Annotated in this window: 49 protein-coding genes and 2 pseudogenes; 37 read left to right on the top strand and 14 right to left on the bottom strand. The window is 59.2% G+C overall.

The genetic code is table 11. The features are described 5' to 3' along the window. Nucleotides 1-256: 256 nt before the first annotated feature. Genes JKL48_RS19185 through JKL48_RS19195 form a run of 3 tightly spaced genes read left to right on the top strand, consistent with a single transcriptional unit; the run spans nucleotide 257 to nucleotide 2,840 of the window. A complete protein-coding gene (locus JKL48_RS19185; protein ID WP_201986124.1) occupies nucleotides 257-1,453 on the top strand; it encodes an acyl-CoA dehydrogenase family protein in 1,197 nt (398 codons plus the stop codon). Between the two features lie 26 nt (nucleotides 1,454-1,479). Continuing rightward, nucleotides 1,480-2,238, top strand: coding sequence for a PIG-L deacetylase family protein (locus JKL48_RS19190; RefSeq protein ID WP_236668920.1), 759 nt, complete (start codon nucleotides 1,480-1,482; stop codon nucleotides 2,236-2,238). Nucleotides 2,239-2,243: 5 nt separating this feature from the next. After that, nucleotides 2,244-2,840: a class I SAM-dependent DNA methyltransferase gene (locus tag JKL48_RS19195; RefSeq protein ID WP_201986126.1), complete on the top strand. Its 597-nt coding sequence runs from the start codon at nucleotides 2,244-2,246 to the stop codon at nucleotides 2,838-2,840. On the opposite strand, the gene JKL48_RS19200 is transcribed toward JKL48_RS19195, so the two are convergent. The 5 genes from JKL48_RS19200 to JKL48_RS19220 all read right to left on the bottom strand — a co-directional run bounded on the left by JKL48_RS19200 (nucleotide 2,788) and on the right by JKL48_RS19220 (nucleotide 8,050). Further along, entirely contained in the window at nucleotides 2,788-4,077 is a 1,290-nt protein-coding gene (locus tag JKL48_RS19200; protein WP_201986128.1) for a glycosyltransferase, read from the bottom strand. The genes JKL48_RS19195 and JKL48_RS19200 overlap by 53 nt on opposite strands. A 134-nt stretch (nucleotides 4,078-4,211) precedes the next feature. Further along, nucleotides 4,212-5,336, bottom strand: a complete 1,125-nt coding sequence (locus tag JKL48_RS19205; RefSeq protein ID WP_201986135.1) for a BamA/TamA family outer membrane protein — start codon at nucleotides 5,334-5,336, stop codon at nucleotides 4,212-4,214. A gap of 446 nt (nucleotides 5,337-5,782) precedes the next feature. Then, nucleotides 5,783-7,021 (bottom strand): BamA/TamA family outer membrane protein, encoded by a 1,239-nt coding sequence (locus JKL48_RS19210; RefSeq protein WP_201986146.1) that lies wholly within the window; start codon nucleotides 7,019-7,021, stop codon nucleotides 5,783-5,785. Between the two features lie 115 nt (nucleotides 7,022-7,136). Next, nucleotides 7,137-7,451 carry a (2Fe-2S) ferredoxin domain-containing protein gene (locus JKL48_RS19215; protein ID WP_201986148.1) on the bottom strand — a complete coding sequence of 105 codons (315 nt, stop codon included), beginning with the start codon at nucleotides 7,449-7,451 and terminating at the stop codon, nucleotides 7,137-7,139. Between the two features lie 203 nt (nucleotides 7,452-7,654). Next, complete coding sequence (locus tag JKL48_RS19220; RefSeq protein WP_201986150.1) at nucleotides 7,655-8,050, bottom strand: ArsR/SmtB family transcription factor; 396 nt, start codon at nucleotides 8,048-8,050, stop codon at nucleotides 7,655-7,657. Nucleotides 8,051-8,150: 100 nt separating this feature from the next. Between JKL48_RS19220 and JKL48_RS19225 the strand changes: the two genes are divergently transcribed. Together JKL48_RS19225 and JKL48_RS19230 are read left to right on the top strand one after the other, a co-directional pair. Then, nucleotides 8,151-8,843: a carboxypeptidase-like regulatory domain-containing protein gene (locus JKL48_RS19225; RefSeq protein WP_201986160.1), complete on the top strand. Its 693-nt coding sequence runs from the start codon at nucleotides 8,151-8,153 to the stop codon at nucleotides 8,841-8,843. A gap of 241 nt (nucleotides 8,844-9,084) precedes the next feature. After that, nucleotides 9,085-10,458: an NAD(P)/FAD-dependent oxidoreductase gene (locus JKL48_RS19230; protein ID WP_201986162.1), complete on the top strand. Its 1,374-nt coding sequence runs from the start codon at nucleotides 9,085-9,087 to the stop codon at nucleotides 10,456-10,458. A 248-nt stretch (nucleotides 10,459-10,706) separates the two neighbouring features. Here the strand turns inward: JKL48_RS19230 and JKL48_RS19235 are convergent, their stop codons facing one another. The 5 genes from JKL48_RS19235 to JKL48_RS19255 form a co-directional block, all read right to left on the bottom strand. Further along, nucleotides 10,707-11,996: a M16 family metallopeptidase gene (locus JKL48_RS19235; protein WP_201986164.1), complete on the bottom strand. Its 1,290-nt coding sequence runs from the start codon at nucleotides 11,994-11,996 to the stop codon at nucleotides 10,707-10,709. 116 nt (nucleotides 11,997-12,112) lie between these two features. Then, the gene (gene porV, locus JKL48_RS19240; protein ID WP_317191972.1) at nucleotides 12,113-13,321 is read right to left on the bottom strand and encodes a type IX secretion system outer membrane channel protein PorV; all 1,209 of its coding nucleotides are present in this window, start codon (nucleotides 13,319-13,321) and stop codon (nucleotides 12,113-12,115) included. A gap of 76 nt (nucleotides 13,322-13,397) precedes the next feature. Next, on the bottom strand, nucleotides 13,398-17,450 hold the full coding sequence (gene porU, locus JKL48_RS19245) for a type IX secretion system sortase PorU (protein ID WP_201986182.1): 4,053 nt from the start codon (nucleotides 17,448-17,450) through the stop codon (nucleotides 13,398-13,400). Between the two features lie 147 nt (nucleotides 17,451-17,597). Next, entirely contained in the window at nucleotides 17,598-18,296 is a 699-nt protein-coding gene (locus JKL48_RS19250; RefSeq protein ID WP_201986185.1) for a CDP-alcohol phosphatidyltransferase family protein, read from the bottom strand. 110 nt (nucleotides 18,297-18,406) lie between these two features. Beyond that, entirely contained in the window at nucleotides 18,407-19,048 is a 642-nt protein-coding gene (locus JKL48_RS19255) for an MBL fold metallo-hydrolase (RefSeq protein WP_201986196.1), read from the bottom strand. Nucleotides 19,049-19,342: 294 nt separating this feature from the next. Between JKL48_RS19255 and JKL48_RS19260 the strand changes: the two genes are divergently transcribed. The 21 genes and pseudogenes from JKL48_RS19260 to pruA all read left to right on the top strand — a co-directional run bounded on the left by JKL48_RS19260 (nucleotide 19,343) and on the right by pruA (nucleotide 40,045). Further along, nucleotides 19,343-20,431 carry an NAD(P)/FAD-dependent oxidoreductase gene (locus tag JKL48_RS19260; RefSeq protein ID WP_201986198.1) on the top strand — a complete coding sequence of 363 codons (1,089 nt, stop codon included), beginning with the start codon at nucleotides 19,343-19,345 and terminating at the stop codon, nucleotides 20,429-20,431. 187 nt (nucleotides 20,432-20,618) lie between these two features. Then, complete coding sequence (locus tag JKL48_RS19265; RefSeq protein WP_201986200.1) at nucleotides 20,619-23,882, top strand: PD40 domain-containing protein; 3,264 nt, start codon at nucleotides 20,619-20,621, stop codon at nucleotides 23,880-23,882. Nucleotides 23,883-24,031: 149 nt separating this feature from the next. Then, nucleotides 24,032-24,700: a heme exporter protein CcmB gene (locus JKL48_RS19270; protein ID WP_201986303.1), complete on the top strand. Its 669-nt coding sequence runs from the start codon at nucleotides 24,032-24,034 to the stop codon at nucleotides 24,698-24,700. A gap of 96 nt (nucleotides 24,701-24,796) precedes the next feature. Further along, nucleotides 24,797-25,462: a cytochrome c biogenesis protein CcsA gene (ccsA, locus tag JKL48_RS19275; protein ID WP_201986208.1), complete on the top strand. Its 666-nt coding sequence runs from the start codon at nucleotides 24,797-24,799 to the stop codon at nucleotides 25,460-25,462. Then, complete coding sequence (locus tag JKL48_RS19280) at nucleotides 25,452-25,700, top strand: CcmD family protein (protein ID WP_201986210.1); 249 nt, start codon at nucleotides 25,452-25,454, stop codon at nucleotides 25,698-25,700. The genes ccsA (JKL48_RS19275) and JKL48_RS19280 overlap by 11 nt, the downstream gene beginning before the upstream one ends. A gap of 128 nt (nucleotides 25,701-25,828) precedes the next feature. Further along, entirely contained in the window at nucleotides 25,829-26,257 is a 429-nt protein-coding gene (locus JKL48_RS19285; RefSeq protein WP_201986212.1) for a cytochrome c maturation protein CcmE domain-containing protein, read from the top strand. Between the two features lie 27 nt (nucleotides 26,258-26,284). Next, nucleotides 26,285-27,490, top strand: coding sequence for a hypothetical protein (locus JKL48_RS19290; RefSeq protein WP_201986214.1), 1,206 nt, complete (start codon nucleotides 26,285-26,287; stop codon nucleotides 27,488-27,490). 13 nt (nucleotides 27,491-27,503) lie between these two features. Further along, a complete protein-coding gene (locus tag JKL48_RS19295) occupies nucleotides 27,504-27,929 on the top strand; it encodes a nucleotidyltransferase substrate binding protein (RefSeq protein WP_201986216.1) in 426 nt (141 codons plus the stop codon). 2 nt (nucleotides 27,930-27,931) lie between these two features. Further along, the gene (locus tag JKL48_RS19300; RefSeq protein WP_201986218.1) at nucleotides 27,932-28,264 is read left to right on the top strand and encodes a nucleotidyltransferase family protein; all 333 of its coding nucleotides are present in this window, start codon (nucleotides 27,932-27,934) and stop codon (nucleotides 28,262-28,264) included. A 15-nt stretch (nucleotides 28,265-28,279) separates the two neighbouring features. After that, on the top strand, nucleotides 28,280-30,886 hold the full coding sequence (ccsA, locus tag JKL48_RS19305) for a cytochrome c biogenesis protein CcsA (RefSeq protein ID WP_201986227.1): 2,607 nt from the start codon (nucleotides 28,280-28,282) through the stop codon (nucleotides 30,884-30,886). A gap of 76 nt (nucleotides 30,887-30,962) precedes the next feature. Then, a complete protein-coding gene (locus tag JKL48_RS19310) occupies nucleotides 30,963-31,754 on the top strand; it encodes a Rossmann-like and DUF2520 domain-containing protein (RefSeq protein WP_201986231.1) in 792 nt (263 codons plus the stop codon). A 69-nt stretch (nucleotides 31,755-31,823) separates the two neighbouring features. Then, a complete protein-coding gene (locus JKL48_RS19315) occupies nucleotides 31,824-32,159 on the top strand; it encodes a 2Fe-2S iron-sulfur cluster-binding protein (RefSeq protein WP_201986234.1) in 336 nt (111 codons plus the stop codon). A gap of 123 nt (nucleotides 32,160-32,282) precedes the next feature. Further along, nucleotides 32,283-32,519 (top strand): Fe-S cluster assembly protein IscX, encoded by a 237-nt coding sequence (iscX, locus tag JKL48_RS23280; protein ID WP_317191973.1) that lies wholly within the window; start codon nucleotides 32,283-32,285, stop codon nucleotides 32,517-32,519. A gap of 149 nt (nucleotides 32,520-32,668) precedes the next feature. Beyond that, complete coding sequence (locus tag JKL48_RS19325; RefSeq protein ID WP_196295580.1) at nucleotides 32,669-32,863, top strand: cold-shock protein; 195 nt, start codon at nucleotides 32,669-32,671, stop codon at nucleotides 32,861-32,863. 142 nt (nucleotides 32,864-33,005) lie between these two features. Continuing rightward, nucleotides 33,006-33,941 (top strand): geranylgeranylglycerol-phosphate geranylgeranyltransferase, encoded by a 936-nt coding sequence (locus JKL48_RS19330; protein ID WP_201986246.1) that lies wholly within the window; start codon nucleotides 33,006-33,008, stop codon nucleotides 33,939-33,941. A 113-nt stretch (nucleotides 33,942-34,054) separates the two neighbouring features. Next, nucleotides 34,055-34,750 carry a YjjG family noncanonical pyrimidine nucleotidase gene (locus JKL48_RS19335; RefSeq protein WP_201986257.1) on the top strand — a complete coding sequence of 232 codons (696 nt, stop codon included), beginning with the start codon at nucleotides 34,055-34,057 and terminating at the stop codon, nucleotides 34,748-34,750. A 137-nt stretch (nucleotides 34,751-34,887) separates the two neighbouring features. Further along, nucleotides 34,888-35,475 (top strand): nucleoside/nucleotide kinase family protein, encoded by a 588-nt coding sequence (locus JKL48_RS19340; RefSeq protein WP_201986259.1) that lies wholly within the window; start codon nucleotides 34,888-34,890, stop codon nucleotides 35,473-35,475. Nucleotides 35,476-35,502: 27 nt separating this feature from the next. Continuing rightward, nucleotides 35,503-35,733 (top strand): annotated as a pseudogene (locus JKL48_RS23805) (transposase); the annotation flags it as partial. Next, nucleotides 35,628-36,266, top strand: a complete 639-nt coding sequence (locus JKL48_RS19345; protein ID WP_394368869.1) for an IS5 family transposase — start codon at nucleotides 35,628-35,630, stop codon at nucleotides 36,264-36,266. The pseudogene JKL48_RS23805 and the gene JKL48_RS19345, both read left to right, overlap by 106 nt. Nucleotides 36,267-36,416: 150 nt before the next feature. After that, a complete protein-coding gene (locus JKL48_RS19350; RefSeq protein ID WP_201986263.1) occupies nucleotides 36,417-37,340 on the top strand; it encodes a hypothetical protein in 924 nt (307 codons plus the stop codon). 1,040 nt (nucleotides 37,341-38,380) lie between these two features. Beyond that, nucleotides 38,381-40,045 (top strand): L-glutamate gamma-semialdehyde dehydrogenase, encoded by a 1,665-nt coding sequence (pruA, locus tag JKL48_RS19355; RefSeq protein ID WP_201986266.1) that lies wholly within the window; start codon nucleotides 38,381-38,383, stop codon nucleotides 40,043-40,045. A 42-nt stretch (nucleotides 40,046-40,087) separates the two neighbouring features. Here the strand turns inward: pruA and JKL48_RS19360 are convergent, their stop codons facing one another. The 3 genes from JKL48_RS19360 to JKL48_RS19370 form a co-directional block, all read right to left on the bottom strand. Next, nucleotides 40,088-40,717 carry a Uma2 family endonuclease gene (locus JKL48_RS19360; RefSeq protein WP_201986268.1) on the bottom strand — a complete coding sequence of 210 codons (630 nt, stop codon included), beginning with the start codon at nucleotides 40,715-40,717 and terminating at the stop codon, nucleotides 40,088-40,090. Between the two features lie 67 nt (nucleotides 40,718-40,784). After that, on the bottom strand, nucleotides 40,785-41,189 hold the full coding sequence (locus tag JKL48_RS19365; protein WP_201986269.1) for a response regulator: 405 nt from the start codon (nucleotides 41,187-41,189) through the stop codon (nucleotides 40,785-40,787). Further along, nucleotides 41,170-42,339, bottom strand: coding sequence for a PAS domain-containing sensor histidine kinase (locus JKL48_RS19370; protein ID WP_201986271.1), 1,170 nt, complete (start codon nucleotides 42,337-42,339; stop codon nucleotides 41,170-41,172). The genes JKL48_RS19365 and JKL48_RS19370 overlap by 20 nt, the downstream gene beginning before the upstream one ends. A gap of 322 nt (nucleotides 42,340-42,661) precedes the next feature. Between JKL48_RS19370 and JKL48_RS19375 the strand changes: the two are divergent. The 10 genes and pseudogenes from JKL48_RS19375 to JKL48_RS19420 form a co-directional block, all read left to right on the top strand. Continuing rightward, a pseudogene (locus JKL48_RS19375) lies at nucleotides 42,662-43,042 on the top strand (NADH-quinone oxidoreductase subunit A); the annotation flags it as partial. Nucleotides 43,043-43,143: 101 nt separating this feature from the next. Next, a complete protein-coding gene (locus JKL48_RS19380; protein WP_201986275.1) occupies nucleotides 43,144-43,701 on the top strand; it encodes an NADH-quinone oxidoreductase subunit B in 558 nt (185 codons plus the stop codon). A 73-nt stretch (nucleotides 43,702-43,774) separates the two neighbouring features. Beyond that, complete coding sequence (locus JKL48_RS19385) at nucleotides 43,775-44,335, top strand: NADH-quinone oxidoreductase subunit C (RefSeq protein WP_201986277.1); 561 nt, start codon at nucleotides 43,775-43,777, stop codon at nucleotides 44,333-44,335. Nucleotides 44,336-44,428: 93 nt separating this feature from the next. Continuing rightward, the gene (locus JKL48_RS19390; protein WP_236668927.1) at nucleotides 44,429-45,616 is read left to right on the top strand and encodes an NADH-quinone oxidoreductase subunit D; all 1,188 of its coding nucleotides are present in this window, start codon (nucleotides 44,429-44,431) and stop codon (nucleotides 45,614-45,616) included. A 21-nt stretch (nucleotides 45,617-45,637) separates the two neighbouring features. Continuing rightward, on the top strand, nucleotides 45,638-46,210 hold the full coding sequence (locus JKL48_RS19395) for an NADH-quinone oxidoreductase subunit NuoE family protein (protein ID WP_201986281.1): 573 nt from the start codon (nucleotides 45,638-45,640) through the stop codon (nucleotides 46,208-46,210). Between the two features lie 30 nt (nucleotides 46,211-46,240). Next, entirely contained in the window at nucleotides 46,241-47,581 is a 1,341-nt protein-coding gene (gene nuoF / locus JKL48_RS19400; protein ID WP_201986283.1) for an NADH-quinone oxidoreductase subunit NuoF, read from the top strand. A 152-nt stretch (nucleotides 47,582-47,733) separates the two neighbouring features. Then, on the top strand, nucleotides 47,734-48,750 hold the full coding sequence (locus JKL48_RS19405) for a 2Fe-2S iron-sulfur cluster-binding protein (protein WP_201986285.1): 1,017 nt from the start codon (nucleotides 47,734-47,736) through the stop codon (nucleotides 48,748-48,750). A 121-nt stretch (nucleotides 48,751-48,871) separates the two neighbouring features. Further along, nucleotides 48,872-49,951 (top strand): NADH-quinone oxidoreductase subunit NuoH, encoded by a 1,080-nt coding sequence (gene nuoH, locus JKL48_RS19410; protein ID WP_201986287.1) that lies wholly within the window; start codon nucleotides 48,872-48,874, stop codon nucleotides 49,949-49,951. Nucleotides 49,952-49,956: 5 nt separating this feature from the next. Then, nucleotides 49,957-50,535, top strand: coding sequence for a NuoI/complex I 23 kDa subunit family protein (locus tag JKL48_RS19415; RefSeq protein WP_236668922.1), 579 nt, complete (start codon nucleotides 49,957-49,959; stop codon nucleotides 50,533-50,535). Between the two features lie 118 nt (nucleotides 50,536-50,653). After that, complete coding sequence (locus JKL48_RS19420) at nucleotides 50,654-51,163, top strand: NADH-quinone oxidoreductase subunit J family protein (protein WP_236668923.1); 510 nt, start codon at nucleotides 50,654-50,656, stop codon at nucleotides 51,161-51,163. 57 nt (nucleotides 51,164-51,220) lie between these two features. Here JKL48_RS19420 and JKL48_RS19425 read toward each other — a convergent pair whose 3' ends face one another. Beyond that, complete coding sequence (locus JKL48_RS19425; RefSeq protein ID WP_201986291.1) at nucleotides 51,221-52,348, bottom strand: SWIM zinc finger family protein; 1,128 nt, start codon at nucleotides 52,346-52,348, stop codon at nucleotides 51,221-51,223. 545 nt (nucleotides 52,349-52,893) lie between these two features. Here JKL48_RS19425 and JKL48_RS23285 point away from each other — a divergent pair. Then, on the top strand, nucleotides 52,894-53,097 hold a 204-nt coding region (locus JKL48_RS23285), incomplete at its 3' end, for a hypothetical protein (RefSeq protein WP_236668924.1).

Raw genomic sequence — 53,097 nt, forward strand, 5'->3', positions numbered from 1 at the left:
ACGGCGGGTGCGTTTGGGACTCATGGCGTTGACTAAGATAGCCCGCCTTAACTGTCCAACTATTGGGGAGTACTACAAAGGTCCTTCGCTGCGCTCAGGATGACAACGATTTTGACTTTCTAAACAGCTTCACTTATATCTAATCTCTGAAGCAACACTTAATACCAAGCAACATGCTCTATTGGCTAATATTCTGAACTACTACACATACTAGAGAGTATAGCCTCAGTAGTTGATTCCTTCTGCTGCATTCCTAATGGCTAATAAATTGCCCTACGCTGACTTACCTATTCCTTCCATAGCAACTGCTGAGCCCGCTCCTTTTAACACATTATTACTTACAAAGGCCGAGGCCGAAGCCGCCAAACTAGCGCCGCAGCTGTTCGTCCAAGCCGCGGCCACCGATGTGGCAGGGGGCTTTCCCACGCAGGAATTCGATTGGCTGCGGGCGGCGGGTCTGCTCACGGCGGCCCTGCCGGCCGCGCTGGGCGGCGCCGGGCTCGATACGCCAGCGGCTACGCTGCCGCTGTTGCGGGTGCTTCAGCACATTGGGCGCGGCAACCTGGCGGTGGGCCGCGTGTATGAGGGGCACGTGAATGCTTTGCTGTTGATTCAGCAACTCGCAAGTGCAACCCAACTGATGCGCTACGCGGCCGATGCCCGCGCAGGCCTGCTCTTTGGCGTCTGGAATACCGAAGACCCGGCCGAGGGCGTGCGCCTCGAACCCTTGCCAACCGGCGGCTACCGGCTGCACGGGGCCAAGACCTTTGCCTCCGGAGCGGGCCATTTGGCGCGGCCCCTCATCACCGGGGCCTTGCCCGATGGCCAAGGCTGGCAATTGTTTGTGTTGCCGGCCGACCAGCAGGTTCCGGGGCTGGACCGCTCTTTCTGGCGGCCGCTGGGCATGCGCGCCACGGCCAGCTTCCGAGCCGATTTGACCGGCCTGGAAATTGGACCAGAAGACCTGATTGGCCTGCCCGACGCTTATTACCAGCAGCCGGCGTTTAGCGGCGGGGCCATCCGGTTTGCGACTGTGCAGCTGGGCGGGGCCGAAGCTGTGTTTGAAGAAACCCGGCGTTTCCTGCGCGACCTGGGCCGTACCGACGACCCTTACCAGCGGCAGCGCCTGGGCGAAATGGCCATCCTGCTGGAAAGCGGCCGGCAGTGGGTGCGCGGCGCGGCCGAGCACGCGGCCCGCCCCGAAGCGGCCACGCCCCAGGGCGCCGAAGCCACCGTGGCCTACGCCAACATGATGCGGACGGCCATCGAGAAAATCTGCCTCGACATGCTGCAGCTAGCCGAGCGTAGCGTGGGCGCCCGCGGCCTGCTCCAGCCCCTGCCCTTCGAGCGCCTGCACCGCGACCTGACCCACTACCTGCGCCAGCCCGCTCCGGATGGGACGCTGGCCGACGTGGGCCGTTTTGTACTCGAGGGTAAGAATTTCGTAGGCTAGCAGTTGAACGCCCTAGCTTATTTGCCTTGCCTGAAAACGAACTTCCTTTTGCTGAATATTCTGTGCGGCCGGCCAGCTTCGCTGCCACTCTCGGCCCCACGGTGGTGGTAGCGCCCCACCCCGACGACGAGGCGCTGGGCTGCGGCGGCTTGCTGGCTTTGCTAAGGCAAGCTAACCAGCCAGTGGCCGCGGTGCTCGTCAGCGACGGCACCATGTCGCACCCCAACTCCACCGCTTTTCCGGCTCCGGCGCGGCGCGCAGTGCGGGAAGCCGAATTTCACCACGCCCTCACCATTCTGGGAGCCGCTGCTGCCGCGCCGCTGCTGCTGGGCCTGCCCGATAGTCGGGTTCCGGCCGCAGCTCATGAACCCGGTTTTGCCGAAGCGGTGGGCCGGTTGCGGCAGTTTCTGGAACAGCACCGAGCGGCTACCGTGCTGGTGCCCTGGCGGCGCGACCCACACCCCGACCATCGCGCCACGGCCGCGCTGGTGCAAACGGCATTAGCGGATATGGCGCGCCCGCCACGCCGCCTTGAGTACGTGGTATGGGCCTGGGAGCGCGCTGCTGCTGAGGACCTGCCCACCGCCGAAGATGGCGTGCGCGGCTTCCGGTTAGACATTGGTGATGTAATGACCCAGAAGCGGCGGGCTATTGCGGCGCATCGCTCGCAGGTGGCGCCGGGTGTTTTCGTCGATGACTCCGACGGTTTTTTGTTGTCGGATGAGATGCTCGCGCATTTTGAGCGGCCGTATGAAGTTTTCTTTGAATCAGCCTCCACTACCTGAGTTTCATGAACCAAAACCAGCCCAACACCCTGCCGCCGGAATACTTTGACCACGTATACCAGGCCAACCGTGACCCCTGGGGTTTCGAAACCAGCCCGTATGAGCGGGAGAAATACGCCACTACCCTGGCGGCCCTTCCCCGTCCGCAGTATAGCGAGGCGTTTGAAATTGGTTGCTCGTTGGGGGTGCTGACCGCGCAATTGGCGCCGCGCTGCGGCCACCTGTTGGCGGTGGACGTGAGCGAGGCGGCACTGGCACAAGCTCGAGCGCGCTGCGCCGCCTTGCCCCAGGTTGAAATCAAGCAGCTCCGGGTGCCCGAGGAATTTCCCGACCAATCGTTCGATTTAATTCTGCTCTCGGAAGTGGGCTATTATTGGGCTCCGGCTGATTTAAGTCGGGCTGCCGATTTGCTGATAAACAACCTGGTACCAGGCGGCCAGCTGCTGCTGGTGCACTGGACGCCGCCCGTGCATGACTACCCCCTGACGGGCGACGACGTGCACGAATTTTTCCTCGAAAAAACAGCCGACGATGGCCCACTGCGCCACCTCACCGGGCAACGACACTCCACCTATCGGCTCGACTTGCTGGAGAAGCGCTAGCTCCTTCCTGGCTGAGCGCCAGGGCTGATGCATGCTGTTGAATAAGCGTGGGCAGCAGCAGCAGGGCCTGGGTCAGTGGGATGGGTTCTACTTGGGGCAGCCGGCCATTGTTCATCACCCAGTCCCATAGCTTGCCAAAGGCCGACGCGCGCCGCACGCGTGCCAGCAATACGGCGGCCGGCAGGCCCAGAAGGGTCGCCAGCGCAGGCGACTCTTGCGTGGGGCCGCTAGCCCAATACGTCCGCACCTGGCGGCGCAGTTGCCACAGGGCCGCCAGATGTGCCGGATTGGCCACTTGGGGCTCGCGCCGCTGGTGGCTCATGTGCAGCCATTCGCGGAGCTGCCACGACAGGCCCACTTCTACCCGCCCCTGCCGCCGGGCCGAGGTAAGCACCTGCACTTGCGGGCTGTGGCGCAGGCCCAAATCGTGCCGCCGCAGGGCTTGGCAGAGGGCTTCGTCTTCCAGAAACCGAACCTCGGGCAAGCCCCCAACCTGCCGGTAGGCGCGCGCCGTGAGGGCCAGACTAGCCCCAAAATGCTGGTGGTGGCGCGGCCACGGGTCTACTGGCGCGGGGTCAAGCAAGTCCTCCAGGCGGGCGCAAAGCTGCCGGTAGGCCGCGTCGCGCACCTGAATGCGGCGCAGTGGCAGCAGCGCCGGGCCATTCATTGCCGTGAGAATGCGGCCTCCCACCGCGTCGGCACCGGCCAGGACTTCGGCCTGGATGGCCGCCAGCCACGTAGGAGCCACGCGGGTGTCGGCATCGGTGCTGGCGATGATGCCGGCGGGGCGGCCCACCTGTTCCAGCCGGGCGCAGGCCTCATCCATAAGCAAACGGCGCGCCCGGCCAACGTGGGCCTTGGCAGCGGGCAGGCACAGCTCGGCAGCATGAAGCACGAGGTTCGGAAACTGCCGGGCCTGCTGGCGCACCACGGCGGCGGTGTGGTCGGTGCAATTATTGGCCAGCACAATGACTTCGTAGCTGCCCGCGAGCAAAGGCAGGCCGCGCAGGTCGGTTTGGTTGGCCAGGGCGGCCAGGGTGGCGGGCAGGTTATCTACTTCGTCTTTGGCCGGGATAATGACGCTTATCCGCAACTCGGCACGGGGCGGCGGCAACTGTTGGTGCAGCAGCCGGGCGCAACGTCCCCGGCGCGGCGGAGTCAGTAGTAGTGGCAGTGCCGGAGTGGTAGCAGTGGCCTCGTGGGCAGCGAGGAAGCGGGCGGGCGTAGCGTGGTTCATGAGCCCGGTGTACGCCAAGTGCAGCGAAAGGATAAGGCCCAGCTTTTACTACCGCGGCAAACACCGCTTTAAGGCCAGATAAAATCCATTGTTTATTAAAGCATGCAATCGATAAATGCTTGATTGGCAACAACCTAAAAAGCTTCGCCAATACTGAAATATACGCCCGAAGAACCTCCACGGCCTACACCGTAGTCGAGCCGGGCATTGAGGCGGTCGTGCCGGTTGAACTGGAAGCGAATGCCGCCCCCGCCTGCCACCTTCAGTCCGCCTTCGCCAAATGAATCCAGCGAGTCGCCTACCTGCCCGATACCGCCAAAGACGGCCCCGTTGAGGCGCCAAAACAGGTGGTGACGGACTTCGGCCTGCGCGGCCAACAGCTGCCGGTCGCGGTAACGGCCTTCGTAGTAGCCCCGCAGCTGGCTGGCCCCGCCCAGGTTGGCCAACTCCCGGAACGGCACGTAGCCCCCATGAAACTGCGCCAGCAGCTGTAGAGCCAGGATGGTTCGCTCGGAACGGAACAACGGCTGAAAATGGCGCGCATCGAGTTGGTAGCGGCCGAAGGCATTGTCGCTACCCAGGGCCCCACCATTAAACAGTGCACTTACTTCCAGATAGTTGCCATGAAAGGAACTTAGGATATTGTCGCGGTTATCGTAAAGAAAAGATGGGCCGATACCTGAGCTGACGGTGGTTTGGGTGCGCTCGCGCAACGGCCGGAGTTCGAGGGGGCTAGGGCGGCCATCCTCGGTGCCGGTATTGATGCGCACATCGCTCAGGTTGGTAAGGCGGTACTGCAGCCCGGCAAACAAGTGTGGCACCACCCGGCGTAATACCCGTTGGTTGAAGATGAGCAAGCTGTATTGAATTTTGGAATTATCATCCAAGGCCGTACCGGGACCGAAACCGTAGTAGTTAACCGGAAAGGCATAGTAGTAGCTTAATTCACCGGAGATGATTAACTTTTCGCCAGCCGTGAAGATGTTGTGCGTGAGCTGAATAGCCGACTGCTTTTCGGTGGTGCGGTATAGCAGCAGCCGTGCGTTCGACGGTCGCGTGAGGGTGTCGGCCCCCAACCGGTACACGGGCAGAATGGCCAGCCCGTAACCAAAACCGGTCTCGGGCTGCGAAAACAGGATGGGGAATGGGATAAAGCTCGGTTTATTGGGCGGGCTCGACTTGGGCTGTGGAGCGGGCTCAGGGGTTTGGGCCCCGGCCAAAAAGCTGCTCAGCACAAGGCTGAGGAAGAAGATAGTCACACGCATAAAACAACGCCACCAGCAACGGAGACAGTGACGCCCGCAATCTACAATTATTATTTATATATTATATTTATTTATTCAAATTATTTAACTCAATCAATGAATCAGTTTAGGAAGTCGTTTCTGCCCGGTCCGACGCCCCCGGCGTCCGACCGGTCGCCGCAAGAACGAGACACGTCCGACCGGTAACCGACAACCGATTGGACGTCCAGGGCGTCGGACCGGTTGTCGTTAATCTTCCTGAATAGCTTCATTATCAGCAGCATGAATAGCAACATATGCAGCCCAGGCTTACTTCAGTTGCGTAGTTGCTTGCTGCTTCCTCAGCCCATACACTCAACAGGCTCCCCTGCTAAGCAAGGGAGCCTGTTGAGTGTATGGGCATCAACCAAACGCCAGCCGCTGTCTGGTAATCAGCGAATTTTATTTTGCAGACGACAGCGCTAGAATGCTTCCCCAATGGCAAAGAGGATGCCCGGCGCGCTGCCTGTACCGCCAGCGTAGTCGAGGCGCAGGTTTACCCGGTCGCGCCGGATGAAGTTGAAGCGGATGCCCGCGCCGCCCGCGTACTTAGTATCGTTCAGGCTGAACTTGTCGATGTACTGGTTCACGTTGCCGACGCCGCCAAAAATGGCTCCGTCGATGCGCCAGAACAGCTTCTGCCGAATTTCGGCCTGGAACATTATCATCTGCCGGTCGCGGAAGCGCTGCTCGTAGATGCCGCGCAACAGGTTGGCGTTGTTGTAGAGCGTACCGCCCAGGTTGGCGCCCAAGCCCGCCAGTTCGCGGAACGGCACGTCGCCGGTATGGAACTGCCCGAGGAACTGCGCCGCCAGAATAGTCCGTTCGGAACCAAGCGGTTGGAAGTGGCGGGCATCGAGCTGGTAGCGCACAAACCGATAATCGGACCCCAGCCCCGTGCCATTGAACGTGGCCCCGAAGTCCAGCAAATTACCGTGGAAAGCCGCCAGCGGCACATCACGCGTGTCGTAGGTGACGACCGGGCCCAGGCCCGAAATCTGGGTATTCTGCCGCTCGCGGGCCGTCATGCGCCCTTCGTTGTAGAAGATGCTGGGGGTTTTGTTATCGGTAGCGGTGGCCGGGCCGTGCACGTCCGTGATTTTGGTGAAGCGGTACTGCGCGCCAAAAAACAGCTTAGGTGCAATCTGTTTCTGAATCCGCTGGTTGATAATGAATAGCTTGTAGTCGGTTTCCGACTCATTGGCGCTGGCAGTCCCGGCCCCTTTGCCGTAGTAATACAGCAGAATATCGTAGGCGCTGATTTCGCCATTCAGGTAGAATTTCTCGCCGGGCGTGTACACCGAATGCACCAGCTGAATCAGCGACTGACCTTCCGTAGTGGTCCAGTACTGCAGGCGGGCATTGGATGGGCGCGTAAGGGTATCCGACGAGAAGCGGCCACTCAACAGCGCCCCCAGGCCGTAGCCCAGGCCCGTTTCGGCCTGGTAAAACAACACCGGGATGGGCAGCAGCGTGAGTGTTTTATTCTTTCCCAGCTGGCCAAATGACTTGGGGCCACTCGCCGCCATTCGGGCCGACAGCGGCGCCAAGCCAGCACCGGCGCCAGGCGTATTGGAAACAGAATCGGGGGGGGCCGCCGGGAGAGCAGCCGCCGAAGAGGCCAGCCCCATCAGAAGCAGGGCCGCGAGAGAAAAACGCATGGGAGCGGGTGTGAAAGACAGATGAATTACCCTATCAACGGATTATGCCGCGTCACGGTTGGCACGGGCAGAAAAGCCCACGCTTTTAGGCAGCCCACGCCACAGCGCGGCAGCGCTACTCGTCAATGGCAAGGCGCTTTACCACTCGCCCACGGCCGAGGTGCTCGGCCACCAGTTCGGGCGCGTCGGCGGGGCGCACGTTGCCATACACGGTGCCTTCCGGATACACAATGAGGGCCGCTCCAGGGCCTTTTTTGCACTGCTTGCACAGGTCGAGGCAGTTGCAGGTTTGCACGCGCACCCGCTGCCGCTCGCCCCCACTTAGCAGCTTCTTTAGCCCCTGATATTTCAGCTCTTTTTTCAGGGCTTTGGCCACGTCCTCGCCCACGCCGGACTTCTGATTGGTACACACGAAAAGGCGGCGGGTCATGGGCAAAAGGGTATGAGGGTATTCTTGCTCAACTAAAAACGGTCATGCTGAGCGCAGTCGAAGCATCTCGCGTGCAGGAGTAATCAATGCCATTGCAACGAAGCGGTGGAGATGCTTCGACTGCGCTCAGCAGGACGGGCTGGTTGTGGTTTACTCAAAAATCTTCCAGAACCGCGAACAGCATTCGCCATCCCTGCTAATACTTACCCTCCAGCGCCGCCGTGCCAGTGCCGGTTTTGCAGCTTATACGCGGCCAGCTCGCGGTTCGACCACAGGGTTTGGTACACCTGCTGGTCGCGGAGCAGCTGGGGGTCTTTTTCCATGAATGTCAGCAGCTCCTGTACCAGCTCGGCCTTTTCTTCTTTCAGGAAGTAGTACATCCAGTTATCGAGCCGGCGCATGTTCACCAAACCTGCATTCTTCAAGTACGATAATTGCCGGCTGGTTTTGGTTTGGGTGAAATCCAGCACTTGTTCGAGGTCGGCCACCACCATTTCCTTGTTGCGCCACAGCAAATGCAGGATGCGCACCCGGCTTTCATCGCCTAATGATTTAAAAAGTTGCTGCCCAAAAGCAACCGTGAAATGTTTCAAGCGCATCTGCTGTCTGGGAAGGGCGGATGTCCTTCGTTCCTTTCCGCCCAAAGTTACTATCGGCCCCGAACCCGGCGCCGTATATTTGTCTTTCCGCCCTCTGAACATGCCTGATTCCTTGCGCCTTCCCCGCTTCTTTTCTTTTTTCGTCGTGGCCCTGTTGGGCACGCTGCTGCTGGCGGCCCCGGCGGCGCACGCCCAGGGCAAGCGCAAAATCATTCAGTTTACGGGCATTGTGGCCACCGGCGACAGCCTGCTTGGCGTGCCGGGTGCTACCGTCTACGTGCCCAAGGCCGGGCGCGGCACCACGTCCAACGCCTACGGCTATTTCTCGATGGCCGTGCTGGCCGGCGACAGCATCGTGATTCGCTCGCTGGGCTACGCCAACCAAACCATTGTCATTCCCAAGGATTTTCAGCGGCTGAGCTACTCCGTTATCGTGCAGCTGAAGGAAGACGCCACGGTGCTGCCCGAGGTACGCGTGTTTCCCTACACCACCGAGCGCGACTTCAAAAAGGCGTTTCTGGCCCTGCGCCTGCCCACCGAGCGCGGCAGCGCGGCAGCCGACAACCTGAACCAGGAGCTCATGAACAAGATTTTCCGCACCCAGCCCATGGGCGCGGTGGCCAACTTCCGCCAAACCATGAGCAACCAGCAGTACAACCAGGACGTGCGCGCCGGCTTCGGCCCCAGCACCTACGCCAACAACCCGCTGCTCAACCCCTTCAGCTGGCTGCAGCTGATTCAGCAGGTGAAAAAAGGTGAGTTCAAAAAGAAGGCTAGCAACGACGATTACTAGCGCCAGCTTTTAGCAACGGAACGGCCAGAGCGGAAATCAGGCCGTCATGCAGAGCGCAGCGAAGCATCTCGCGTGTGGTAGTAAGTCAATCGTCAGAGATGAAAGGAAGCACGCGAGATGCTTCGCTGCGCTCTGCATGACGTTGTTTTATTTGTGCTGATAGCAGCAGCCGGTGCCAGCTCCACCATAACCTCAAGGCCATATTTTGGGTTAAGTACTGGTTTGACCCTTGCTTAATTCTATGGATACCAATCTTCCGGTTTCGGATAAACCCCGTGTGGTCATCATTGGCTGCGGCTTCGGCGGCCTGCGTTTGGCGAAGGCCCTGCGCCATGCGCCGGTGCAGGTAGTGGTGATTGACCGCAACAACTACCACAATTTTCAGCCGCTGCTGTATCAGGTAGCCACCGGCGCCCTCGAAGCCGATAGCATTGCCTACCCCATCCGGAAAATTTTTGCGGGCCAGCAAAATTTCTTCTACCGCATGGCCGACGTGCAGCGAGTGGAGCCAAGCACCAACACGGTGGTAACCAGCGTAGGCGACATTCGCTACGATTACCTGGTGCTGGCCACCGGCTCGCTCACCAATTTCTTTGGGCTGGAAAGCATCGAGCGCAACGCCATGCAGATAAAGAGCATCCCGAATGCACTGAACCTGCGAAGCTTCATCTTTCAGAATTTTGAAAAAGCGCTGCTCACCGAAGACCCGGCCGAGAAGCAGGCCCTGCTCAACATTGTGGTGGTAGGCGGCGGCCCTACGGGTGTGGAAATCAGCGGCTCGCTGGCCGAAATGCGCAAACACGTGCTGCCCAAAGACTACCCGGAGCTGGATTTGCGGCACATGCAGATTTTTCTGGTTGAGGCCGGCCCGGCGCTGCTGGGGCCCATGTCGCCCAAGTCGCAGGCCGATGCCAAGCGGTACATGGACGATTTGGGCGTGCTGGTACACCTCAACACGTCCATCAAACGCTACGAGGGCGGCAAAGCTTATTTTTCGGATACGGATTTCATCCCCACCGAAAACCTGGTGTGGGCCGCTGGCGTGAACGGCGCCGAGGTGCCCGGCCTGCCCACCGAAGTAGTGACCCGCAACAAGCGCATCAACGTGAACCGGTGGAACCAGGTGCAGGGCCTGACCAACGTGTTTGCCATTGGCGACGTGGCCAACATGGTGACCGAGGACATGCCCCGCGGCCTGCCCATGCTGGCTCCCGTGGCCCAGCAGCACGCCGACCTACTGGCCGAAAACCTCCAGCGCCTACTGCGCAACGAAACACCCAAAGACTTTGTGTATAACAACAAAGGCTCGATGGCTATTGTGAGCCGCAACAAAGCCGTGGTGGACCTGCCGCGCGACGTGCACTTCAACGGCTTCTTCGGCTGGCTCACCTGGCTGTTTGTGCACCTGATGACGCTGGTGGGATTCCGCAACAAGGTGGTGGCCTTCGTGGACTGGGCCTTCAGCTACTTCAGCTCCGACCAGGCCCTGCGCCTCATCATCCGGCCCTTCAGCCGCCGCGATGTGAAGGACGACCAGGGCAAGAAAAGCGCCGAGCACCGCACCGCTACGGCCGAGTATAATCCGACGCCGCCGGCTATTCAGGCGCCGGCGTAGGGTTTTTGTGGACGGCTAGCAGGAAAAGGCTTCAAAACGGTCATGCTGAGCGGAGTCGAAGCATCTCTACCGCAGGAGTAATCCAATCGAGAGGATTTAAGTAGTCAAGCAAAAGTAGACGGACAGTAAAAAGAACGTCCTGCTGAGCGGAGTCGAAGCATCTCTACCGCGTAGGTAATTTGATTTACTCTGGCGGTAGAGATGCTTCGACTCCGCTCAGCAGGACGTTCATTTCAACCGAAAAAGCACTACTCCCCTACCGGCCCTGCAATTACAATGTGCAAGTCCTCCGGCGCGAAATAGTGTTGCGCCAGTTCGCGTAGCGTCTCGGCGTCTACGGCCTCGGTTTGCTGCACAAATTGGGTGTAATAATCGGCGGGCAGGCCCAGGAAAATCAGGTTTTTGTACTTGTCGCACTGCTCGAATACAGTGGAAAGCTCATTGGCAAACTTGCCTAGAATGTAGTTTTTCACCGTTTCCAACTCTTCGGCCGGAATCAGCTCTTCCTGCAAGCGGCGCAGCTCTAGCTGAATTTCGCTCACGGCAAAGTCGGCACTTTCGCCCTTCACATCGGTTCCGATGACGAGCGAGGTACCGAACTCCCGCGGGGCTACGCTGGCGTAGATACCGTAAGTCAATCCCTTGTCTTCCCGGATGTTGCGCATCAGGCGCGAACCGAAATAGCCCCCAAACACATTCACCAGCAGCTTCAGTCGATGGGTATCGGGGTGGGTGGGCGCCGGCCAGCGGCGGCCCATTCGAATGGACGATTGCAGGCTACCAGCCACCGGCACCCGGTCGGTAGCCAACACCACTGGTTGAGCCAGCGCTACCGTGGCCGGTGAGGCGGACGCGCCGGCACCGGTCGCCGACGGGTGGCCAAAGGCAGCGGCTACCAATTCTCGCTCGGCCGCCACGTCGCCGCACAGAAATATTTCGGCGTTGCCAAACGAGTAAGTGGCTTGGTGAAAGGCCTGGGCTTCGGCCGCCGTCAGGGCTTGGTAGGCGTCGGCATCGAAGGGACGACCGTAAGGCGTTTCGGCCCCAAAAATAATTTCGTTGAACCGCTCCGTGGCCAGAAAGCTGGTTTTGCGGCGCTCCACCCGCACATTCTGGATGGTGCGGGTTTTGAGCTGGTCCAGCTCGGCGGCCGGGAAGGCGGGGTTGCGCAGCACATCCACCACCAGCGGCAGCAGCGTAGGCAGGTGCCGGCTGAGGCAATAGAGCGTGAGCGTGGAGCGGTCGAAACCAGCGTCGCACTCCAGCGAGGCGCCGTAGAAGGCCACTTCGTCGGCAATCTGGCGAGCGGTGCGGGTGGTGGTGCCCTCCAGCAGCATGCGGGCCGTGAGGGTGGCCAAGCCGGGGCGGGGCTCTGCCACTTTGCCGGCCCGAAATACGACCTGAAGGCGCACCACGGGCTGGGCATCGTTGGCCAGCACATGGAGCCGGGCGCCACTATCCAACGAGACAACATCAACTGCGGGCAACGCAACGCGGGCCAGCGGCTTAACGGGAGGGGCTATGGTACGGTCGAGCATTTTTTGCTTAATAAGGAGCAGTGAAACGGTGGGATATGCAGAACGTCATGCCGAAAGCAGCCGGGGCTGCTCTCAGCATGACGTTCATTTACGTCGGGGGCTGGCGCCGACGGAATTTAGTTTGTGGGCGAGCCACTGGTGCCGCCAGCGCCGTTCTGGTCGAAGGCTTCGTCGAGCTTGTTCAGGTTGAAGTGCAGCGACACCCGAATGGTTTGAGCCAGGGGGTTTGCCTGATTGTTTTGGCCGGTGGGCACTAGGTAGGTTCCATCGATGCCAAATACCTGGTAGCGCACGCCCAGGCCCAGGCTTAGGTATTGACGGGCGCCTTTGTCGGGCGCTTCGTAGAAATAGCCGCCGCGGGCATACAGCAGGTCGTTGTAGTTGTATTCGAGGCCAGTGGAGAGGTTGATTTCGCGCAGTTCTTCCTTGAACCCGCCGGGCGCGTCGCTGAACGAATTGAACATGGCGCTGACAATGGGCTGGTTGGCCCGGTCGGCATTTTCCTGTTTGATGCGGGCTACCTGCACGGGGTCGGCAGCGTTGTACGGCGTTTCGTAGTAGGGCGAGGGCACCAGCAGCTTGGTGGCGTCAAATACCAGCGAAATTTTATTGTACTGGTCGATTTCGCGCGTGATGGCCGTGCCCAGCTTCAGCGAGGTAGGCAGGAAGCTGGGGTTCTCGATGTCGTTGTAGGTAATCTTGTTACCGATGTTGGAAATCGAAGCGCCAAAAGCCAGGTTGTACAGGCCCGTGCCAATGGTGGCATCTTTGGCGTAGTAGGCCCCCAAGTCGACAGCCGCCGCGTTGCCGGGGCGGGCGTCGTTGCCGCTGGCGGTGCCCGTCAGGTTGGAGCGGATGTAGCGGGCCGAAGCCCCCACCCCAAAGTTATCGGTCAACTGAATGCCGTAGGACACCGAAACGGCGTATTCCTTGGGGTTAAAAGAGCCCTGGGGAATATTCTGGCCGTTGCGGTAGTCAATGGTGCCCAAATCAAAATACATCAGCGAAGCCCCGAAGGCGGAGCGCTGCCCCACCTTGCCGTAGCCCGAGAGGTACGACAGGCTCATGTCGTCGGTAATGTTGCGCAGCCAGGGCGAGTACGACAGCGAGGCCCCGTACTTGTACTGCTCGAAGCCCAGCTTGCCTGGGTTGAAGTAGGCCGCGTTGGCGTCGGGCGAGGTAGCCACGCCCGCTTCTCCCAGGGCCGAGGCCCGCGAATCGGGGCTCAGCGTGAGAATGGGCACGGCCGTGGTAATCACGGTTTGTTGGTTAGTCTGAGCCTGGGCCGCGGCCGAAGCGGCCAGCAAGCTGGCGACCAGTGCCACGCGTGAACTTGAAAAGAGAGGCTGCATAAAGGGGATAAGGGAGGCCATGCGCGGCCCGGGCGCAAAGAAAAGCGGATTAATTGAGGATAACGAGTTTTTCGTACTTCGAAGCCACCGTGCCGTGCAGCTGCGAGCGCACACTCAGGCGGTACACATACACCCCACGGGCCAGCTGGCCGTCGAAGTCGTCGCGGCCGTTCCAGGTAATGCTTTTCTGGTGCGACTCACTGTTCGATACCACCGCACTGAGGGTACGCACCAGGTGGCCGGCAACGGTAAAAATCTGCACCTGCACGTCCAGGTTGTCGGCTTCGCCGCCGGCCTGGTTGTGGTCAAACAGAAACGTAGTGGAGTTGGCAAACGGATTGGGATAATTCAGGACATGCGAGAGAGCGAGCTTTTCGTTCTGGGCCACCACAAACTCAATGTCCTTTTCAGCCGAGTTGTTGTAGGTATCCCAGGCTTTGAGCGTGAGCGAGTGCGGCCCGGTTGCCAAGTCCTTGAACAGGTTGTTGACGCGACCGGAGCGGAAATCCCCAACGCTCGATACGTAGCTGTCGTTCAGCACGACGATTTTATTGGGGTCGTGGTCGAGCACCGCCGTGATGTCGTGCCCAATGCCGGCCCCCGTGGTGTTGATGCCGCTGGAGTCGCTCAGCTGCGCCAGCAGCGTCGTCGTCTGGGCAGTTAGCCCCCCAAAAACAAACGATTCGCTGTCCATGAACAGCTTGATGTCGGGCGGGGTGTTGTCAACTGGGAAGTTGCGCGCCGCGCCGCCTACGCGCATCTGCTGGTAGCCGTTGGCGTCGACCGCGTGGGAGGCATCGTAGGCATACATGCTGATTTTACCAAGGTCTGTTTTGTAGTTGATGTCCTTGGGCACCACAAACTCTACGCTGAACTGCCCATTCACCACATTGGCCTGCCCGCCATACACCACGCTTTCCTGCACCGAAATGGGAATGGGGGTATCCGCGGGTTCGTTGCCCAAGGTCATTACCGAAGTCGGCTTGTCATAAATTGTGACTTGAGCACGGCCCGTAAACGAACTGTTGAGCGCGCCGTTGTTCGTCAGGTGGCCTTTCAGGCGGATGCGCGCCAGCGCCTGAATGGTATCGGCCACTGCCCATGCCTTATTTACCCGGCGGCGGATGCTATCCAGCACCACCGTTTGCTTGGGGTAGGCCAACGTCATGGTGGGGTCGGCCAGCAAGGTATAGCTGCGGTTGTTGATGCCCCCACCCGGGAAATCATTTTTGGTTTTTACCACCACCGTGCCAATGTTCGGCATCTGCCCGTTGAGGGGCTGCAGCACGCGGGGAAAATAATACTGCATGAGCTGCGAGTTACTGCCGGCTTCGACCACGCGAACCGTGGTAAACAGACCAATGGCACCGCCCGCGGTATTATCGGTCAGCAGCTGCTCGCCGGCCGAAAGAAAATCGGGGTTATCATAAGCAGCGAAATCGCAGGTACCCGTGACGAAAAACGCCAGATTATTGGGATTATGCATGGCCTGCACCGAAGCATTGGTCAGAATTTGCTCATCCGTCCAGCCTTTAGGCCCTCCGTGGCCCAGATAATGCACAATCAGCGAGCCCTGTTCGACCGACTGGTCGATGGCGTGGCTGGCTTCGGGCGAACGTTGGCCTGCCGCCACAGACAGTTGTGGATACAGGTCCAGGTACACCTTGTGCACGTTGTAGACCGGTGCTGTGTTCTGAATAATGCCGGCCATTTTATCGGAGCCGAGAGTATTATCTACGAAGAGGTTGCCATTGCCGTCATCGGCCACCAGCGTAATACGGTTGCGCCATTTGCCGTAAGAAGCCGTCGCGTCGTAGCCAATAATCTTATCCACTACCTGCCGCGCTTGCTCTGCATTGGTTTTCTCGCCCTTATCCATGCGTACCGGCAGGCGGCCTACGCCTGCATCAAGGAGTTCGGTACCAGGGATTAGCTCATTCCACTCGCCCTCGTTGTCGTCGAGCAGCACGTAATAATCATCCGAAGAATAAGTAGACTGACCGAATGCCCCGCCCCCGCCAACGAATGGTGACAGTGACTCCCTCGACTCATACGTAGGGACGTAGTTTTGATTGAATGCGTCAAAATCGGCGTCGTTCTTAAAGGGAGTACGCTCTTTTTTAAACCAATCCGGTTCAAATGCCTGGTCATTATAAACGTCGGACTTGTAGTCAAACGAGGCATCGCCGAAGAGCAGCAACTGCATTTGCCGGCCGGCTGGGGCAAGGTCATAGAGCTGCTTCATGAGGTCGCGAATGGCCGTCACGTCCTGTCCACCGGAACCGTACTCGTTGTATACCTGTGACGTAGTCACTACTGCCACGCGCAGGTTGTCGTGGGTAGTGCGGTAGTTGCCCAGCCGCACAGCCTGCGCATAGAAGGCCGGGTGCGTCACGATGAGCAAATCGATTAACGAATTGGGGTTCTGGTTGAGCGCATGCAGGTCCTGGTTTGGCAGCTTGGCCTTGCTGAACGGGCGAGGCGTGGCGAACGTGCCACTGGGTTGCAGGGCCACAAATTCGCGCAACGTATCGGCCGGGGCTACAAAAGCAGAATTGACAAGGGGACGAGCCACCGGATGACGCGGATTGGTAACATCCCACACCACCATACCCGCCGGGGCGCTGTTCACCACATAATTGACCGTGCCCGTTGGTACTACCGGGGTCGCCTTGCGAAACGACAGCTGCGAACCGCTGAGCTTGATTAGGCGCTCGGCATTAATGTCTACAAAGTCCAGGTAGCCACTGGCATTGCCATCGGGACTGTTGTACGTGATGCCGACCGTGAGTTCAGTACCCAGAGAAGAGGGGGTCACCTGCCTCACCACGGTGCTGCTCGGCACAATGACGTAACTACTATTGGTCAGGCCTACCGAGAAGAGGGCGCTGAAATCCCCTGGGTATCGCTCGTCCATATCCTGTGTTCCCAGCGGCGTGTTGTTAAGCGTCAGCTGGAAATTGCTAGGGGTGGCCGAGCCAGCCACCAGCGACGTGACCACGCGCACCGGCGAGCCGGCCACCAAATCGGAAATGTTACTGAATTTTATGTCCTTTTGCCCGCCTACCCGGAAGCCTTCGCCCACCCAGTTGCGGCCGGAGTGCATAAGGTTCAGGAGGTCGTGCTCGTAAAAGTCGCGGTAAGTAAAAGTGGTGACCGTAGGAGTGGCGCTGGAGGCAGTGAGGGCCGGCGCAGTGGGCACTCGCAGGCCCGGCGTGCTGTTCACGGTCACGAAGTAGTAGGCAGTGTCGGTATAGATATTACTGCGGTGCTTGAACATTTCGCCCTGCTTTTCCCAGGTATGGGCGCCGGGCGAGTAGAACAGGAAATATTCGTTGTCATCCAGCACGTTGTCTCTGTTGTTATCGACAAACATGATGTGATTTTCCACCAAGTCATCGGGGCGCCAGGTGGCGTTGGGCTGGGGCAGGATGCCGGTGCCATTGCCGTAGATGTGCAGGTTGTTGGGATTTACCGTTTGGGTGAGTCCCATCTTAGCCAGCGTGGCCTTGTCGAGCTTATAGATTACATCTTTGTTACCGGTTTCGCTGGGGGCTACGCCCATCTTGTACCAGTCGCCGGTACGCAGCACGGAGTGGTCGGCATGCGAGCGCACGCCGGCCATCCCCCGCGCCGCAGTGGGAGCGTTATCAATCAGATAATTATAATCGAACGAGACCAGCCGCTCAGGCTGCCCGGTTTGAGGGCTGAGGCGTACCGGCCGCAGGGTAACGTAGCTAATGACCCGCTTCATTTCCAGGCCCGTCACGAGTCTCACCTCCGGCCCGGCAGGCAGCTTGCCAGCGGTATAGAGTCGGGCGTCGGCCGCCGAAAAGGGCTCGTACACCAAGTTGGCCAGCTGGCCCTGCTGCACCGATGCATCTACCCGCAGGCTGAACCAGCCCACTTGGTCATCCAGGCCCAGCTGGGCTCCTTGATACACGGGTACTTTCTGCTTGCGGACGGCGCGGGAAGGCACTTCGGCATAGCCACCCCAAACAATTTTGCCGTGGGCAACGGCCGTGCCACCCGACTGGGCCCGTGCCGGCCCAACGGCTGCTAATAGTCCCGCAAGTGCAACAAAGAGGAAAAAAGAGCGCATACTTGTTGATTTTTGAAACCCGTCTTTGCTGTGCGAAACTCTCAGGGAGATGGCCCCGCAACAGTGCTGCCGGTTATCAGGTTCATCCGGTAGTGGCTTCTTAACAACCAAATACTCCATTTATTGTAGTCACTGTACCAAAGTTGGTTACCGGGCCGCGGTCTTGGGTACCGACAGCAGCACGTAAAGCAGCACAACCAACGGAACAGCGGCGGCCCGCAGCCCTAGCAATAATCCTGCCGCCAGCAGCAAAAACAGAAACCGACGCCGGTTATCGGCCCACCGCAGGGTCTTAAACTTGAGGGCAAACAGCGGCAGCTCAGCCACCAACAAGCCCGAAAGCAGCACCGTGAGCCCCAACAAGACAAGGGGATTGAGGATAACGCTGCTGAGGCTAAAATGGTCGTTGGCCAGAATGAGCGGCAGCGAGGCCACAACCAGCGTGCACGCCGGCGTGGGAAGGCCAATAAAGGAAGTAGTCTGCCGGGTATCGTTGTTGAATTTGGCCAGCCGCAGGGCCGAAAAAATGCTGACGAGGAATCCGAAGTAAGGTAGCCACTGCCAGTTCCCGGTAGCAAGGGCCTCGTTGGTGGTCAATAACTTAAAGATAATAGCCCCCGGCACCACGCCGAACGATACCATGTCGGCCAGCGAATCCAGGTCCTTGCCAATGGCTGAGGAAACGCGCAGAGCCCTGGCCAGCAGGCCATCGGCAAAGTCGGCGGCGGCAGCGGCGGCTACCAGCCAGGCACCGGCTTCCAGCCGTCCGGCAAAAATATTGGTCAGCGCCAGGCAGCCGCATAATAAGTTAAGGCAGGTGACGGCGTTGGGCAGGTGTCTTTTCAAAGGTCAGTGAGCAGTGAGCAGTGAGCAGTGAGCAGTGAGCAATTAACGGTGAGCAAAGATGCAGCGATGCTAAACAGCATTGCCAACTGCTCACTGTTAGCTGTTCACTGTTAATTGAGAAAAGGGTTGGCGCGGCGTTCCGCCCCGATGGTGGTGGCGGGGCCGTGGCCGGGATATACGGTGGTGGCGTCGGGCAGCGTCAGCAGCTCGGTTTCGATGCTGTGAATCAGGGTGGCGTGGTCGCCGCCGGGCAGGTCGGTGCGCCCAATGCTGCGCTGAAACAGCACGTCGCCGCCAATGACGGTAGCCGTGGGCGCGTGGTAGAACACGACGTGGCCGGGCGCGTGGCCGGGCGTGAAGCGCACTTCCAGCTCGGTTTCGCCAAAGCGCACGGGCTGGCCGGCCACCAGCTCACCGGTGGGTTCGGCGGGCTGATACTGCGGAAAGCCGTAGTTGGCGGCGTAGGTGGGCACGGCACGCAGCGTGGCCAAGTCGAGCCGGTGCAGCAAAAACGGCGTGCCGGGCCAGGTGCTCAGCACAAACTGATTGCCGAGCACGTGGTCGATGTGCGCGTGCGTATTCAACAGCAGCGCTACCTGCAGCTTATTGCCGTCGATGTATTGCCGGAGGGCTTGCTGCTCGGCCGGGGCGTAGCAGCCGGGGTCTACGATGGCACACTGCCGCGTGGCGTCGTCAATCAACAGGTAGGTATTTTCGGAAAAAGCGTTGAAGGTGAATTCGGCGACGGTCATGACAAAACAGCGGGTCTGAGCAATGCGGAAAGGTACGACGCTGCGCTGAACGCCACGCTTAAAGAGCAATGAGCAATGAGCAATGAGCAATGAGCAATGAGCAATGAGCAATGAGCAATGAGCAAAAGGAATGTCATGCTGAGCGTAGTCGAAGCATCTCTCCCGCAATAGTGACTCAATTGATTGGATTACTCTTCCAAACGAGATGCTTCGGCTTCGCCTCTGCATGACGGGTCATTGCTCATTCTTCATTGCCAATCCCTCATTAAGCGCAGCGTTACTACCTTGCCGGCCATGACGGACTGTGACTTTCTGGTGGTAGGCCACGGCATTGCGGGCGCCACATTGGCCTATGCATTGCGCCAGCGTGGCGCCCAAGTCCTAGTCTATGACCCCGGCATGGCCAACTCCGCTTCAAACGTGGCAGCCGGCCTGATGAACCCCGTGGCCGGCAAACGCTTCGCCCTAAGCTGGCGCGCGGCCGAGCTACTGCCCTCGGCCGCCACGTTCTACCGGGAACTGGGCCAGCGCTACGGCCAGCCGTTTTTCACCGAAACGCCCATTTTTAAGCTGTTTGGCTCGCTCGAAGAGCAAAACGCCCTCCTGGCCCGCAGCGCCGACCAGCCCTGGGGCGGCTTCGTAGCGGCTCTGGCCACCACCGACCCAGGCCTGCCGGGCGTGCAGGCGCCGTTTGGCGGCGCGTGGCTGCAAGGCGGTGGGCATGTGGCGGTGCGCGAGCTGCTGGCGGCGCTGGCGGCCGAAGGCACCCGCGCCGGCTGGCTCCGCCGCGAAACTTTTAACTGGGCCGCACTCGTTACCGACTCCGCCGGAGCGACTTACGCGGGGCAGGTGCGGGCGCGCCACGTCATCTGCTGCGAGGGGGCGGCGGCCGTGCGCAATCCGTATTTCAATTGGCTGCCGCTCACGCCTAACCAGGGCGAAGTACTGGACGTGGAATGCGGTGGCCTCAGCGCAGCGCAGGTACTCAATCGGGGTGCCTATGTAGTGCCGGTGGGCGCAAACCGGTTTCGCGTGGGGGCTACGTACCGGTGGCCGCCATTTGCCGAAGGCCCTACCGCTGTGGGGCAGGAGGAACTGGCCGCCCGCCTGTCGGTCATCACCGACCTGCCTTTTGCCGTGCTCGAGCAGCGGGCCGGCGTGCGGCCCACCGTGCGCGACCGCCGGCCGCTGCTGGGGCCGCACCCCACGGTACCGTCGTTAAGCTTTTGCGGCGGCTACGGCTCCAAGGGCGTGATGCTGGCTCCCCGGCTGGCCGTCCTGCTGGCCGACTGGCTGCTGAACGGCACCGAAATCTGGCCCGAAGCCAGCGTGCAACGCTACCGGGCGTTGTGGCCGGACCAGGCAGCCCGCCCAGCCCGCTAAGTGGCGGCCACAGGCCTGGTTTTTTGTTCCCCTCACCGTTACCCGCAACTTCACAACAATTTCACGTTAATTGCCTTTACTTCAGTGGCCCTTACCTGCGCGGCGCGGCGGACTGAAATCTGGCAGCACCCACATTTTTTTTAATGCTCTGGCGGATTAATTTTTGTCTTTGCTCGTTGCTTCTATTATGACGATTTCACTATTCGCGAAGCGCGCCCTGGGGGCTTTGGCGCTGCTGCTGCCCTTGCTGGGGATGCCGACGGCGCAGGCCCAAACGGCGCAGGAGCCGTTTGGCCGGGTGCGCATTCAGTACAAAGATTTCCATTGGCAGCAGCTCACCACCCAGAATTTCAACGTGATGTACTACGAAGGCGGCGAGGGCAACGCCCGCCGCGCCGCCGAGTACGCCGAGAAGGAGCTTCAGCGCATCACGGCCCTGATTGGGTATTATCCCTACTCCAAAACCACGCTGCTGTTTTACAACTCGGTGGGCGACCTGCGCCAGAGCAACATTGGCCTTACGGCCACCCTGCAGCAGGTGAACGGCGGCGAAACGCCGCTGGCCCGCATGAGCAAGGTGCAAATTGCCTTCGGCGGCACCGAAACCGACTTTAAGCGCGTGCTGAGCACCCAGATTACCGAGGTGCTGCTGAACGACATGATGTACGGCGGCTCGCTGAAGGAAGTGCTGCAAAGCAGCTACCTGCTTCAGCTGCCCGATTGGTTTATCGGCGGGGTTTCGGCCTACGCGGCCGAAGGCTGGAGCGTGGACATGGACGGCTACATGCGCGACATGAGCAAGCAGTATCCCACCGGCAACCGCACGGCCCCGTTCTTCTTGCGCAACTCCACCTTGGCCGGCCAAAGCATCTGGAACTACGTGGCCGAGCGCTACGGCTACACCACCATTCAGAACATCCTGAACCTGACGCGCATCACGCGCGACGTGGAAGTGGGCATCAGCTCGTCGCTGAACGTGCCGTTTAAAGTATTCCTGAAAGACTGGCTGGCGTATTACCGCGACCTGAACGGGCAGCCCGTGGCCACGCTGGTAGAGCCCGATAAGAAATTCCGGCAAAGCGGCCGCAACCGGCATTCGGATGTGTTTTCGCAGCCCGTCGTGAGCCCGAACGGCCAGCTGGTGGCCTATGCCCAAAACGAAGGCGGCCGCTACCGCGTGATGGTGGTGGACCGCGACGGCCGCCACCGCCGCATCCTGAGCCGGGGCGGCTACAAAACCCCCGACCAGCAGGTGGAAACCCACCTGCCCGTGCTGGCATGGCGCGGCAATGCCCAAGTGGCCGTGGCCGAAATGAGCCGCGGCGAAATGGCCCTGCACCTGCGCGATGCCGACGGCCGCGGCCTGTTGCGGCGCGTGCGCGAGGCCATTCGGTTTTCGCGGCCTGAATCACTTTTTGCCGGCTACGAAAAGGTGCTGAGCATGAGTTATTCGCCCGACGGCAAGGCACTGGCCTTTAGCGCCGTGCGCAATGGGCAGAACGATATTTACTTACTACGCGCTGGCAGCCGAAAGGTGGAGCAGCTCACCAACGACTTGTTCGACGATGTGGACCCGGTATTCCTGCCGGGCGGTCAGGGGCTGGTTTTCAGCTCCAACCGCTACCTCGACTCGACGGGCCGCGCCCGCCCGGCCACCTTCCAGAACGTGGTGAACAACTACGATTTATTCCAATACCACCTCGATGGCCGCGCCATTCCGGTGGAAACGCTGGTGAGCACCATCTCGAACGAAACCCGGCCGCGGGCCATTTCCGACGACGAAATTTTGTATCTGGGCGAGGAAAGCGGGGTGCGCGCCATGTACCGGTATTCGCTGAAAACCAAGCAGAAGTCCCTGGTGAGTAACTGGCTGGCCAATACGCAGGACTTTGATTACAACCCCGTTACCTCGGCCTTGGTTTTTGTAGCGCCGGCCCAGTCGCGCGATATCCTGTATGTCTACCCGGAGTACCAGTTGCCCGGCGCGCTGCCGCTGACCAAAACCTCCCGCCAGCAAACCCTGGAAGACCGGTCGATTCCGGCCAAGGTGGTGGCACCGCCCAAGCCCAAAGCCGCGCCAGCCGTCACCATTGCCCCGGCCGCCGATTCTGCCACCACGGCCCCGGCCGCCCGCCGGGAGCGCCGCAAAGCCGGCGAAGCGGTGAATACCAGCGACTACCAGTTTGAGGAAGACGAGCCCAACCAGCCGTCCCAAACCAAGCGGCGCCGCCTCACCCCCACGGCAGCTTCGGCGGCGGCGGCTTCGGCGGCGGCGGCCCAGGCAGCCGCTCCGGCTGTCACGGGTCCCTTCCGCTACGATACCCGCTTCATGGCTGATAATGTATCGACGGCCCTGTATCTGGACCCACTGCTGGGCTTGGGCCTGCAGTTCAAGGCCTCGCTCACCGATGTGCTCGAAAACCAGCGCATCGATGCCAGCCTGTTTGGCGTGTTCGACCTGCGCACCAGCAACATCAAGGTGGCCTATACCAACCTTACCCACCGCTACGACTGGAGCATTGCCTACCAAAAGCAAGCCTACTTCTTCCCCATCAACAACGACGAGTACCGCTACGGCCGCCACGAGCTAGCCCCCACCATTGCCTATCCCTTAACCCATAACCTCAGCCTGCGCGGCGGTCCACGGTTTGTGACGCTCTCCCGCACGCGCCTGGGCACCGAATCGACCGATGAGGACGTGAGCTCCAGTTATGTGGGCTACAACGGCGAGCTGGTGTTTGATAACAGCATCAATACCGGCGTCAACATGGTAAGCGGCACGCGATTGAAAGCCAGCTTGCTGAGCCTGAAAAACGTGAACGACGGCGGGCTAAGCTTTAGCAAGTTCGTTATCGACCTGCGCCACTACCAGAAAATCAGCCGCTCCATTGTGTGGGCCAACCGGGCCAGCTACGGGCAATTTTTGGGCCGCCGCGACCAATATTTCCGCATCGGCGGCATGGACGACTGGCTGAACGCCGGCTACCAGAATGGGGGCCGCTCTACCCCGTTTGCCCCCGACCAAACGTTTTACCAGGACTTTGTCACCAACCTGCGCGGCTTCGACTACAGCGCCCGCACCGGCCCGCGCTACGTCCTGTTCAACAGCGAATTGCGCATTCCCATCGTGCAGTATTTCGCGCACCGGCCCATTTATTCCGGCTTTTTCCGCAATCTGCAGCTGACGGGCTTCGTCGATACTGGCACGGCGTATTCGGGCACCAACCCTTTTGGGACGGACAACTCCTCGAACACGGAGATTAAGCCCAGCCTGGGCAGCTATTTCTCGGCCACGGTCATCAACTTCCGCAATCCCTTCCTCATCGGCTACGGCACGGGCATTCGCACCACCTTGCTGGGTTTCTACGGCAAGATGGACGTGGCCTGGGGCCAGGAAGACTACGTGACCCACGGCCCGAAATTCTACTTCACGCTGGGCTACGACTTTTAACCACCGATTTAACGAATTAGGATGGATTTGGGGGTTCCATTTCTGCAGTTCCAAGTGGGTGGAGCTACAACGAATCCGTTGCATTCGTTTAAATCCGTTAAATCTGCGGTCTATCTTTGCGGCCCGAAACCGAACCGCCATCCGTGCCGCTGCTCCGCGAAATATCCACCCTGCTAGCCAAAGACTTTCGCTTGGAATGGCGGCAGCGGGCCGCCTTGGGCGGGCTGCTGCTTTACGTGGGCAGCACAGTGTTTGTGTGTTTTCTCAGCTTCAGCCTCCGGGGCGGCACGCCCCCGCCTCCGGCCTGGAATGCGTTGCTCTGGGTTATTCTGCTCTTTGCGGCCCTCAATGCCGTGGCCAAGGGCTTTATGCAGGAAAGCCCCGGCCAGCGGCTGTACTACTACACGCTGGTGCGGCCCCAGGCCGTCATCCTGGCCAAAATTCTTTACAACGCCTTGTTGCTGACGGCGGTAGCCCTACTGGGCTTGTTTCTCTACACCGTGTTTCTGGGCAATCCCATTCAGGACGCGCCGCTTTTTGTGGCCAACCTGCTGCTGGGCGCCGTGGGCTTTGCCACCACGCTCACGCTGGTATCGGGCATTGCGGCCAAGGCCGGCGGCAACGGCGCCACGCTTATGGCCATCCTCGGCTTCCCGCTGATGGTTCCCATGCTATTGCTGCTCATCAAGGTGAGCAAAAATGCGCTGGATGGGCTGGACCGCGGCGTGAGCCAGCAGTCGCTGCTCACGCTGCTGGCGCTGAACATGCTGGTGGGGGCGGTTTCCTATCTGCTGTTTCCGTTTTTGTGGAGGGGCTAGAAGGACAGCAGTCGGTACTGATTCAGTAGCAATGCAGCCCTTCCTATTTGCCCATCTGTTATCTGACTACTACATACTTAATACCTGATACTACTTATGAAATGGACCTGGTGGAAAGTATTGACGGTGGTGTGCCTGCTGTATTCGGCGGTGGCGGGGTTCCTGCTGCCCGTGCCGCGGCTGGCTATTGTGAATGAGAGCATTCGGAACCTGTATTTCCACGTGCCTATGTGGTTTGCCATGATGGTGATTCTGGGCACGTCGGTGTTCCGCTCGATGCAGTACTTGCGCAACCCCTCGGCGCGGCTCGACATTCTGAGCCACGAGGCGGCCAAGTCGGGAATCGTGCTAGGCCTGCTGGGCCTGGCCACTGGCAGCCTGTGGGCCAAATACACCTGGGGCGCCTGGTGGACGCCCGACCCGCGCCTGAACGCCGCCGCCGTGGCCATGCTCATCTACGGGGCTTACCTGGTGCTGCGCGGCTCGTTTCGCGATGAGCAGCAGCGGGCCCGCGTGTCGGCCATCTACAATATTTTTGCGTTTGCGGCGGCCATTCCGCTGCTTTTTATCCTGCCACGTCTGGCGGGCAACTCGCTGCACCCGGGCCAGACCGGCAACCCCGGCTTCAACAAATACGACCTTGACAGCACCATGCGCCTGGTGTTTTACCCCGCCGTCATCGGCTGGATTCTATTTTCCTTCTGGATGACCCAGGTGGGCAGCCGCTTGGCCTTTTTGCAACTGAAACTCGATGAAAAATAACCTCTTGGCCCGTTTCTTCAGCGCGCTGTGCCTGCTGCAGTTGCTGCTCTTCACCGGCACCTCGGCCTTCGCCCAGGCACCCGGAACCGAGGCCCCCGAAATGGCCGATGTGCTGCGCCAGAGCGGCAAAATCTACGTGGTGGTAGCGGCGGTGGTCATCATTGTGGCTGGCCTGCTGGTTTACCTCATCTCGCTCGACCGCAAGGTGGCCCGGCTGGAGCAGGAAATAAACAAGTAACTGGGCACCCGAGCGGGACTCCATGTGTTGGTCACGTACACTCTATATCTAAACAGCAAATAGCCCGGTAACAGCGCCATTCACAAAATCCGTGAAATCCGCTTAAATCCGTGCGAATCCGTGGTCTTATGAAGAAGTCGCACCTGTTCGTTCTGGCCATTATTGCGGTGGCCGCCGCCATCATCCTCAGCACCACTGCCGATGCCAGCGTATACGTCGGTTTCGGCGAGGCCCGCCAGCGGGCCGCCGAGGGCAACACGACCAAGGTGCATGTGGTGGGCCGACTTCCGCGCGATGCCGCCAAGCACCCCGTGGGCCTGGAGTATGACCCCATGACAGACCCCAACTACTTCGCCTTCACCCTGATTGACACCACTCACCTGGCCCAGCGCGTGGTGTATAATAACCCCAAGCCCCAAGATTTCGACGCCTCCGAGCAAGTCGTCATCACCGGCTGCATGAAGGGCGACGTATTTATGGCCGACAACATCCTGCTGAAGTGCCCCAGCAAGTACGTGAAGAAGGATTTGAAGGGCGCGACGACTTCGGTCAACTAAGCAGCATTGATAGTCATTCCGACGGTCATGCTGAGCTTGTCGAAGCAGCTCTACCGCGCAAGTAAATCAATTACTGTTGCGGTAGAGCTGCTTCGACAAGCTCAGCATGATGTTCTTTTTTTCTTCATTTGCGGCCTGCTGCTGCTCCTCTTCGTCACTTTAGCCTCTACCGCCACCGCCCAGGTTGCCAACGATAACATCGAAAACCGGCGCCGGCTGCTCCTCGAAGAAACCATTACCAGCACCTCTACCGGCTGCACCGTGCAGCGCAGCTGCGTGGATGAGCGCCTGACCGGCAAGTGCATCGAGTACCACAACGACCAGTGGTTTGAGTTTACGCCGAAGGCGGCCGGACGGTATTACGTCAATATTGGCGGGCAGAAATGCCGGGATGTGCGTGGGGTGCAGCTGGTCGTGCTCACCGGGCAGCCCTGCCAGCCGGCCACCTACCGGGTGCTCAGCTGCACCTCGCTCGGCACCCAGGACGACGTATTTGTGACGCTGGATTCGCTGCGCGCCGGCCAGCCTTACCTGCTGGATGTGGATGGGTACTTGAAAGACTACTGTCAGTTCACGCTGCAGGTGAGCCAGACGGCCGCGGGCATGCCCGTCAGCTATTTTCCGCCCAGCCCTACCCGGCTGCTGCCCACCGCCAGCCGCGTGGTGGAGCTGAGCTGGACTTTGCCCGACTCGTTGGCCCGCATCCCGGATTTCCGGGTGATGCGGCGCGAAATCCACCAGTACCGCAGCACCGAGGTGCGCCGCGTGCCCGTGCGCCGCGACACCTACGGCCGCGCCGAAACCAGCTACGCCGTGGCTGATACCTTGCCCGGCCCCGGCATCTACGACTACCAGGTGGTGACTTCCCGCGCCGAAAATGGCCCGGCCGCCGCCCGATTGCGCCAGTGGTGGTACGCCTACGGCACGGCCGCTACCATGCCGCTGCCCGGTACCACGCCGGCCCGCGACGTGGTGGAGTTGCCACTGCGCAAGTACCCAGCCAGGGCCCGGCTATCCGTTGTGGTGACGGACCCGGCCAGCGGGCGGGTGCTGCTGGCCCAGCAGCTCATCAACCAGCCTGGTAACCTGCGCCAGGGCCAACTGCCCATTCGCCGGTGGCAGGAAGCGGGTTTGGAAAAAATCAGCGTCGAAATCACCTGTCATCCCGTGCGGGGCGACTTTTTCACCGACCGGTTGTTACTGAACCTCCCGCCTCCGGCGGCGCGGCCTTAAATTTGCCTTTCCGATGCGAACCCTCGACTCTTCCATGCTATTGCGCTGCTCCCAGGCCCTCGACCAGGCGCTAATGTTGTTGCAGCAGAGCGCGCCCGGCTCGGTGCTGTATGAATTGTATCGCTCGGCCTGCGTGAAAGAGTTTGAAGTCATCATCGAACTGGCGGGCAAGTTGCTGAAGAAGGCCTTGCGCCCCTATTATGCCTCGCACCGCCAGGCTGAGGCGCTGGTGTACAAAGATATTTTTCGCGCCGCGGCGCAATACGGTCTCCTCTCGACGCTAGACGCGGAGCGGTGGCTTACTTACCGCGACAGCCGCAATAGTACCGCCCACGAATACGGGGCCGGCTTCGCGGAGGCCGCCGTTACCTTTCTTCCTCGTTTCGTGACCGATGCCACCGCGCTGGCGCAACTGTTACACGGCAAACCCATCGATTAACCATGCTCGACCTCAACCCGCGTTACGTTGCTATGCTGCACGACCTCATCGCCCGGCACCTGCCCGCCGAGGTGGCCGTGTGGGCCTACGGCAGCCGCGTGAACGGCAACCACCACGAAGGCAGCGACCTCGACTTGGTGTTGCGTACGCCCGGCCTGCAAGCGTTGCCAGCCGGCGTCATCAGCCGTTTCCGCGAAGCCCTGACCGATAGCAACCTCCCGATTTTTGTGGATACCCACGACTGGGCCACGCTGCCCGAGTCGTTTCATCCCCGCATTTTAGCCCGCTATGAAGTGGTGCGCCCCGGCGCGCCCGCACCAGCGGTACCCGCCTGATTTTACTTGTTGCTTATGAACTTATTAGTAGGACAAATCGGCCACCTGAGCGTCATCATCGCGTTTGCGGCGGCGCTGGTGGCGGCGTATAGCTATTTTCAGGCCTCGCGGGGCCGGGCGCTGGGCGAGGAAGACCCAAGCTGGCTGCGGCTGGCGCGGGGCGCGTTTTTTGTGCACGGCGCGGCCATCATCTCGGTGATTGTGTGCCTGTTCAACATCATTCACGCGCACCGCTATGAGTACTACTACGCCTGGAGCCACAGCTCCAATCACCTGCCGGTGCAGTACATGATTTCCTGTTTCTGGGAAGGCCAGGAGGGCTCGTTCCTGCTCTGGATTTTCTGGCAGGTGGTGCTGGGCTTCTGCATCATGCGCTTCAACCGCAAGTGGGAAGCGCCGGTGATGGCTGTGTTCAGCGGCGTGCAGGTGTTTCTGGTGAGCATGATTGTGGGCGTGGTACTGGGCGGGGTCAAGATTGGCTCCTCCCCTTTTATTCTACTCCGCGAGTTCCTCACCGACCTGCCGGTGTGGAAGATGAACCCCAATTTCGTGCCCAAAGACGGCACCGGCCTCAACGCCCTGCTCCAAAACTACTGGATGGTGATTCACCCGCCCACGCTGTTCCTGGGCTTCGCGCTCACGCTGGTGCCGTTTGCTTTCGCCATTGCCGCGCTCTGGAAGCGCGAGCTCACGGCTTGGGTGAAGCCGGCTCTGCCTTGGACGCTCGTCGGCGGCGGTGTGCTGGGCGTGGGCGTGGTGATGGGCGCCTACTGGGCTTACGAAACCCTGAACTTCGGCGGCTACTGGAACTGGGACCCGGTCGAAAACGCCGTGTACATTCCCTGGCTGGTGCTGGTGGCCTCGCTGCACGGCATGGTGCTGTGGCAGAAGCGCCGCACCGGCCTGCGCACGGCGTTTGCGCTGGTGGTGGCCACGTTTGTGCTCATTCTCTACGCCACCTTCCTCACCCGCAGCGGGGTGCTGGGCAACGCCTCGGTGCACTCGTTTACGGATTTGGGCCTGTCGGGCCAGCTGTTTATCTACCTGGCGGCCTTCACGGTACTGGCGGTGGCGCTGCTGGTTTCCCGCTGGAAAGAAATTCCCATCTCGCCCAAAGAGCTGAATGCCTATAACCCCGAGCTGTGGGTGTTTGTGGGCGCCACGGTGCTGTGCCTGGGCGCGTTCCAAGTGCTGTTCACGACCAGTATTCCGGTCTATAATTCGTTCATGGGCCTGCTTGGCATCAAAACCAACGTGGCTCTGCCCGCCGACCAGATTGCCCACTACTCCAAAATGCAGCTCTGGATGGGCGTGGGCGTGGCCTTGCTTTCGGGCGTGGCCCAGATTATGTGGTGGCAGCGCAACAACGCCGAAACCCTCGTGAACTCCCTCACGGCGCCCACGCTGCTGGCCCTGCTGGGCACGGCGCTGGTGGTGCTGCTGGTGCGCTACAACGGCCTCACCATCTCGCCGGCCTACGTGGTGCTCACACTGGCGGGCCTGTTTGGGGTGCTGGCCAACTTCGGCACCATTTTCAACCTGCTGCGGCGCGGAGTGCGGCTCTCGGGCGGCGCGGTGGCCCACCTGGGCATTGCCCTGATGCTGCTGGGCATTCTGGCCTCGGCCGGGTACTCGAATATTATTTCGCGTAACGTATCGGGCCTGCTCTACTCGCGCGATTTTGACGAGGACCTGAACCGCGACAACGTGCTGCTGTGGCGCAACGAAAGCGCCCCCATGCACGGCTATCAGCTCACCTACACCGGCCAGTATTTTGAGGTGCCCGGCGTGCCCGGCTACGTCGATAAGCAGTTCCTGTTCCGCACCGACGACGAGTACAAGGCCGTGGCCCGCGCCCCCATCGCCGTGGAGGGCAAAACCTACTACAAGACCGGCGACACGGTAAACATTCTGCCCGAAAACACCTACTACCGCATCAATTACAAGGACCAGAAATCGGGCGAGCAGTTCACGCTCTACCCCCGTGCCCAGATTAACGATGAGATGGGCGGCGGCGGACTGCTGGCCTCGCCGGCCATCAAGAAATTCTGGGGCCACGACATCTACACGCACATCAGCTCGGTGCTCGACCCGCGTAAGGACAAGCCTTGGAGCGAGGCGAAGGAATCGGTGCTGAGCGTGGGCGACACCATCTTCCTCAACGACTACTTCGCCGTGTTCCGGGCCGTGGAAGCGGCCCACGAAACGGCCGGCCTCAACCTGCAGAAAGGCGACCTCGCCCTGCAGGCCGATATGATTGTGTACGGCGAGAAGCGCCAGTACCACGTGCACCCCGTGTTTGTGGTGCGCAACCGCATGGTGGGCCGCGTGCCCGACGAGGTGGAAGACCTCGGCGTACGCATCACCTTCAATGCCGTGGACCCCGCCACCGGCAAGTTCACCTTCGGCGTGAGCACCACGCAGAAGGACTACGTCATTCTGAAAGCCATGGAAAAGCCCTTCATCAACCTGCTCTGGAGCGGCACCCTGCTCATGGCCCTCGGCTTCGGCCTGAGCGTGCGTCAGCGCGGCGGCAAAGGCGTACTGGCCGAAACCACCCCCGAACCGGAAGCTTCGGAAGAGGCAAACAGCCGCACCGCCCGGCCCCAGCCGGTGGGCTAGCACTTAAACCATATATCGTCGCAAAGGCCGTCTCAACTGCTTGAGACGGCCTTTTTTGGCTAAAGCTACCTTGTTCATGCTTCCACATTCCGCCTCGTTGCACATTGGTTTGCTCGGCGCCGGCCGCGTCGCCAGCCTGTTGGGGCCCGCTCTGGTAAAAGCGGGTCATCGGGTTGTATTTGTCTGGAGCAGGACGACTGCCGCTGCCGCAGCACTCGCTGCGCAGCTACCCGGCGCACAGGCAATCACAGTGCTCACCGCGCCGCTGCCAGCCGCTGACATCTACCTGCTGGCCGTGCCCGACTCAGCGGTGGCGCCTCTGCTGGCCGCCACCAACTGGCCCCCAAGCGCACTGGTGGCCCACTTGGCCGGAGCATTGCCGCTGTCCGTATTCAACGGCCGGCCGACGGTGCGCGGCGGTGTGTTCTATCCCTTGCAAACTTTCAGTCCGGGCCGGGCCATCGACTGGCGCACCGTGCCGCTGTGCATTGAGGCCAGCGACCTGGCTGCCGAAACCACTTTGCTCAACTTGGCCGCCAGCCTCAGCCAACACGTGTTGCGGCTCGATTCGGCCCAGCGCCTGAAGCTGCACGTGGCGGCCGTGTTTGCCAACAATTTCACCAATCATCTGTTGGGCATTGCCAACGCCCTACTGGCCGAAGCCGGCTTGCCCGCCGCGCTGCTGGCCCCGCTGGTGCGCGAAACGGTGGATAAAGCCCTGGCCAATCCCCCGTTCAGCGTGCAAACCGGGCCCGCTGTGCGGCGCGATGCCCCCACTTTGGTTGCCCACGAGGCGGCGCTGGCGGAGCATCCGGCCTGGCAGGCGCTGTATGCGCAGCTCACGGCCAGCATTCAGGCGCAGCTTTGATGCCGGGCGCGGGGGGAGTACCTTTGCGGCTTCAAAAGCTGTGTTTTTTCGACTTATAAGTTCCTCGTTTTGTCTGTTCCTGCCACCACCATCACCTTCCAGTTCAGCGACGGCCAGCCGGCCCAAACCCACGTGGCGGCCTCCGGCGAATCGGTGCTCGACGTGGCCCTGAACAACGGCATCCAGCTGCAGCACAACTGCGGCGGCGTGTGCGGCTGCAGCACCTGCCACATTTACATCAACGCCGGCGGCGACGACCTGCCCGAGATTTCCGACAAGGAAGAAGACTTCATCGACCGCGCCGAAAACCCGCGCATCAACTCCCGCCTGGCCTGCCAGTGCGTGGTAGAGGCCGATATGCAACTTGTGGTCACCATTCCGCCCCAGCACTTCCTGGGCCACTAGTTTTTTATTTAAATGTGAAAACAGGATTGGTGTGGAGAGGTGAAAATGCCTTCTGAAGCGCACCATTTCTACAAGCTAACACCGCCCCATTTTCACATCAATTCACATTTTCATATTTCACCCGTGAACCACTTTGAGCCGCCCATGCACTGGGCCGACCACGAGGACATTGCCATGGCGCTCTACGAGAAGTTTGGCGACGACTTCACCGAAGCCAAAATCTACCGCATTCGCTTCACCGACCTCATTGAGTGGGTGCTGAGCCTCGACAATTTCGACGGCACCCGCGAGCAGGCCACCGAAGGCCACCTGGAGCAGATTCAGGCCAAGTGGGTGTACGAGTGGCGCGATAACCAATAGATGGACCGCGGTGGACGCCGCCGGCGGCCAACCCCGCGCCGCTTTCCCGCGTAAGCTGCCCTGAAGTGGACGTTCTAAATGCCATTTCAGGCATTGCCGCAGCCTTTACCCGGGCAGTTTATCCACCTTTCCATTTTTAGTTTTTTTGCATGAAAACCGGCATCATTAAATTTTTCAACGAAGCCAAGGGCTATGGCTTCGTGACCGACGACCAAACGAAAGAAGACTTTTTCGTCCACGTAACGGGCCTGAACGGCGCCACGGTGCAACAAAACGACCGGGTAGAGTTTGAAACGCAGGAAGGCCGCAAGGGCATCAATGCCGTGAACGTCCGCAAAATCTGAGCTAGACCAACAAACGCCGGCGGGACTTCCCGCCCCAAAAGCTTCTCCCGCCACGGAGAGGCTTTTTTGTTGCCCCACAGCTAGGGCCGAATGACGCCGGCCCGCCGGTTTCACCGACCTTTGCAGGCAACTGCCCCGCTCCATGAACCCGCACCCGCCCAAGCTGCCCGCCGCTGCCGTGCCCCCGCCCCCGGCGGAGCGGCTGCGCACGGCCCTGCCCACGCTGGTGCGCTGGCCCAACCTGCTCATCATGCTCTTGTGCATGGCCTTGGTACGGGCCGGCCTGTTGCTGCCCGATGCGCCGCTGCGCGAGTCGCTGCTGGACCTGCGCTTCGGGGCGCTGGTGCTGGCGGCGCTGCTGGTGGCGGCGGCCGGCTACATCATCAACGACTATTACGACGTGAAGATTGACGCCATCAACCGGCCCGACCGGCTGGTGGTAGGGCGCGTGGTGAACCGACGCAAGGCCATGCTGGCCCACATGCTGCTCAGCGGGGCGGGCGTGCTGCTGGCGGGTTGGCTGCACCCGGTGCTGGGCGCCGTCACGCTGGGCACGGCGCTGTTGCTGTGGGGCTATTCGGCGCGCTTCAAGCGGGTAGCGCTGGTGGGCAATGCCAGCATTGCCACGCTCACAGCGGCGCTGGTCCTGCTGCCCGAGTTGCAATTGCAGCTGGCCCGCAACGACAGCAACAGCGTGGTATGGCCCTATGCACTGGCGGCTTTCCTGCTCACGATGGTGCGCGAGATTGTGAAGGACGTGGAAGACATGCGCGGCGACGCCCAGCACGGCTGCCGCACGCTGCCGCTGGTGTGGGGCGTGGCCCGCACCAAATGGGTGACGGGCTTTTTCCTGGCCTGCTTGGCCTTCCTTACGGCGGGCGCCACGGCGCGCTTGTTTGTGAGCGGGCACTGGCCGCTGGGTACCTGGCTGGTGTTGTTGGTGTTGCTGCCCATGGCCCAGTTGGTGCGCCTGCTCATTCGTGCCGACCGGCGGCGGCATTTCCACTCCCTCAGCACGCTGTGCAAGGGCATCATGCTGGCGGGCGTGCTGAGCATGGCGCTGGCGGGCAGGTTGTAATGTTTTTTGGTTGTTTGATTGAAAAGCACGTCATGTCTCGGCTGCGCTTGACATGACGTCCTGATTCTATCCGACCATTCCTTTGTATTCACTGCATAACCACTAACTGTTCATTGAAAACCTACCGTCACCTCTTTTTCGACCTCGACCATACGTTGTGGGACTTCGAGAAAAACGCCAACGAAACGCTGCACACCCTGTACGAACGCCACGATTTTGCACGGTTTGGCACCTTCACGGTGGACCAGTTCATTCAGGTGTACAGCGATATCAACCATGCCCTGTGGCGCATGTACCAAAGTGGCAAAATATCGCAACGGCAGCTGCGCGACGTGCGTTTCGCCCGTACACTCGCCAAATTGGGCGTGACGGAAGACGACACCCCGCCCAACATCTCGGCGGAGTTTACCGATATTCTGCCGCAGAAGTCGGCTGTCTTTCCCTTCACGCACGAGGTGCTCGACTACCTGAAGCCGAAGTATCGCATGCACCTCATCACCAATGGGTTCAATGACATTCAGGAAATCAAGCTGGCCTCCTCAAATTTGACGCACTACTTCGAATCCATCATCACCTCGGAGCACAGCGGCCACCTCAAGCCCGACCCACGCATGTTTCAGCACGCGCTGGCGCACACCGGCGCCACGGCCACCGAAAGCCTGATGATTGGCGACAACCTGGAATGCGACGTACTGGGTGCCTTCAACGCCGGTATCGACCAGGTGTACTTCAACCCCGAAAAGCGCCGCCACTTCGCTCAAACCACGCACGAAATCAGCTGCCTGAGTGAACTAAAGACGTTTTTATAATACGGCAAAGGGTTAATTAGAACGAAAAAGGAACGTCATGCAGAGCGTAGCGAAGCATCTTGCCCGCAATAAGTAATCCAAACAAAAAGGGTTAGTGGTGGCGGGCAAGATGCTTCGCTGCGCTCTGCATGACGTTCATGAAACCTCTCAACATGGTACACCTCATTGGTCTGTCCGGCCGCCGGGGCAGCGGCAAAGACACTGTGGCCCGCATCCTGCAACAGCTGCAGCCCGAGCACAACTGGCAAATCCGCTCGTTTGGCGACTCCATTAAGTCGGTCTGCGCCGCGCTTACGGGTGAAAGCGTGGCCCCCTACTACACCCAAACCGGCAAGGCCGAGCTGGTGCCCACTTTCCGACGCACGCGCGGCGAAATGCTTCAGCAAGTGGGCAGCGCCCTGCGCGCCTGGGAGCCGCTGGTCTGGGTCGACGCCTTCTTCGCCGGCCTGCCAACCGATGCCTTCGTGCTGGTGCCTGACGTGCGCTTCGCCAACGAGGCCGACCCCATCCGGGCCCGCGGCGGCCTGATGCTGCGCGTAGAAGGCGACCCGCTGCAGCAGCGCGGCGACGGCACCCGTGACGACAACCACCCCAGCGAAACAGCCATGGACGACTACCCGCACTTCGACTTCACGCTGCACAACACCGGCTCCCGTGAAGACCTGACGCGGCAGGTGCGGGAGCTGCTGGGGCAGCAGCGCTATTTATCCAGCGGCCTAATCTAGGGCATACGGACAATTATCTTTGCGGGTATGGGACTTGACGGAGACGAACTGAGCGAGGCCGCGTGGGAAAAACTCTCCCCGCAGCTAGCGGGTAAATTGGGCGATGTGGGCCGCACGGCCGCCGATAACCGGCTGTTTTTGAATGCCGTGCTGTGGGTAATGCGCCACGGCGGCACCTGGCGGGTGCTACCCGAACGCTTCGGCAAGCACGACACCGTGCGCAAGCGGGCTTTGCGCTGGGCGCAGAAGGGCACCTGGCAGCGCCTGTTTGCGGCGGTGCGCCTGCCCGAAGTGGAAGCCGTGCTGCTCGATTCCACTATTGTGCGGGCGCATCAGCGGGCCAGCGGACAGGTAAAAAAAAGCGCGTCGGCGACGAGGCGCTCGGGCGCAGCCGCGGCGGGCTAACAACCAAGCTGCACGCGGCCGTGGACGAGGCCGGGCGGCCCCACGCCCTGCTGCTGGGGCCGGGTCAGCAAGCCGACTGCACCCGCGCGCTGGAGTTGCTCGACGCCGTGGGGCCGGTGCGTTACGTGCTGGCAGACAAGGGGTATGACACCAACGCCATCGTCGAGGCCGTCGAAAAAATCGGGGCTGAAGGGGTGATTCCAAGCAAGAAAAACCGCACGTTTTGTCGCCTGATTGACCGGGTACGCTACCGGCGGCGCAACCGGGTGGAGCGCTTCTTCAACCGCCTCAAAGACTTTCGCCGCCTGGCCACCCGCTACGAAAAAACAGCCATCAGCTTCCTCGGGTTTTGCTTTTTCTTCGCCGCCCTTTGCTGGTGCCACTAATTGTCCGTATACCCTAACAGCGTGCAGGCCTCGGCTTGCTAATAATATACTCATCATAATTTTAAAGGTTTATCAAGTTAAATCAGGTAAGTTGGGTCACTTATTATCAATCTACCTTTGCACCAATGAACTTTAACTTGAAGCAAGAAAATGGATTCAGTAACGGAAACCAAAAAAATCACCATTGTCTACCTGGCTTATAACCTAGAAACAATTAAGTATCAAGCCATTATTTCTATATTCTCGCTTTATCACCATATAAGCAAGGATAATGGCGACTTTTTATTTGTAATTTATACCGATAGTAATACTGGCTTATTTGACAAATACCTGAAGGGACTTCCGGTGAAACTGGAAGTTTTATCCAAAGAACAGGCAAGCACTTTCCTTGGCCCCAGCAACTATATATTTCGGTTGAAGCCCAGCATCATTCGCGACTGTTTCACAAAATACAAGCGAAATATCCTTTATATGGATACTGATACTTTCTTTCTGCGTAACCCAATCGAAATGCTGTCTGGCATTTCCAAGGGTCATACCATCATGAATGTGAAAGAATACGACTTTATTGATGGCGGCATGGGAGAATACTTGCACTGGTTCCATTTGCGACAAGCTCTCAAACGTTATAAATACACCGTACACGGCCAGGAAATCGCGATTCCGCTATCAACTATGATGTGGAACGCCGGGATTATCGGCATTAGCTATAGCGACGCTTCCCTTATCGACGACGTCATCCAGCTCATCGATGAGATGTACGGCCGAGCAAAAACGTTCATTGTAGAACAATTTGTAGCGTCTTATATACTTCAAACAAATACGGAACTTCGTTCTTCGGAAGACTATATTCAACATTATTGGTCAAAAGATATTAAAAACACTTTTAACTTAAGAATTCCGACTTTTTTGAAGGAAAATGAGGGGAAATCAGGACAAGAATTATTTGATTCGGCTTTCATTTTCGCGACACAAGCCAGCAGCATTCGGACCCCTATCCAAACACCGGTTACTACCCGGATTGCCGACCGCATTAAGCTAATTTTTAAAGTTGCTCGCAAAGGCTATATATAAGCCCAGCTCACCCAAGTGACGACGCAGTAGCGGCCAGTTTGTAGTAGCATACTATGGCCGAGAGAAAGCCGCGTAGTGGTAACAGAATCAGTGGTAAGTTTATCTGCACAATGCGGCTTTATACCGCCTGAGCCTATACCACAGGCCTCTACTGTGCTGCACCCACTGCGCACCTTAGAGCAGTTTTCGGGTTGGTGTACGGATGTAGAGACGCACTATTTTGCGTCTCGTCGTTGAACGGAATCGTGCAACGTTACTCCCGCGAGCTGTTCAACGACGAGACGCAAAATAGTGCGTCTCTACCTCGTTCATACGACCATACACTGACCTGAAAACCGCTCTAAGTGAGTTTATTGACGCAGCAAAATGCCCTGTCCGATGATGGAACCGAAATTCAGACTCTTTTCAGCGCATTCAAAAAGTATATAGGCTTTGGTGAAGCGCCCGAACAGATTTGATGCCGTTGCTGCGTGTGGCCATATACGTATTCATCCCAGATGTGGTGGACGCGACAGAATTGGCGACCACGTCCGGCAGCCCGCCGTACCCGCGCTAGCCTTCGGTGCGGGCGATGGGGATGCCGCCCGCGCCCCGGCCTAATTTGTCTGCACTCGTCGCGGGCCGAATTCACGTTTGTTATGGTCAATCGCACCGGCCATCGGAGCCGGTACGGGACTCCAGTCCACGAATTGGTCGCGCAAACACAGGTAAATGATGTTGAGGGCGCCAGGGTATACTCGTAAGTCAGGCCGAATACGAGGCCGTCAAATCCAGGGCAAAAAGGCGAAGCAAATAGCGAGACCTAGGCATACAGATTTTTCTACGATTGCAATAATACTTAGCAAAGCACATAACAGATAATTATATACTGTTTTCTGACTTCGCTTCCTGAGCCACTGCTTTTGCTAAACGTTGAAGTCCTCCCTGAATCATTTAATGCTCCTTCGCATGTTAAGCACCCGCTACGATAGCTGCTGCTTTATCGCCCTACCTTTGCCCCCTCCCATCCCAAACCTTCCCAAAACCTAATCCGAACCCCTATGGCCACCGGCTTTTTCAACGCCCCAGTACCAGTTAATGAGCCCGTCAAAGGCTACGCGCCCGGCTCGAAAGAGCGGCTCGAGCTACAACAGGAGCTCAAGCGCCTGCGCGGGCTGGAGCTCGACGTTCCCATGCACATCGGCGGGCAGCAGGTGCGCACCGGCGACCTGCGTCGCATGAGTCCCCCGCACGACCATCAGCGCACCCTCGGCCACTTTCACTACGGCGACGCCAGCCACGTAAACCTAGCCATTGAGGCCGCCCTGGCCGCCCGCACCGCCTGGGCCGAGCTGCCCTGGGAGCACCGCGCCGCCATCTTCCTCAAAGCGGCCGACCTGCTGGCCGGCCCCTACCGCGCCCGCATCAACGCGGCCACTATGCTGGCCCAGAGCAAAAACGCCTTCCAGGCCGAAATTGACGCCGCCTGCGAGCTGATTGACTTTTTCCGCTTCAACGTGCACTTCATGCGCCAGGTGTATGAGCAGCAGCCCGAGAGCCTGCCCGGCATGTGGAACCGCCTGGAGCAGCGCCCCTTGGAAGGTTTCGTGTTTGCCCTCACGCCCTTCAACTTCACCTCCATCGCCGCCAACCTGCCCTCATCGGTGGCCATGATGGGCAACGTGGTGGTGTGGAAGCCCGCCGACACGCAGGTCTATTCTGCCCAGGTGCTCATGGAGCTGTTCGAGGAAGCGGGCGTGCCGGCCGGCGTCATCAACCTTATTTACGCCGACGGCCCCGTGGTGGGCGACGTGGTGTTCAAACACCCCGATTTCGCCGGCATCCACTTCACTGGCTCCACCAAAGTCTTCCAGACCATCTGGCAGGAAATTGGCCAGAACATCCACCGCTACAAGTCCTACCCCCGCATTGTGGGCGAAACCGGTGGCAAGGACTTCATCGTAGCCCACAAAACGGCTCACGCCAAAGCCGTAGCAGTAGGAATTTCGCGCGGAGCGTTCGAGTACCAGGGCCAGAAATGCTCGGCCGCCTCGCGCGTGTACCTGCCCAGCAACCTCGCTGATGAAATCCTTGGCTACGTGAAAGAAGACCTCGCCTCCTTCAAAATGGGCGACGTGGAAGACTTCTCGAACTTCATCAACGCCGTTATCAGCGAGGTTTCCTTCGATAAGCTCGCCAAGTACATCGATGGCGCCAAGGCCGACCCAAATGCCGAAATCATCGCCGGCGGCGGCTACGACAAGTCAAAGGGCTACTTCATCGAGCCCACCGTCATCGTGGCCAAGGACCCGAAATACATCACGATGTGCGACGAGCTGTTCGGCCCCGTAGTTACCGTATTTGTGTACGACGCCGACAAATTCGAGGAAACGCTGGAACTGGTCGACACCACGTCACCCTACGCCCTCACCGGCGCCGTCTTCTCGCAGGACCGGTACGCCATCGACCTGGCCTCGAAGAAGCTGGTGCACGCCGCCGGCAACTTCTACATCAACGACAAGCCCACCGGCGCCGTGGTCGGCCAGCAGCCTTTCGGCGGCGCCCGCGCCTCCGGCACCAACGACAAAGCTGGTTCCATTCTGAACCTGCTGCGCTGGGTATCGCCCCGCGCCATCAAGGAAACTTTCGTGCCCGTCACGGATTACCGCTACCCCTTTCTGGGCTCGGAGCCGGCGGAGGATTTGAACCGCGACAAAGGCTTATAAGCAAAAACGGAAACGGCCCGCATCGAGTGATGCGGGCCGTTTTTATTTATCCTCCCGGTTCTTGTAGTCCGGGTCTTCCGAGTCGAAGCGGATGGTCATTTGGGTTATCCCGGTGTCCTCGTAAATGTCCTGCAGCTGCAGCGTCAGGTCCAGCTCTGGAATGAACAGCGCGTCGGTAAACAGCGCCAGCGGCGTGAACGACCACACCCCACTCTCCTCCCGCCGATACCATTCCACCAGACAAGTGGCCTGCGAAACCAACAGATAATGCTGGAGCGAAGGCAGGTGTTTGTACTGGTTAAATTTCCAGCTCCGGTCGCGGGTTTCGGTCGACTTCGACAGCACTTCAATCACGAGCACGGGGGCTGTCACCGTGCGCTCCGCCAACAAGTCGGTTGGGTCGCAGGTGACCATCAGGTCCGGGTAGTTGTAGTACCGCCCCTGTTCGACCGCCAACTGCACGTTTTCAAAAAAAGCCCGGCAAGCCCGCCCCCGGAGCCCGGTCCGCAATGCCGCATAGCAATTACCAATCAGCAGGTTATGCTTGATGGTTCCGCCCGACATCGCAAATACCTCGCCCTCAAAAAACTCGTGGCGCACTTCGCTCCGCGCTTCCAGTGCCATGTATTCGGCTACGGTGTAGCGCTTTGCGACTGATTTTTCCTGTTCCATGGAGCGGTTACGTATCCGTCAAATATACAGCCGCCCAAACGGCTGTGCACCGCCCATGCGATGCCGCTCACGCCCCTGTGGGCCCCTCGTCAAGCCGCGACTGAATGGCCCGGATTTCTTCACTGTCGAGCGGCTTATGAATCAGGCCGGCCACAAGGTCGTATTCCTTCGATTTTTCCAAATCTTTGAGCGCCAACGACGAGGTAAGGATGTAGATGGCGCAGTTGCCACGCAATTCTTCCTCGTAAGGCACCAGAGCGTCGAGGAATTGCCAGCCGTCCATTTCGGGCATGTTCAGGTCCAGAAATACCACTTGGGGCACAAGGTTTTCCTTGGCCCGCATCAGCAGCTTGTCTAGGGCCTTTTTGGCCGACTGGAAGGTGCAGATAGCATCGGAGAAACCCTCGGCTCGCAGGAGCTGCTCGGTGAGGTAGGTGGCGAGGTTATCGTCGTCAATGAGGTAGGTTTTCATCCGCGCGGGGCCTGAATTGAAGGGTGAATTCGGTGCCTTCGTCAACCCGGCTCCGTACAGATATTTGCCCGCCCATGGCTTCCACGTGGGCTTTCACCAGAAAAAGCCCGATGCCCCGGCCCGTTTCGCCGGTGTGGAAGCGGCGATACAGCTGAAAAACATTGGCGCTGAATTTTTCCTGGTCGAAACCCGAGCCATTGTCGCGCACCGTAATGGTCAGGCCCGAATCCAGTGCCTCAACTGCTGTCACCTCAATTTGCAAGGGCCGCGCATCGGAACGGTACTTGATAGCGTTGGAAATCAGGTTGTAAAAAATGCTGTGGAAATAGGCCCGGCTGCCGAGTACGCGCAAGCCCTCGGGAATGGCATTGCGCAGGTGCCCGCCGCAGCCGCGCAGCGCCTCCTGCAAATCGAACAGAGCCTGCTGGCACGCAGCGGCCACGGCCACCGCTTCTGGTCGGTACCCGGCTTTCGTGTCGCGCAGCGAGAGGATGTCGTTAACGTCCGTCATCACCTGGTCCAGTTGCTTTAAGCTGGTGCGCAGGTGCTGCATGGAAGTATTAAACGTTTCGGAGTTCTTGTCGAGCCGTGCCAGCAAATCGGTAAAACCCAGCGCATTGGCCAGCGGCGCCCGTAAGTTGTGCGATACGATGTACGTGAACTGCTGCAAATCAGAGTTTTGCTGCATGAGGCGCTCCGTCAGTAAAAGCTGCTTTTCCTCGGCTTGCTTTTCCTTGGTCAGGTCGTGCACCACGCCCACCAGTTGGTAGCAGCGGCCGGCCTCGTCGCACACGGGCATCACGCTCACTTCGCCCGTCACGCGGCCCGTCGGGTAATCGGAGGTTTCCAGCCACACCACCCGCTCTCGGGTGGCAACAGCTTCGTGGTATTTCGTTAGTACCAGGCTGAGCGAGGGCTCCGGTATCACCTCATTCACGTACCGGCCCACCACCTTATCAACGGGCACACCAGTGGCTTTTTCGAATGCTTTGTTGGCAAAAATGAAACGGTAACGGCCATCATCCTCAACACTCAGCACAAACGTCACATCGGCAATTGTATTGAAAATGACCGAAAGCTGGTGCTCTCGCTTCGCCAGGTCGGCATAGGTCAGCGTCGATTCAACTACAGGATTTTCGCTGGGCGGCATAGGTCGAGGTGGTTAGGGCATCACAGGCTCAACGGCCCCGAGCAGTATATAGCAGCTAAAACTACTCAATAAAGTCTATTAAAACTTGAATAATTCCAGTTATTGTTCTTTAACGCAATCCACTGCCTCAAGGATGGAGCCCATTTAGGTGGTTGACATCTGACCATTATAGTCAGTTGTCGGTTACGTATTGGCAAGGTACCAGGCACGTCCAATTCAGGTTCCTGCCCGGCACTTCAACTCAACATTGCGCCCCAACCCCGTGGGCGCTACCTTTGCCCTTCAGCGCCCGTGAGGCCTGTTTGCTATATAATTGACCACTATGTACCTAGCCCTGCCGGCTGCCAATTATCAGCCCTCCGATTATCTGCCCATTGTCATCCAGTTTGGTCTGGCCCTGGCTTTTGTGGCTTTCGCCATGATTGTTTCGCACTTGGTAGGTCCCAAGCGCCACAGCACCGTGAAGGACGCCTCCTTCGAGTGCGGCATCGAATCGGTGGGCAACGCCCGTACCCCGATTTCGGTGAAATACTTCCTCACGGCCATCGTTTTCGTGCTTTTCGACGTCGAGGTTATCTTCATGTACCCCTGGGCCGTGAATTTCCGCGCCCTCGGCCGCGCCGGTTTCATCGAGATGATTGTGTTCATGACGCTGCTGCTGGCCGGTTTCTTCTACATCATCAAAAAGGGCATTCTGCGCTGGAATGAAGTGCCAGCAGGACAAACTTTCGCCAACGCGCCGGTGTTGGAAAACCGGCCCGCTCAAATAGCGAAAGCCGCCTAATCCGCTTGCCTCTTATAACTATGGCTGATAACCGAGTTCCTGAAATTAAAACCGTCGAAGCGCCCGAAGGCATCGAGGGCGCTGGCTTCTTTGCTACCTCGCTGGAGAAAGTGGTGGGCATTGCCCGCGCCAACTCGCTCTGGCCCCTGCCCTTTGCTACCTCCTGCTGCGGCATCGAGTTCATGGCCACCATGGGCTCGCACTACGACATTTCCCGCTTCGGCTCCGAGCGCCCCAGCTTCTCGCCCCGCCAGGCCGATTTGCTGATGGTGATGGGCACCATCGCCAAGAAAATGGCCCCCATCGTGAAGCAGGTGTACGAGCAAATGGCCGAGCCCCGCTGGGTACTGGCCATGGGCGCCTGCGCCTGCTCAGGCGGCATCTTCGATAGCTACTCGGTGCTGCAAGGTATCGACCGCATCATCCCGGTTGATGTGTATGTGCCCGGCTGCCCGCCCCGCCCCGAGCAGGTGCTCGACGGCCTGATGCGCGTGCAGGACCTGGCCCGCAACGAATCCTTCCGCCGCCGCAACGCCCCTGAGTACCAGGAGCTGCTGGCGTCGTACAACATTAAATAGTCTGTATCAGGTAGTCGGCAGTCGGATAGAAAGGCCGCCTTTTTTCCGACTAGCTGGCTAATACCAACCCCGAATGAATCCTCAGGAATCTGCCGCCGCTCCCGAAGCGCCCGTTGCCGAAGACCCGATAAAGGCCCAGAATGCGCAGGTGCTGGCGTTGCTACACCGTTTGTTTGGCGAGGCAACGTTCACCGATGTGCATGAGCCCTATGGCCTGCTGACGGTGACCACCACGCGGGAGAAAATTCACGAAATCGTCGCCGGCCTGCAGCAGGACCAGGAATTGAAATTCCACTTCCTGACGACGATGTGCGGCATTAATTACCCTGAAAACGAGGGTAAAGAGCTTGGCATGATTTACCACCTGCACAGCATGACGAAGAACATCCGGCTCCGCCTGAAAATCTTCTTCCCCATTGCCGACCCGGTGGTGCCAACCATGACCGACCTCTACAACACGGCCAACTGGATGGAGCGCGAGGCCTACGATTTCTTCGGCATCATCTTCACCGGCCACCCCAATCTCATTCGCATCCTCAACGTGGAGGACATGGACTACCACCCGATGCGGCGCGAGTACCCCGTGGAAGACGGAACCCGCGAAGACAAAACCGACCTGTTTTTCGGCCGCTAGGCCCCTGATAATCATATCATGGCAGTAAACGACGCCCTGGCAGGCACCCACAAGATTCAAGAAGAGGCCGCCGCCCAGCGCCCCGGCCAGTTGATGCCCATTCTCAACGACTTCAGCCAGGAGCTGACGACGCTGAACCTGGGCCCGACGCACCCCGCCACGCACGGCATTTTCCAGAACATCCTGCAAATGGATGGCGAGCGCATCGTGTCCGGTGTGCCCACCATCGGCTACATCCACCGCGCTTTCGAGAAGCTGGCCGAACGCAAGCCGTTCTACCAGATTACCACCCTCACCGACCGGATGAACTACTGTTCGTCGCCCATCAACAACCTGGGCTGGCACATGACGGTAGAAAAGCTGCTCGGCGTGACCGTGCCGAAACGTGCGCAGTACATCCGAGTGATTATGATGGAGTTGGCCCGCATTGCCGACCACCTCATCTGCAACTCGATTCTAGGCGTTGACACGGGCGCTTTCACTGGCTTCCTTTACGTGTTTCAGGAGCGCGAGAAGATTTACGAAATATACGAGGAGGTGTGCGGCGCCCGCCTCACCACCAACATGGGCCGCGTGGGCGGTATGGAGCGCGACCTGTCGCCGGCTGCCCTCGACAAGCTCCGCGCATGGCTGAAAAGCTTCCCGGCGGTGATGAAGGAGTTCGAGAACATGTTCAACCGCAACCGCATTTTCATGGACCGCGTGGTGAACGTGGGCCCAATTTCGGCGGAAAAAGCGTTGAGCTACGGCTTCACCGGTCCCAACCTGCGGGCCGCCGGCGTCGATTACGACGTGCGCGCCATGAACCCCTACTCTTCTTACGAAGACTTCGAGTTCGACATTCCAGTGGGCACCAACGGCGACACCTACGACCGTTTCATCGTGCGCAACGAGGAAATCTGGCAAAGCCTGCGCATTATCAACCAGGCCGTTGACAAGCTGCCCGATGGCCCCTACCACGCCGATGCCCCGCATTACTACCTGCCCACCAAGCCGGAAGTATACAAGAACATGGAGGCCCTGATTTACCACTTCAAAATCGTGATGGGCGAGATTGATGCGCCCGTTGGCGAGGTATATCACTCCGTGGAAGGCGGCAACGGCGAGTTGGGTTTCTACTTGATTTCAGACGGTGGCCGCACGCCTTATCGCCTACACTTCCGCCGGCCCTGCTTCATTTATTATCAGGCTTATCCCGAGATGGCCGTGGGCACGACGCTGTCGGATGCCATTGTCATTCTCTCGTCCATGAACGTCATTGCCGGCGAGCTGGACGCTTAGTTTTTGTTGAAATTGACTGCTATGGAGCCGACCACCGCGCCCACCAAACCGCAATTCTCTCCCGCCGCCCAGGCGGAAATCAAGCGCCTGCTCACGCACTATCCGGAAGACCGGAGCAAGTCGGCTCTGTTGCCGATTCTGCACATCGCGCAAGCCGAGTTTGGCGGCTGGGTAAGCCCCGAAGTACAGGATTTGGTAGCTGAAACCTTGGGTATCAAGCCGATTGAAGTATACGAGGTAGCTACTTTCTACACGCAGTACAACCTGAAACCGGTAGGAAAGCACGTGCTGGAAATTTGCCGCACGGGTCCTTGCATGCTGCGCGGGTCCGATGAGCTGACGGCCCACCTGGAGCGCATCACCGGCGCTAAAGTCGGCGGCACCTCGCCCGACGGTACCTTCACCCTGAAGGAAGTGGAGTGCCTGGCCGCCTGCGGCTTCGCTCCCATCGTGCAGGTGCGCGAGAAATACTACGAGCAGCTCGACACACCGGAAGCGGTGGACGCGATGCTGAACGAATTGAAGAGCCTCGTGCATCGACCCATTCTCCCCTGGGAGGAAACGGGCCTGCCGAACTCGCTGAAGAATTACTAAAAGCTGGCCATCAGCACAACGCTTACCACTATGGGCCGCAAGCTATTAACTGAACATATCAACGTCGAAGGCATCAATACCTTCGAGGTGTACCGCAAGCACGGCGGTTACCGCTCCGTAGAAAAGGCGCTCAAAACCATGACGCCCGACGAAGTGGTGGAAGAAGTGAAGAAGTCGGGCCTGCGCGGCCGCGGCGGCGCAGGCTTCCCCACGGGCATGAAGTGGAGCTTCCTGGCCAAGCCGGAGGGCGTGCCGCGCTACCTCGTCTGCAACGCCGACGAATCGGAGCCTGGCACTTTCAAAGACCGGCAGCTGATGTCGAAACTGCCCCATCTGCTCATCGAGGGCATGATTACGGGCAGCTACGCGCTGGGCGCGCGCACCAGCTACATCTATATCCGCGGCGAGCTGTTGTACGTGTTGCGCATTCTGGAAAAGGCCATTGCTGAAGCCTACGCAGCCGGTTTCCTGGGCGAGAACATTCTTGGCTCGGGCTACTCGCTCGATTTGCACGTGCACCCCGGTGCCGGCGCCTACATCTGTGGCGAAGAAACTGCGCTGCTGGAGTCGCTGGAAGGCAAACGCGGCAACCCACGCAACAAGCCGCCATTCCCTGCCGTGCAGGGCCTTTACGCCCGCCCCACGGTGGTGAACAACGTGGAAACCATCGCCGCGGTAGTGCCGATTATCAACGAAGGCGGTGATGAATACGCCAAGCTGGGCGTAGGCAAAAGCACGGGTACCAAGCTGATTTCGGCTTGCGGCCACCTGAACAAGCCGGGCATCTACGAAATTGAGTTGGGCGTGCCGGTGGAGGAATTCATCTACTCCGACGAGTACTGCGGCGGCATCTGGAAAGGCCGTGACCTTAAGGCTGTCGTAGCTGGTGGTTCGTCGGTGCCGATTCTGCCTAAGGAGCTGATTCTGAAAACCGCCGCCGGTGAAAACCGCTTGATGACTTATGAGTCATTGAGCGACGGCGGCTTTGTGACGGGCACCATGCTGGGCTCGGGCGGCTTCATTGCGATGGACGAAACGACGTGCATTGTGAAGAACACTTGGAACTTCTCGCGCTTCTACCACCACGAGTCGTGCGGACAGTGTTCGCCCTGCCGCGAGGGTACGGGCTGGATGGAGAAAGTATTGCACCGCCTAGAACACGGCCACGGTTCGATGCACGACATCGACCTGCTGGTGAGCGTGGCCAAGCAGATTGAAGGCAACACCATTTGCCCGCTGGGCGAAGCGGCCGCGTGGCCGGTAGCTGCCGCCGTGCGCCACTTCCGCCACGAGTTTGAGTGGCACGTGACCCATCCCAAAGAAGCTACGGCTCCCGGCGCGGCCTATCGCGGCCCGGCGGTGCTAGCGTAGGGGCTATAATGAACGACAAAAAGAACGTCATGCTGAGCGCAGCCGAAGCATCTCTACCGCTTCGTTGAATTGATTGAATTACTTACCCGGTAGAGATGCTTCGACTGCGCTGCGCTTCGCTCGGCATGACGACCTAAATAGAAAACTATCCAATGGCTAAAATAACGTTCGACGGCATTGAGGTGGAAGTTCCGGACGGGACCACCATCCTGAACGCAGCCCGCCAGATTGGCGGCAGCATCGTGCCGCCCGCCATGTGCTATTACACGCCGCTGAAGGGCTCGGGCGGCAAGTGCCGCGCCTGCTTGGTAAAGGTTTCGGCCGGCTCGGCCAAAGACCCGCGCCCCATGCCCAAGCTGGTGGCCTCGTGCATCACCACGGTGCAGGACGGCATGGTGGTGGAAAACACCATCAACCAGCAGGTGATGGACGTGCGCAAGGGCATCGTGGAGATGCTGCTCATCAACCACCCGCTCGATTGTCCGGTGTGCGACCAGGCCGGCGAGTGCAGCCTGCAGGACTTCGCCTTCGAGCACGGCGTGAGCACCACCCGCTACGAGGAAGAGCGCCGCACCTTCGAGAAAATCGACATCGGTCCGCTCATTCAGTTGCACATGACGCGCTGCATTCTGTGCTACCGCTGCGTGTACACTGCCGACCAGCTCACGCCCGAGCGCGTGCACGGCGTACTGGGCCGCGGCGATGCTTCGGAAATTGGTACCTACATCGAGAACATCATCGACAACGAGTTCAGCGGCAACGTCATCGACGTGTGCCCAGTGGGCGCGCTGACTGACAAAACCTTCCGCTTCAAGCAGCGCGTGTGGTTCACAAAACCCGTAGACGCCCACCGCGACTGCACTACCGACAAGTGTAATGGCCGGGTGACCCTCTGGTACAAAGGCAAAGATGTGCTGCGCGTAACGGCCCGCAAGGATGCCTACGGTGAAGTGAAGGAGTGGATTTGCAACACCTGCCGCTTCGACAAAAAGGAAACTTCGGACTGGGTACTCGAAGGCCCGGCGCACATCAGCCGCGCCTCGGTTATCGCCCAGAACCACTACGAATTGCCGGTGGTTAACCCGCAGGTGATTCAGGATTTGCCCGAAAGCACTACCCGTGAACTGGAGCGCAACCCGCCGTTGCGGTTGGGCGGTTTAAATAATTAAAATCGTCTGTCATGCTGACGAAGGAAGCATCTTATCACCGCTGCCTTCGTCAGAAATACTAACTCAATAGCTGCGCGGACGTGATAAGATGCTTCGTTCCGCTCAGCATGACACATAAAATATGACTCTCCCCGTTCTGGGCTGGCAAGGCCTCGTCGTTCTGGCAACCTTCGGCATTTCGCTGCTGATTGCCACGTATTGCACCTACGCCGAGCGCGTAATTGCCGCATTTCTGCAGGACCGGGTGGGCCCGGACCGCGCCGGCCCCTTCGGCCTGCTGCAGCCGCTGGCCGATGCTGTGAAGCTCTTCACCAAAGAAGAATTCTTCCCTGCCGGAGCCAACCGGGCGCTGTTCGTATTCGGCCCTTGTCTGGCCATGATTACGGCCCTGATGTCGTCGGCGGTGATTCCGTTCGGCAACTTCCTGCAGTTCGGCGATACCATCGTGCACCTGCAGGGCATCGAAATCAACGTGGGCATGCTCTACGTGTTCGGCATTGTGTCGCTCGGCGTGTACGGCATCATGATTGGCGGCTGGGCTTCGAACAACAAGTTTTCGCTGCTGGGCGCCATCCGCGCGGCCTCGCAAAACATCAGCTATGAACTGGCCATGGGCTTGGCGCTGATTGCTGTGCTAATGATGTCGGGCACGCTTTCGCTGCGCGAAATCACGCTGCAGCAGTCGGTAGCCGGCGAGTGGCATTTCTGGAACATTGCCAAGCAGCCGCTGGGCTTTCTCATCTTCATCGTCTGCGCGTTTGCCGAGACGAACCGCACGCCCTTCGACCTGCCCGAGTGCGAAACCGAATTGATTGGCGGCTACCACACCGAGTATAGCTCCATGAAAATGGGCCTGTACCTGTTTGCTGAGTACATCAACGTATTTGTGGCGTCGGCCGTGATGAGCGTGCTGTACTTCGGTGGCTTCAACTTTCCGTTCCAGTACGAGCTGCGCGATTGGTTGGTATCGAGCCGCGGCCTGGAGCTGGTAACGGCCCAGAACATTATCACCATTCTCGGGCTGGTGGGCTTGTTTGGCAAAATCTTCGCCTTCATTTTCTTCTTCATGTGGGTGCGCTGGACGCTCCCCCGCTTCCGCTACGACCAGCTGATGCGCCTGGGCTGGACCATCCTCATCCCCCTGGCCATCCTCAACATCCTGCTGACGGGCGGCCTGATTACGTTCGGCGTAATTAAATAACAACTATGGAATCCTTAAGCAAACGCGCGAAAGTTCTCGAAAAGAAGCCCATGACCCTGGCCGAGCGGGCCTACCTGCCGGCTATTTTTCAGGGCTTGTCGATTACGATGCAGCACTTTTTCCGGGCGGCGACCAAAAAGCAGGTCACCATCCGCTACCCCGAAGAGACGCGCCCCTTTTCCCCCGTGTTCCGCGGCCTGCACGTGCTGAAGCGCGACGAAGCCGGCCGCGAGCGCTGCACCGCCTGCGGCCTCTGCGCCGTGGCCTGCCCAGCCGAAGCCATTACCATGGTAGCCGGCGAGCGCAAAAAGGGCGAGGAAAACCTCTACCGCGAGGAGAAGTACGCGGTGAGCTACGAAATCAACATGCTGCGCTGCATCTTCTGCGGCCTGTGTGAGGAAGCTTGCCCGAAAGCCGCTGTGTACCTGCAAGCCGATAAAATGGCCCCGCCGCGCTTCGAGCGCGACGAGTTCATTTATGGCAAAGACCGGCTGGTGGAACCCGTGACGCCAGACAACCGCTCGAAGCGCGGCATCCAGCTCACGCCCGAGCAAGCCGATAAGCTGCGCGCGCAGCTGGCGTAACCGCTTGTCATGCTGACGAAGGAAGCATCTTATCACCGCTGCTTTCGTCAGAATTAGTAATTACACCGAGCGGCGCAAGCGTGATAAGATGCTTCGCTGCGCTCAGCATGACAAATTCATGTCTCCCCTCTTCCTCTTTCTTTCGTTCGTGGCCCTGCTGAGTGCATTGGGCGTGGTGCTGGCCAAAAACCCGGTGCACAGCGTCCTGTTCCTCATCCTCACATTCTTCACGCTTTCGGGCCACTACCTACTGCTGAATGCGCAGTTTCTGGCGGCGGTGAACATCATCGTGTATGCCGGCGCCATCATGGTGCTGTTCCTGTTCGTGATTATGTTCCTGAACCTGAACGAAGAGACGGAACCGCACAAGCCGGCTTTGGCAAAGTTCGCGGCGGCTATTGCCGGCGGCTCGCTGCTGCTGATTCTGGTGGCGGCGCTGCGCAACGTGAGCCCGGCGGGCTACGACCCCGCCAGCTTCGACTCGCAAATTGGTATGGTGGACAAGCTAGGCATGGTGCTGTTCCGCGACTATGCGCTGCCGTTTGAGTTGGCTTCCATCCTGCTGCTGGCCGCCATGGTGGGCTCAGTGATGCTGGGCAAGCGCGAGACGGGGGAACGGAATTTTTAACGCTGCTCGTTGAAGAAACAAAAGAGCCGCACCCAATGGGCGCGGCTCTTTTGTTTCTCAGAATTTTTTCTTTGGCTGACGACCACGGCGCTTGGGCGGCAGCGCAGCGGCAGGAGCAACGGCAGGAGCAACGGCATTGCGCTTGCGGGGCTTGGGCGGCAGGCCGGTAAATTCTTCGGGAACGATGATAGTGAAACCGGCTTGTTCCAGACTGCTGCGAAGCGCGCGCAATAGACGGTATTGTTGCATCAGCTCGGAGGCAAACAGCTGTACTTGTGCCGATAAAACCGGTAGCAGAGCCAGGGATTTGAGGCAAGACGTCAGCCGACCATATAACAGATGCGTGCGCAGTGATTTATTTTCCAAAAGGCTTTCGAAGCGTTCCATCACGGCGTCGAAGGTGGCTTCGGGTTGGAAACGAGCGGCTTCGCTTAGCAGAAAAGGTAAGGTATGGCTATCATGAACAGGTGGTTCCTGAAGCCAATTCACCGACAACAGCAGCGGCAGTAAATCAGGGCCCTGCTGCTGTTTCACGAGCTGTTGGGCTTGCTCGAAGAGTGTGAGCGCCCGGCCCGGCGCTGAGCGCTGGGCGAATTGAGTACGTGGCTTAGCCGGGTGAACTGCCGGTACCAGCCGGACAGCTAATGCTTGCTCGTCAAACTCAAAATAAGCCAGAAACCGTCGTAATTGCTTGGGCTTTTGCGCAAGCAGCTGCCGCAGAAAATTCAGTTTCTCTTTGTCGCTGGTGCGATTCCACGCACCTTGTAGCACGTGCAAGGCCTTTTCAACCTTGCTGATAGGAGCACCTAGTACATCTGGTTTTGCGCTATCCGGCTCATCCCCTACCAAATCAAGCACTGCCAGGCCTAAAGCAATGCCGTGCTTACACACATCGCCGTGCTCATACGGACAGTCACATGCCATTTTGGGTGGGCCGGCAGCCCGGATTTTCAAGCTAACGCGGTACGTATCGGTGCCCCGTACCATGGCCGTGAAAACATTTCCTTCCTGCCGAATGCGGCCCACGGCATCCTCCTCGTAATAATAGGCGGCACCACGGTCGAAAATCTTGCGTGGTACCAACGCTGCTAAATCATTTTCGGTGAACATGCGAAGGGCGGTTGGCATCGCAATAAAAATAATGGGCTCACCGATTAATAAGCCACACAACAAAGCCGCGTCCAAGGGGTGCGGCTAAGTTCTTTTTAGCTATAACTTCTAAAATGCAGTACAGTGAATAAATCTCCCCTCAATAGCCTCGCCAATAGCGGCAATGCCCTGATTAATTATATGAAACAGCAGCAACAGGGGTATTGGTCTGCGCTACAACCATGGAGCGGATAGGCATAGAACGGTAGGTAGGCACCCGCATCTTGTGCACCGGGGAAGCTACCAGCTGCGCTTGCATGAGGGAGGCAGTAAGGGCAGTCCAGAACAGGAAAACGGCGGCGAAGATGTACAGTTTAGACATGGGTGCGGGTGTTGAAGTGGTTAACTGATACAAACCTACTAGGCCGGGGTGAGGTCGGATTTCGACCTTCGTTCATCTATGCGCTTCGCCTGTCGAATCAGGGAATTTGGGCGTCGAAAATCGATTTATTGATTTTGCATGGTTATGGAAATAGTGCTTTCCCTCTGGTCCTAAGCAATTGGATTGTTAATAAAAAAAACGGCGACTGAAGTATCAGTCGCCGCTTCTGTTTCTACCGGCTAAGGTTATCCAGGTCGTTTTGGTCGCGCGGGCGGCCGGCGGCGCGCTTCGCTTGAAGCAGGTGTTGGTACTGAATCAGCCGGACAATCAGGCCATCCTGTTCGATATCGGTAGCTGCCGCGTAGGCTTCGGCAAATTCCGGCCCTTTAGAGCGGGTTTCAAGTTAGTGTACGTGGTAGCCACAATGGCCAAACCAGTTTTTAGCGTCCTGTTCGCTTATCCA

Source organism: Hymenobacter rubidus (assembly GCF_016734815.1).
Classification (GTDB): Bacteria; Bacteroidota; Bacteroidia; order Cytophagales; family Hymenobacteraceae; genus Hymenobacter; species Hymenobacter rubidus.

Coding starts and splice junctions, on each gene's coding strand:
- JKL48_RS19185 (WP_201986124.1), top strand. CDS start 257: ATGGCTAATAAATTGCCCTACGCTGACTTACCTATTCCTTCCATAGCA.
- JKL48_RS19195 (WP_201986126.1), top strand. CDS start 2,244: ATGAACCAAAACCAGCCCAACACCCTGCCGCCGGAATACTTTGACCAC.
- JKL48_RS19200 (WP_201986128.1), bottom strand. CDS start 4,077: ATGAACCACGCTACGCCCGCCCGCTTCCTCGCTGCCCACGAGGCCACT.
- JKL48_RS19210 (WP_201986146.1), bottom strand. CDS start 7,021: ATGCGTTTTTCTCTCGCGGCCCTGCTTCTGATGGGGCTGGCCTCTTCG.
- JKL48_RS19215 (WP_201986148.1), bottom strand. CDS start 7,451: ATGACCCGCCGCCTTTTCGTGTGTACCAATCAGAAGTCCGGCGTGGGC.
- JKL48_RS19220 (WP_201986150.1), bottom strand. CDS start 8,050: ATGCGCTTGAAACATTTCACGGTTGCTTTTGGGCAGCAACTTTTTAAA.
- JKL48_RS19225 (WP_201986160.1), top strand. CDS start 8,151: ATGCCTGATTCCTTGCGCCTTCCCCGCTTCTTTTCTTTTTTCGTCGTG.
- JKL48_RS19230 (WP_201986162.1), top strand. CDS start 9,085: ATGGATACCAATCTTCCGGTTTCGGATAAACCCCGTGTGGTCATCATT.
- JKL48_RS19235 (WP_201986164.1), bottom strand. CDS start 11,996: ATGCTCGACCGTACCATAGCCCCTCCCGTTAAGCCGCTGGCCCGCGTT.
- porU (WP_201986182.1), bottom strand. CDS start 17,450: ATGCGCTCTTTTTTCCTCTTTGTTGCACTTGCGGGACTATTAGCAGCC.
- JKL48_RS19255 (WP_201986196.1), bottom strand. CDS start 19,048: ATGACCGTCGCCGAATTCACCTTCAACGCTTTTTCCGAAAATACCTAC.
- JKL48_RS19260 (WP_201986198.1), top strand. CDS start 19,343: ATGACGGACTGTGACTTTCTGGTGGTAGGCCACGGCATTGCGGGCGCC.
- JKL48_RS19265 (WP_201986200.1), top strand. CDS start 20,619: ATGACGATTTCACTATTCGCGAAGCGCGCCCTGGGGGCTTTGGCGCTG.
- ccsA (WP_201986208.1), top strand. CDS start 24,797: ATGAAATGGACCTGGTGGAAAGTATTGACGGTGGTGTGCCTGCTGTAT.
- JKL48_RS19280 (WP_201986210.1), top strand. CDS start 25,452: ATGAAAAATAACCTCTTGGCCCGTTTCTTCAGCGCGCTGTGCCTGCTG.
- JKL48_RS19285 (WP_201986212.1), top strand. CDS start 25,829: ATGAAGAAGTCGCACCTGTTCGTTCTGGCCATTATTGCGGTGGCCGCC.
- JKL48_RS19290 (WP_201986214.1), top strand. CDS start 26,285: ATGCTGAGCTTGTCGAAGCAGCTCTACCGCGCAAGTAAATCAATTACT.
- JKL48_RS19295 (WP_201986216.1), top strand. CDS start 27,504: ATGCGAACCCTCGACTCTTCCATGCTATTGCGCTGCTCCCAGGCCCTC.
- JKL48_RS19300 (WP_201986218.1), top strand. CDS start 27,932: ATGCTCGACCTCAACCCGCGTTACGTTGCTATGCTGCACGACCTCATC.
- ccsA (WP_201986227.1), top strand. CDS start 28,280: ATGAACTTATTAGTAGGACAAATCGGCCACCTGAGCGTCATCATCGCG.
- JKL48_RS19310 (WP_201986231.1), top strand. CDS start 30,963: ATGCTTCCACATTCCGCCTCGTTGCACATTGGTTTGCTCGGCGCCGGC.
- JKL48_RS19325 (WP_196295580.1), top strand. CDS start 32,669: ATGAAAACCGGCATCATTAAATTTTTCAACGAAGCCAAGGGCTATGGC.
- JKL48_RS19330 (WP_201986246.1), top strand. CDS start 33,006: ATGAACCCGCACCCGCCCAAGCTGCCCGCCGCTGCCGTGCCCCCGCCC.
- JKL48_RS19340 (WP_201986259.1), top strand. CDS start 34,888: ATGAAACCTCTCAACATGGTACACCTCATTGGTCTGTCCGGCCGCCGG.
- JKL48_RS19350 (WP_201986263.1), top strand. CDS start 36,417: ATGGATTCAGTAACGGAAACCAAAAAAATCACCATTGTCTACCTGGCT.
- pruA (WP_201986266.1), top strand. CDS start 38,381: ATGGCCACCGGCTTTTTCAACGCCCCAGTACCAGTTAATGAGCCCGTC.
- JKL48_RS19360 (WP_201986268.1), bottom strand. CDS start 40,717: ATGGAACAGGAAAAATCAGTCGCAAAGCGCTACACCGTAGCCGAATAC.
- JKL48_RS19365 (WP_201986269.1), bottom strand. CDS start 41,189: ATGAAAACCTACCTCATTGACGACGATAACCTCGCCACCTACCTCACC.
- JKL48_RS19370 (WP_201986271.1), bottom strand. CDS start 42,339: ATGCCGCCCAGCGAAAATCCTGTAGTTGAATCGACGCTGACCTATGCC.
- JKL48_RS19380 (WP_201986275.1), top strand. CDS start 43,144: ATGGCTGATAACCGAGTTCCTGAAATTAAAACCGTCGAAGCGCCCGAA.
- JKL48_RS19385 (WP_201986277.1), top strand. CDS start 43,775: ATGAATCCTCAGGAATCTGCCGCCGCTCCCGAAGCGCCCGTTGCCGAA.
- JKL48_RS19390 (WP_236668927.1), top strand. CDS start 44,429: ATGCCCATTCTCAACGACTTCAGCCAGGAGCTGACGACGCTGAACCTG.
- JKL48_RS19395 (WP_201986281.1), top strand. CDS start 45,638: ATGGAGCCGACCACCGCGCCCACCAAACCGCAATTCTCTCCCGCCGCC.
- nuoF (WP_201986283.1), top strand. CDS start 46,241: ATGGGCCGCAAGCTATTAACTGAACATATCAACGTCGAAGGCATCAAT.
- JKL48_RS19405 (WP_201986285.1), top strand. CDS start 47,734: ATGGCTAAAATAACGTTCGACGGCATTGAGGTGGAAGTTCCGGACGGG.
- nuoH (WP_201986287.1), top strand. CDS start 48,872: ATGACTCTCCCCGTTCTGGGCTGGCAAGGCCTCGTCGTTCTGGCAACC.
- JKL48_RS19415 (WP_236668922.1), top strand. CDS start 49,957: ATGGAATCCTTAAGCAAACGCGCGAAAGTTCTCGAAAAGAAGCCCATG.
- JKL48_RS19420 (WP_236668923.1), top strand. CDS start 50,654: ATGTCTCCCCTCTTCCTCTTTCTTTCGTTCGTGGCCCTGCTGAGTGCA.